Raw genomic sequence first — 43,553 nt, forward strand, 5'->3', positions numbered from 1 at the left:
AATCCATAGTTCCGCATTAGGCAAATGATCAGGTTCTTCGTATTTAATCGCTTTTAAAAATCGATTGAAATCTGGTTGCTTTTGCATTTTTTTTAAATTTAATTTTTTCTTGGTGTCTTTGAGTCTGGTGGTTAAGTTTTTTATTGTTTTCCTCTCACAAAGACACAGAGGCACAAAGCCTCCCAGCTCCAAAAACTTATATTTTTCTTCTTTGAGCCTTCGAGTCTTGGTGGCAAAAAAAATCACATAATCGGATATTCCCGATGAGCAATAGCAGTATCAAAAACCGTCACAATTTTTTCCGGCGGAATTGTCGCTTGAATATTGTGCACGGGGTTGAAAACAAATCCGCCGCCGGGAGCGAAAATTTTTATTCTTTCAATCACTTGCTCGCGAATCTCATCGAGGCTCCCTTCCGGCAAAGTGTGTTGTGTATCAACGCCGCCGCCCCAGAATGTGAGTTTGTCGCCAAATTCCTTTTTCAGCCGTTCCGGCTCCATGTTGCGCGCTGAAGTTTGCACCGGATTCAAAATTTCAACACCGGCATCGATTAAGTCAGGAATGAGCTCGTAAATAGAACCGCAACTGTGCAAAAACACATACAAATCAGAATTCTTTTTCACGTATTGATAGATTTTTTTGTGATGTGGTTTGATCATTTCCCGATACATATCCGGCGAAATTTGAGGCGAACTCTGCGTGCCAAGATCATCTCCCATCTGGATGATCTGAATGTAATCGCCCACAGCCTGAAGATAGCCCTCTAAATTTTTCAGATGAACCTCGGTCATTTTCGCCATCAAATCTTCTGCAAAACTGCGATTGACGACCAGATCCATCATGAATTTTGCCCAGCCGCGCAAAGCCTGACCCAATTCCAGAATATTTCCGCCAAAGCCGCCCATGATGGCAAATTCCGTTTCATGATATAATTTCTTTGCTTTTTCCTCTAACAGGCGGAAATCCTCATCCGTGAAATAATGCCATTTGTAATTTTCAATATCAGCGCTGGTTTCCGCATTTTCCAGCGGCGGATTGCAAGACTCAAAATAGAGACACCCTTCAGGCATGCGCGCTGCGATTCTGTCGCCATCCATCAAAACCCATTCGTCATTCACGCGCTTCGGATAAAAAATTTCGTGAACTTTCCCCGGCGAGCCATCCGGCAAAGTCCAATCTTTCCATTCGGGTCCCGGATTGCCCAGCGTATTGGATAAATCAATCACATCCACCTGAAAACGCTGCAAAATTTCCGGTTCCGGCTCTGCCAATTGTTGTCCGATATCGTAAACAATCGTGTTTCCGCCTTCAACGCCGAGATATTTTTTCAATTTATTGTAAGCAATCGCCATGATTCCTGTCGAACGCATGGCTCCCAAATCAATAGGAACTTTATCCGGCTCTTCATGTCGCAAAGTGCATAATACTCGCTCTCGTGATGTCATTTCATTTCCTCCTGATCCTAGCACATTTGCGAAAATTCAAATTTCGCGCAATGAAATTGGTAAAATAGTTTAATAAAAGGCTAACGCCTGAAATCCCAAATGTTTTTTGGATTTAATCCGTCAGGATTTTAAAATCGCGTTTATTGCGAATATTCAAAGATACTCTTTAAAAAGTTGACGCCTGAAATCCGATCTGATCACTGATTTTAGCCCTCAGGCATAATTTGTCCTTTTCTTTTTCGACCTATTGCCAAACTCAAATATTCACAAAAAACTTATCACCAGCACCAACCCATAATTGATGCTCCACACTCCATTTCCAGTTACTCTCATCGAGAGAAATTTCAATTTTTTTCAATTTCCTCTCTTTCAGCATTTGCGTTGTCTCATCCCATGATTTAATTCCGCTGATGGCATCCAGCTCATGCAAATTTTGGTAGCCGGTGCAATTGGCGTAATTCAGCGCATCCTCTACATCTCTGCCCTGGACGATGGCTGCCAGGAATCCCGCAATGGCAGAATCACCGGAACCAGTTGCACTGGCAATTTTTTCAATGCGAAAAGCCGGGCTCCATAACTCGCGATTTGACCAGTTTTCAGCATTTTTCGGCACGCCGTTTTTTGCACGAATTTTTCGGCTGTAAAAATAAATTCCTTTGTGCGCAGCTTTAAGTGCCACCATTTGTGCACCCAGATCAAGGCATTTTTGCGCTAATCGCTGATAATCATTCACATCGATGAAATCGACCACATCGCGATTCCCCGCTGCTTTTTTTATCTGAAAATACTTTTCGCGATCAAGCATGTAAAAAATCTCTTCAATGCTCGGAATGAACAAATCCACATACGGCAATACTCGCTCCAGAATCTTTGGCCATGGCGCTTTGCCGCTGGCACTATCCGGATCTGGCAAAGCCATGTCAATCGAAGTGAAAGCTCCTTCGCCGTTGGCAATTCGAATAATTTTCTCTAATTCGCTGCCCTCATCCCGATAACATTTCGCCATAATTGGCGGATAGCCAAAATGAAACATTTTTGACTGGCGAATAATTTCCACATCCAGATCATTGTGATCAAAATGATCATTTGCGCCGGGGTGATGTAAAAAGATTCTGTCAATTCCCGACGGCGCAATAGCGATGGTATAAGATGTGCGTTCTCCCTGAATTTTGGAAATCCCGGAAGTGAAGCCCTGAGTCTCCAGCAATTTTTCGACTATCTCGCCAAAGTGGTCATCTCCGATTCTCGCCATAAATGCTACTTTCAAGCCCAATTTTGCCAGTGCAATTCCGGTATTGGAAACAGGCCCCCCGGTGCTGATCGTTGCTTTATCCACGATGACCAATTTTCCCGGCTTGAAAATATCGGTTATCTCTTTCAATCCCGTGTGTGGAATCTTCGGAATAATGTCCAGACAAATGTGTCCGGCAACCGTGATGTCAAAATTCTTTCCCATAGCAATCCTGATTTTGGTTTCGAATGATGTGTTTCGATCTTTCTCATAACTCACACAAAGCCTCAAAAACACAAAGATTTCTTTGTGTCACCGTGTCTTTGTGTGAGGATAACAAAAAAGTATGCCCGACATTGCTAATCCGCTCACAATCTACCTCCAGATTAACTGCATCCAGCTTTTTGAACCCACCAACACCGAAATTGTTGCGGATAATTTTTCATCTTTCGGAAGTGCTGTCAGAGCGGCGGCCAGTTTTTTCTTTTTGCTCTGGTTCAATTCCATTATTTTCAAATCTGCTTCACTTTCCGTCAAATTCACCAACTCCACCGACACATTAATTTTTTCCAGCGGAGAAATTTGAATGGCAGCGGTCCCTGTTTGCCCGATTTTCAATTTTCGTTTCATCCGCTTATCCACAGGAAGCTGGCTCACGTAAAGCGAACAATTTTCAAAATTAAACACGCCGCCGGGAATTGAATTGGCTGAAATAAACGGCAATTCATCGGAGATAAGGATGAATTCTCCCTCGATTTTGCTCCTGACTTCGTATTGACTCAGATACGGATATTTCTTGTCCTCAAGTTGCCCACGCATCTTTTGTAATTGTGAAACCAGCGAACCATTTCCCGTCCCCTCTGCCAAAGCAGTTTGTTCATCAAGTTTCACAATAATTTTTTTATCGGCGATAAAAACCGGATCGTCTGTCACAATGAGCAGCGCTGTTTCCGGTGCAACAACTTTTCCGGTATCAGCAGCTATTTTCAGAACGTACCAAGGCTTATCCGATTGAATCAAATCCGTTGAGATTGCCAATTCCCCCTTCAGACCGACAAACTCATCTTCTGCCTTGACGCGCGACAAAATAATCAAACCGGCGATGAATAAAATCACAAATCCATAACCGATTATTTCAATGTAAGTTACATACTTCGCTAATAATTTTTTTACCCAGAACTTCATGTATTTTCTCCGCTGATTTTCGAGCCAACTACTCTGCTACTTGTTTCCGATAAAGCGAGGCAAATAATCCGTCTTTTTCAAGCAATTCCTCAAAAGCGCCTTGTTCCACCAGTTCGCCATTTTCGATCACAAAGATTTTATCGCACTGACGAACAGACAGCAATTTGTGCGTGATCATCACAATGGTCTTTTCCTGTCCTGCCTCAAAAATTGTCTCTTCAATTCTACGGGCGGTTTCTGAATCCAGAGAGCTTGTCGCCTCATCCAGAATTAAAATATTGGGCTGGCGAATTAAAGCCCGGGCGATGGCGATTCGCTGGCGCTGTCCGCCGGAAAGTTTTGTTCCCTCACCCAAATCCGTGTCATAGCCATTGGGCAAACGTAAAATATCTTCGTGCACCGCTGCTAATTTAGCCGCCAGATACACTTCTTCCTCGCCGCTGTCAGGTTTTCCGTAACGAATATTTTCCCGAACAGTTCCGCTGAAAAGGAAATCTTCCTGTAAAATAATGCCGATATTTTGGTAATAATTATTCAATTTTACATCCCGCAAATTCACTTTATCGAGCAGGATTTCGCCACTATCCGGATCGTAAAATCGCATCAGCAAATTCACCAGTGAGGTTTTCCCGGAACCTGAAGCTCCAACAATACCGATGCGCTGACCGCGGGGTATTTCCAAAGTGACGTTCTTCAAAATCGGTTTCTCTGGTTCATAACTAAATTTCACTCGATTCACTTTGTAGGGACCGGAAAATTTTGGTAGCGAAAGAGCATCGGATTTTTCGCGAATATCCGGTTCCACGCCAACAGTCTCCATCAAACGCCGCGCCGGAATGAGTTGCAGACGAATGCCTTCGACGACGCGCACGTATTGATTGATGGGGCTGAAAAATTGATCCAGCAGCAAAAAAAGCGCGACCACTGCACCGGTGGTTTGTTTTTCAACAACGAGCATGTAAAGAATCGCGCCCACGATGAAGGCATAGCGAAAAAAGAGAATGAAATTATCAGTCGCCAATTTCATGAAAAAATTCTGCCATTCCACACGCAACATACGAATGTAAAGCCGAATATTTTTCAGCACCTCGTATTTGCCTTTGCCAAACGCTTTTACGGTCTTAATTCCGGCGAACCACTCCTGCAAACCAGCGAGAAAATTTTGACTTTTCTCACGATAGCGCAAATCAATGCGACGCTGAATATTGTAAAAAAGATGAATGATCGCGATATAAGGCACACAGAAAACAATCAACGCCATGCCTACTTTAAAATTTATGCCGTAAGTCACAGTGAATAAAATCAACAGCAAGCGAAACGTCACGCGAATGATCAAATCCAGCGATTGCGTGATCATTGACAAAACAGTATCCACATCGTTTCCCATGAAAGGCTGGGTCTCTCCCTTGGCGGAGCCGGTGGTTTCGAAAAGCAATCCCAGTATCGCCAAATTGGCAAATCCCGGGTCAAAAGTGGTGCCCACGCGGTACATGTGCTCGCCAACCGGTCTTTTCTGAAAAAACGAAAGCGGCAATGTCAGCACATGTTTGAAGACATCCATTCCCATGCGAATGCCCAATTTCATGGAGACAACGTATTTGTTCAATTCAAGCAAATAGTTACAACTCAGAAAAAGTACGATCTGCGTGATCAACACAATGAGCAATATTTTGAACATGTACCAATCGTGCTGTCCCAAAACCTGATCGATAAATTTTTTCGTCACCAAGGGCAGGACGACTGTATTGATGTCCAGCACTGTCAAAACAATCGCCAACAACACAACTAACAAAACTTTATCCCAGATTGGCTTCAGATATCTGATGAAATAAAGAAAAAGTTGCCAGTCAGATTTCGGACTCTGAGTCGTTTTCATCCTGCCTGCTTTTCCCTGTTGTCCGTTTGCTGTAAGTACAAATTGCAATACATTCCTCTATTTTGCAGCAAAGTTTTATGAGTCCCCTGTTCAATAATTTTTCCTTTGTCCAAAACCACAATTTGGTCGGCGTCGCGCACCAGCGAAATTCGATGAGAAATCATTACTATCGAAATATCGGGGAATGACTTTTTCAGCGTGTCAATAATTGCATTTTCTGTGGTTACATCCAGCGATGTAGTAGCCTCATCCAAAATCAGTAGTTTTGGTTTTTTCACCAGAGCACGCGCGATAGCAATACGTTGTTTTTGGCCTCCGGAAAGACGCGTTCCCTCAGCCGCATCCATGTTGTAATCTCCGGGCATCTGCATGATATCATTGTGAATGCCGGCAGCCTTTGCGGCGTCGATGACCTCCCCGTCGCTCGCTTTGGGATTGCCGTAGCGAATATTGTCCCGAATCGTGCCGCCAAAAAGAAACGTGTCCTGCAAAATCACGCCGGTCTGGCTGAAAAACGAATCAATGTCAATTTCAGAAATCTTCTCGCCATCAATTTTAATATCTCCTCTCTCCGGCTGGTACAATCGGAGCATCAAGTTGGCGATGGTGCTTTTCCCTGCGCCGCTGGGGCCTACAATAGCTAACTTTTTCCCGGGTTCAAGTTTAAAATGAATGTCCTGCAAAATCGGGAAACCTTTTTCGTAGGAAAAATGAACATCCTCAAATTTGAGTTCTCCCTGCAAAGGCAAAAGTTTTTTCCCGTTTTTCGGAAAAACAATTTCCGGTTTTACATCCAACGTTTCAAAAAGTCGCTGGGCAGGAACAAGAAACAGACGAAATCTCTGCACAAAACTGAACGTCAAATCTAAAAAATAGAGCATCTGCCGGGAAAAATAGATCACGGCGAACCAGCTCACGATGGGCATTTTGCCTTTCAAGCCAAAATAAGCAAACAGCGGCAGCGACAGCGGCCAGAGAATGTGCACCGGCGAAGTGCGCACAAAATCCGCGACCAGCGTCTGCAATAAATAGGCGGATTGGGTTGATTTGTAGAATCGCTTCATGGCGGCAAAATATCGCCGCTCGGTAAATTTCAGCCTTCCGAATGCTTTCACCACACGAATCCCGGCGATACTCTCGCGCAGCGCTGCCGTCAATTGCTGGGCGCGGGCGCGTTTCACGTAATCCAGCTTTCGTACAATGCCGTAAAGATAATGTACAATGGCATAAACAGGAATCAAAATCAGCGCCAGGTAAAATAAAATTTCGACCCCGGCAATGGAAATCAAGTAAGCCATTAAAATCGTCTGATAAATGCTGGAAATAAACATCGGCAGACCAGTCATGGGGTTGTTGAACAATGGAATCATGGCGTCGATGTCGGCGTTGGCGCGATAGAGATGTTCGCCCACAGGACGGGACTGATAAAATCCCAGCGATAATTTTTCCATGTGCCGATACAACAATTGGCGAAATCGAAAGGACAGCTTCAAACCGACGTACCAGTTCAAAGTATTCAACAAACTCTCAAAAATAACGAACCGAAAAAGAAAAGCGGGCAGCAGCAAAAGTAAGCAAAAAACGACATAATCTTTAGTCTTACCCATGCCGACGAATTCAGGCATTTTCGACAGGAACAAATAGGGCAGCGTATGAATTGTCCCCTGAATCATCTGCAAAATAATGATCAGCAGGTATTTATCCCAATAAGGTTTGACATATTTTATCAAGCGCCAGGCTAATTTTAACTGACTCTGTTGCTGAAAGTGAATCTCTTTGCTCAATTTGGCCTCGGCTTTTTTCTTTCCCGAGAAACCAGGTTTTTAGAAAAAATCTGGTTTCTAAATTGCTACTTAGTCAGATTGCGTTTTTACATCCCCCCTTGCCCCCCTTCAAAGGGGGGAATCCAGTAAGTCCCCCTCAAAGCGGAAACACAGTAAATCGCCTTTCAAAGCGAAAACCCAATAAGTCCCCCTTTGAAGGGGGATTTAGGGGGATGTTCGAACGAATAAAACCACAAACAATTATCTAAATTCTTAATTTTTCCAGCAATACGAATTATACCAATTTCTTTTCTTATTCCAACTCAACTTCAATCAATCTCGGAAAATATTCCTCGAATTCAACACAGGTGAGATAGATAATTTTCCCGTTTTTTCTTTTGTATTCCGGATGCTCTTTTCCGGCGTACACCAGAGGCCCTCCGTAAACGAGCGGATTGCGCAGCGGAACTTTTGGCGTCCGGAGCGTGACCGGCGCGCTCCAGGGACCCCAGGGCGTCGGAGATGTTCGCCCCACAACGAGACCTGTGATGTCCAGAGAATGCACTGCCAGATAGCATCCAAGATATTCGTTAAAAGAAACCGACATTTCTGTGGGCATTCCCTCCATTATTGAGATAGCTTTTGACCGATCCGGACTCCAGCGAGGCTCCTGAGAAACGAGATATTCATAGTACGAAGGATACGCCAGGCTATCAGGCCTGACCCGCGCCAGCGCACACAAATGTTTTCCGTTTTGCAAATAGGAGCCGTACAAATAGACATAATTTTCTTTCTCATCAATTAAAACCGCCACGCCATAGCTCGGTTCGTCTTTTTGCCACAGAATTGTAGATCCGTTTTCTTTGATGCGCTGAAACTCCAGATGAGGATAATTTGCCACAGCCAGTCCGCTTCCTGCAACATCAAATTTATAAGGCCATACTCCTTCTTTTAAAATTTTTACGCGAATGTAGTACCAATACACTTTTCCCCGCCAAAAACATCCGTGCATGCCCCAGATACGATATTTCTCGTGATCTTCATCCGGTTCCAAAGGAATCAATTGCCGAATTTGACCCGACTTGTCTGTCAAATAGTGAAAATCTTTCAGTCCGTTCGAGGCATCTCTGTCTCGACAAATCAGACCAGAATTATTGGGCATCTGTTCGATAACGCGGCCGCCGATCTCATTGAAATGGCCGATAAAAGTATCGCCGAAAAGCCAGAGTGACTCGTTCGGCTTGATGGGAATGGAATAAGCGCCATCCTGGCCTATCATTTTGAGATCATTTTCAGCAAATAAAATTCCCAGATCGCGGCTATTTTTAACTTTTAATTTTTTCATAATGCGTAATCAGATGTAGTCCACTTTGGAAGTGGACTACATCTTAATAAATCTCCAATTCCACAGTTACAATTTTTTTATGCGCTACTTTTAGAGCAAGCGAACCATCAGGATCTAATTTTAATTCTTCCTGTCGTTCCTCATTCAAATTGGTCAGCCACGCCGCGCGAATAGCTCTGGCAAATTGCAATTTGCCAGAAATTTCCTTCATCGTCGGATTAAATAACCGAACGATTACAGTATTTCTGGTCTCACATTTTTTAACGGCGCTCAAAATTAGTTCTTCCGGTTCCAATTTCAAAAATTGATTTGACGCAGGAAGCTCCCCAGGCGTAGCGCCGCATTGCACTATTTTTAATGGTGTGAAAAATCGGTAAGTGTACTCAAACACTTTTCCCTGTTCCCAATTTCCCTCATGAGGATACAAGGCATAATAGCACGTATGTTTTCCCAGACACTGGGAACCAATCTGTTCGCGGCGCTCCACGCGTTCCGGCGGAAGGCCGACTTTGGGATAACGCAATCCTTTGACAAGAGTTAAAATCATTGTTCTGTTTTCATCATCTCGAACCTCGTACTCGGTCAAGCCATGACTGATCACAGCAAGTCCGCCGCGTTCGTCAGACATGTCAAAAAACGAAAGATGCGGCTGGGTTCCTGTCCACGGTTCCACCCAATCGCGCGTGTCAGGAATTTCGATGTCACGAGTCACAACATCGAAAGCGGTTTCCACGTCCACGGTTTTCGATTTCACGCCACTGGGGAAACAAACACGCAAGCGATGATCCTGCGCCTGATTATCAAAAGTAGTCTCAATATCCAAACGCGGGGAATTTTTGTGCAGCGTGATGAGCGAGGTAATCGGAAGCGGCACCAGCTCGTCCGATCGTTTCCGTTTATCGTCGGTCAAACATTTCGGCACCTGCATCTCGATTTCCACTTTCATCGTCGTTTGCAATTCTCCGTCCTCGGCAATGGTGATGCGCGCCTGACAGCCCAGAGAAGTGTAAATCGGGTTCACAAGCGGTGAAATTCTTGTCCAGGGATCGCCTGCTTCCGCATCTTCAATGAAATAATGGCAATTTTCAAAAACTCTTCCCGTTTTTTTGTCGGTCAAATCAAATGTACCATTAGCGTGAAATTCCACGCGCAGAAGCTCATTTTCCATAACTGAATGTGCTTTTATCTGGCTGCCGAAATTCACCAGTTCGCCGACTTTTTTGCGCGCAATAAAAGTACGGTAGCCACAAGCCGGAATATTTTTTGCCTCAAAGGCAAATCTGAAACGCTGGGTGTAAAAAGGAGAAGGAATGTCATACGGATTCATCACATTGGCGCCCCACTTCCTTCGATCCTGTAATTGAAACGGCACGAGTTCGCCGGTTTCGGCATCAATAAGTTCCATGGATTTTGTTTCCGGCTGGTCAGGAAAGTCAATCTCCACTTCTACGATTTCGTCACGCTCATAGTTCAGCGGATTAAACGCCACAATTGCCACATCCTCATCAGAATAGTTGCCCAGATCAATTTTGCGAACAATTTGCCCAAACGCGTCATTGGTCACAGTCTCACCGATTTGTTTCACCTGATCCCAGCGAAAAAGCATGTCTTTGTGCACCTGATCCATGCTCACACCGGTGATGCTGTCGTGGGGGTGATTTGTCAATAAATATTTCCACGCTAATTCCAGATAGCGTTCAGGGTATTCTTTTCCCAGCAGAAACGCAAAAGTGGAAAACGGCTCCGCCCATTTTTCCAGCAAAGTCTGCATACGCGCATTGATTTGCTTTTGATACAGACGAGTGGACGCCTGATCTTTCAAAAAACGGTTGAACCAATTGTCTTTGCTAGGCCTACGGCGTTCACCTTTGAGCACTTTTAATTTTGACCGATCTACTGCTTTTTTGATTTTCTCCACAACTTCGGGAAAAGAACTGTGAATGTAAACATCGCCCGTATTTTTGCTATTGCAATACTCGATCACTTTGATCGTGTTCGGATGCGGGAAAACCGAATCCATGCCGTCCATGGCAATCAAGAATGGCGTGGTGGCATCTTTGGACAGATCGTCCCTGATATTTTTCATCCCCTGATCCAGCAAATCCGTGTTAAAATTGTTCAACGAATCCGGTTCCAGCAGCCGATAATCCTGATCCCCGGCATCTATATCGCAGCGACGGAAAGGAAGCCGGTTCAAGTGCCATTTGTAATAACCGTCGTAATTGGAATCTTTGAACATGGTGGCGCGAAACAGATGCAGCCAATAAGATGCCCGGCTGAATTCAGCGCTCAAACGAAGACCCAAAATTTGTGTGCCGTCCGGCGCTTCCAGAATATATTCGGTGTCGCACTCTTCCCTGACAATTCCCCGATAAAACATCATGCCGTCGATGCCGAATCCGGCGTAAATCTGGGCAATTTGCGACAACTGGCCGTAGGACGTGGGCGTATAGCCTATTTTCATTACTCCCCCGAATTCACTGGCAATTTTATGCCCGCGCATTAAATTTCGCACGATGGCTTCGCCGCTGACCGTATTCATTTCCGGCAGCGTGTACCAGGGTCCAACCAACAACCTGCCTTCGGAAATATATTTTTTCAATTTATCCCTGTTTTCCGGTCGAATTTCCAGATAATCTTCAAGCGGAATGGTCTGAGAATCCAGATGATAATGCTTGTATTCCGGATATTTCTCGAATAATTCCAGCAACCAATCCATCAATTCAACCAGATGCGTCCGCGTTTCCTGAGCCGGATAACGCCATTCCCTGTCCCAATGGGTGTTGGAAATTACATGAAACTCAAAATGCTTCGGCATAGATTCTCCTGCTCTGATTTTGTAAATACCTTCCTTGCCCGTGAATCACAATGTAAATAAAAATATGAATGACTAATTGAAATATTTTGTACCAAGAATTAATAAAAATGATAAAAGCCTTACGGCTTAATTCCGTAGTTGGAATGGAGTTAAGGCGTCAGCCTTTTAAAACCAACAAATTAGCGTTTTATACAAAATTTTATTTAACTATTTGTATTGCAAATTAAAATTTGAAGAACGCAGGACACACAGCCGGTGTCCTGCGTTCTTTTTAAAAAAATTATTTCAACAACAAGAGCTTTTTCGTTGCCACAAAATCACCGGATTCGAGACGATAGTAGTAAATTCCTGACTGCAAATTCGAAGCATCAAAAACGATCTGATGGTTGCCGGCAGAAACTTTCCCATTAACGAGTGTGGCAACCTCTTTTCCCAGCAAGTCGTAAACCGACAATTTCACCTGATTCGTTGCCGGAATTTCAAACGAAATCGTGGTTGTCGGATTGAACGGATTCGGGAAATTCTGTGCCAATTCATAACGACGAGGCAGGGCTCTTTCCGCAGCAACGCCGGTTCCGCCGGAAACCGTGATTGGATTTTCCAGACTGACGGAATAGTATTTGGGATCGGTAAAATCAAGCGCCGCATTGGAGACAAAATAGCCAATATTGAAAGCGCCATTGCTATTGCCGACCGTCATCACAACTTCCACGTCCACGTAGCCGGTGTCCAGACTTGATGCGAAAGGAGTATTTGCCTGAAAAACAACCCAACCCATGTCATCGCCACTGGGGTAGCGCGCTTCCAAACTGTCCGTCCAGTAATCGACTTGTCCGCCCGGATCGGCATCAATGCTGTCCGGGGGCAGGAAACTGGCGCTGTCCGGACCGAAATCGCCGGAGTAATAGACGCTGTTCACAGTCCAGTCGTTGGGAACGAGGAAAGCGATAATTCCGTGATGGGCGTTCGCATCTGTGTCTTCGGTGCGGACTTCCAGCGTCGCAGTGATTTGATCGCCGGCATTGGCTGTGTCCGGCTGATCAACGCTCAAAATTGTGAAACAACTGCTCAAAATTGCCAGAGCAAACACAAAAAGCAAGTAGCCGACTAATTTTTTGCGGTTAAGGTTCATAACTAACCTCCTTGAATTGAGTTACACCACTTTTTAAATGAATTAATTTGTGACAACCTGATTTTTTTATTTATCACCTCCTTAAAAAAAGATTTTTAACCACTAATATGAATGACCAGTTGAAAATTTTTAAGTAAAATAGCAATGAAAAACAATAAAAGCCTTACGGCTTAATTCCGAAATTGGATTGGAGTTAAGGCGTCAGCCTTTTAAAAACAATAGATTAGCATCTTATGTTCAATTTTAACTGGTCATTCGCATCACTAATACTCCACGTCGCCAAGATTTTTTGAAAAAATTTTTTCCTCGTGTTTTCGTGGTTGGAAGAAATTTAAAATCCAAAAGTTGCGGTAATTCTATTCACACCGCCCATGATTTCGCCATATTCGCTGAAAGAATAATCCAATTGACCGGCGACACCCAAAATTTTCTGCTTAATTCCGGCGCCGAACGAATAATTTCCCAGATCAGCGCCCATGCGATAACCGCCGCGAAAATAGATCAAATTCATCAATCCCCATTCGAGACCAAAATTTACGCGCTCATTGTTGTCGGTCGGATGGAGTAAGTCTACCGCCAGCGTTAACTGACTAAAATCGGAATGAAAAATATCGTCCGCTACTCCGACTTTGAAAATCAGCGGCATACGAAATTTATCGCGCAGAAAGCGAATGTCCGGTCCAAAATGCTGAGCGCTCACCGCCAGGGTCAAATGGCGAAATCCCGTAAAATAAATCGCGCCGATATCGACCAGTACATTTTGAAAAGAATCCTGATCCAGTTGTTCTCTCACATAGCGAATTTGTCCTCCCATTGCCAATTTATTTGTAAATCTCCGCGCCACAGCAAGACCAATGGCGATGTCGTTCGCGCTCACCATTCTTCCGGTGCCGTCTTGCATAGTCACTGTCGTTTCCTCGAAATCAGGAATACCCATGTAAATTGCGCTGATGCCCACGGTGATTCTGTTTTTCAGGTTGTACACGGCAGCAAACGCGTTGATGTCAATATCCAGCAGCCAGGTCGCGTGAGAAAAAGTAGCTTCCGCATGGTCGATGTGGGCGATTCCTGCCGGATTCCAAAAAATAGAATTTGCGCCTTTGGAAACGCCGAGCGCGGCCTCGCCCATGGCAGACTCCCGGGCGCCAATACCGATTTTCAAAAATTGCAAACCTGCCGTGCCCGCTTTGTTGAAATCAAAGCCGTAGTTGAATTCAGTTTGCGCCATCAAAGGCAAAGCAATAATCAGCATTAAAATTAGCAAAATTTTTATTTTCATAACCAAACTCCCGAATGAATTTTCGGATTAAATTTTTGTCCAATTTTATTTGATCAAAAGAAGCGTTCCTTTGGCATTTCCGACGTCGGATTCCACCGTGTACAGGTAAATTCCTGCCGCTGTCTTCTGTCGGGAATCGCTGAGTTGATCCCAGACTTCTTCGCCAGAGCCCGGATTATTGTGCTCCAGTGTGCGCACCAGATCGCCGCTGACGGTGTAAATTCGAATCGTACACACCGCGGGCAAATTCGTGAAAACAATGGAATTTTCTTCCCCGGCAGTAGGCAGACCGGAAACCAGACGGAACGGATTGGGAAAAACACTGACGTTCAGCGTATTTTCCGCCGGAGTTCTCGCCGTCACCAATGCCTGCGCATTGATGTTCGTCATGCCGCTTTCGTGTCCGCTGGAATCAATTGAAGTTACAGCGTAAAAATACCCTACGCCAACCTGTACGGTATTATCTTTGTATTTCCATTTGTTGAGGTCGCGATCAAAAAATCGGCTGATGTCCGTACTTCGCGCTACTTTGATGTCTTTCAATTTTTTGAAAGGCCCGATATAGGAACGATCGCTGCGATAAACGCGATATATTTTTAAACCGTTGCGCCCGGTTTGCGGATTAATCCAGTTCTCCACTTCTTTATCCCAGGTGATGACAATTTCTTGCGACGATGGCAGGACGAAAAATTCCAATTCCGGCGCTGGCGGTGCCAAGGCATCGGGCACGTAATTTTGGTCATACAATTTTTTCGCCCGATCGTAGGTGTTTTTCAATGAATCCAGCCCGGCAGGCAATTCCGGCTGCGCCGCCAGACCTTTGACGGCCTCGGACATGGGAAGTCCATTCACCGCTTCCACGATGACAATTTTCACCGAATCATTGGGAGCCAAATCGTAAGGGCCCAATCCTTCCAACATGAACGGCGACAAAACTTCTCCGGGAACTAATTGATCCATTAGCGAACGATCCGAACCGTTGAGAATGGCGTACATATTTGATTCGCTCTGGTTGGCAAGAGAGAGACGCTGCACATTATTCAAAACCTGCGCGTAAAAGACTGTCGCCGGTTGTTCGCTTCCGTCTTTGGCTGGATCTGCGTAAAGAGGAGCAAACCCGGCGTAGCCCGTAGTGCGCAACTCATCTCTTTTGTCCCAATAATTTCCCCAGCTCCAGGTTGTTTCAAAACTGGGCTGGTAATCGTAAGCGTAAAGCAGTTTCCGCGGCTCATCGTAGCCGACAATTTCATCGTCCACGTTGCTGTTATCGCCCCAAAATCCCTGAACCATGACATCCTGATAACTGGGACGAATCAAATAAGGAAAGCCGAAATAGACATCCGTCAGAACATCCGCAGTAGTATTTTTGCAATAATATTCAAAAATGATAAAATCGGCGTACGCGGGATAGCTCCAGGCGCGACTCACTCGGCGCACTTCAATCCCTCTGCTGGTGATCCAATGAGCTGTGATTATTTCCTCTGCTTCATTGGGATTAAAATTTTCCGAACCGTTGAAATTTTCCGTTTCGACCATGTCGAAAAATGTTCCCTGATCCACATAAGTGAATGGTCCCATTTCATCGAGGAAAACTGATCCGTCGGGATTTTTGCCGCCGACCCAGAAACCGCCGCCCTGCGAGTAAGAGCGCTGTTCGTTTTTGCTGGGCAGAACCGCGGGACCGCCAGGCCAGTCCATTGACGGATAAAATTGAAAATCAGAAAATCTGCCGCCGATCTGACCGTTGTCTTTCACGGTATCCCACAATCTGCCGCGATCGTGGATTTTGAATAAAGGCTCACGATACTGACTGATTGCTTGAGAGAGCAAAATCACTGAAAAAATTGCTGTCATAAAAATTACATTTTTTATTTTCATAACGAACTCCAATTTTTTATTGAAAATCGTAACGGATACCAAAGAAAACACTGCGCGGCGGAAAATAAATCATGTAACTGATATTGTAGCCATCCGCGTCAATGAAGGTCGGCTCGCCTGTTTTGACAAATTTTTCCATGGCGCCACCGTCGTACGGATACGGGTGTCCCCAGGTTTTCACCGTCTTGGTGTTGAATAAATTTGTGGCTTTCACGTAAAAAGTAAAAGTGTGCGCACCCAATGTCACATATTTGTTGAATTTCAAATCCCAGGTCTGCCGCGCCGGAAAACGATGATTATCAACCAAGTCCGGCGGATCGTCCGGTTCAAGAAATGTGAACGCCTGTCCGCTGACGTAGCGGTAGAGCAAGTTGCAATCGGAATTGCCGAAAATTTTTGAAATCACCGGAAAATTCCAGTCTTGGGGATATTGCATGAAAAAATTCACCCGCAAGATATGCGGTCGGCTGAAACTGTTCTCTGTGGGCAACCGATCCGTTGTTTCCACGTACCAATTGTAGGTAATTGTGCCATCTTCGTTAATATGCACCTGTCGCGGCGTGGCAGTTCCGCGCATGCTTTTGGAAAAAGAATAATTCAAATTTACCACAAAATCATTGCTGAACAAAGTCTTCAGCGAAACCTCAACGCCGCGGGCGTCGCCGTAATCTCCGCCAAAATAACTGGAAAATGGCAAATTCGAAACCCTGCCAAACGGATCGATGCCGTAAACGCTTTTGTCCAAAAAACCGTATTGTTCGGTTTGATCGTAAACATCTTTGTAATAGCCGGTCACATTCACCACAGCCAAATTTTCAAAGTGATGCTTGATGCCCATCTCAAATTGAATCGTTTTTTCCGGCTTCAGCGGGTCAATGGTCATGGCAATCACGCGCTCGGGATCCGTGCTGTCCGGCCCCGGGGTAGGGTTATTTTTAATGAAAGGAACGGGTCTGAAATAGACCAGTTGGTACTGATAATTAATCGGCGGCATCTGGTAAAAATGGCCGTAGCTGAAGTGGAAAACTGAATTGTCCGTAATGGGAAAAGAAATTCCCAATCTCGGATTTACGGACACAAATGGTTTTACGCGTTTCCTGGGCTTCGCCAGTACATTTTCAAAGCTCCACTTTTTGTGGCCCAGCGTATCGATTCCATCCAGATCAGGGTCGGCATTTTTGTTGTATTCCGGATCCAGCGACGGATTCCACTGAAAGCTGTCCAGTGTGTACCAGTCGCGATCGCCATCGAAATAATCCAGACGAACGCCCATATTGAGAATCATGCTCTCGAATTCCATTTTGTCCTGCACGTAAACGCCTAATTGCAGCGGATGAAAAGTTTCATTCAAACCGCGCACCCGCCAATCTTTGAGAGCATCGCTGAAAGCAGCCAAAACCCAGTTATCCTCTTTGTAAGTGTGATAATGGGTCTCAAAACCGCCTTTGAATAAATTATTGTGATTAATCTGCCAACTAAACGCTCCGGTCAGGGAGAGATCATTAATCAGATTGTCGCTTTTGGGACTGAACAGATGTGCCAAAAACGGCTCATCCTCAAAACCGTCGTAGTAATGCCAGCCCCAGACGTCCGGTTTTTTCGACTCGCCCAAAACGCGATAGTGGCTGGGGTTTTCCACAGAACGAAACGTGTAAGAGCTCAGCTTTAACTCGTAATACATTTCCGGTTTCAAAATATGCGTCAGTCCGAGACGCTCCTGATAAGTGTAGTTGTCAAGCGTTGTGCCGTAACCGCGGTAATATTTTGCCTTCAACGGAAAAAATTGCTGGTCATTAGTGGCGTGAGCGTCGTGGCTGAACATGGCGCCGTAACGGACGTTGATATTTGAAGATGGCACATATTTTCCGCTTAAGTTAGCCGATTGCAATTTGCGGAAAGCCCGCGGTCGGGGCAACTCGTAAGGCATTTCCTTGTATTGGCCCGTGAGGAAAAATGTCATCTTTTTGATTTCACCGCCGATCAGCGGCAGGAATCTTCCGGGCACAGGCCCCCCGAAAGAAAAGCGAAAATCCTTGTCAGAATATTTGCGGTAGTCGTAAACCTGCATCCTGCGCTCCGGCGTCCACCACGCCGGGTCGAGATATTTTTCCCCGGTCACACTATCCACCAAAGTGTGGCGTTGGAATTCAATGTTTTTCATCGGATCGTAGAGATAATCGCCAAAATGACGCTGATGAGCCGGACCGTACTGATAGTCCACAGAAAAAGTGTACTTTTCACTGCCGTCTCGGGTGATGATATTGACAATTCCCGACTGCGCATCGCCATATTCGGCGTTGAATCCGCCGGTGATCACCTGAATTTCTTTGACAGCCTCGCGATTCACCTGAGTGAACGAACCGCCGGCATCAGCTTTTCCCTCGTACATGGTAGCCGCTTTAGCGCCGTCAATGTACCAGACCACCTGATCCTGATCTCCGCCGCGGACAGAATACCTCCGCTCGCCCTTTCCCAGTCTGCCTTCAACCGGAACGAGGTCGAAAAATACGCCGGTCTGTAGATTAACTTCTTCGGAGACGTCGGTGGCGACGGATTTTTTCATCTCATCGATTCCCACGACTTCGATGCTGGTCGTCAGATCTTTTTGAATCACCGGTCTTTCCGCGACGACAGTCACCGATGCTCCCAAATCCACAACTTGTGCGCTCAATCTCACGTTAATTTTTGTTGTTTGGTCCGCACGAACGGTGACATTTTTCACATCGGTCGTGCGGTAGCCCATCATCGTAATCCGCAGCGTATAATTTCCCGGCGGCACCGACAGGATTGTGTAAACGCCGTCCATATCGGAGGCAGCACCCATTGTGGCGCCCAGTATCAGAACATTGGCGCCGGGCAGAGGTTCGCCGCTTTTGTCATCGACAATTTTACCGGATATTTTTCCGGTGATGCCGGCGAACAGAAAATGTGACGTTAGCATCAGAAAAGCTGCCAGAAACAACCAGATTTTTTTTCTCTCTCCGGGCATAAAAATTCCTCCTCTGACTATGTCAGTTTAAAAATTGTATTTTTATCGAGAAAAAAATGATGTACCAGCATGGCTTCGGGCAAACCGCCATGCAGAATGTGACTCGCATAACTGAGCTCGTGCCCCTGCGTGTCGGCAAAAGGGACTGCCACACACAAACCAATTCCCGCAGTACGAATGGCAATTGTCCCGGACTCACTGTCTTCAAATCCAATCACATTATCGTAGTCTCTTTTGTCGATTCCCAGACGATGCAGCGCCAGACTGTACAAATCCCGGTGCGGCTTCAGTCGAATTTCGCTGGAATCGGAGGCAGTAATTACTTCATCAAAAACAGCGGCGTAACTTTCGAATTTTTCCGAAATCATTTCTTTATTGGCATCACTCACAGGCCAGCGCTGCACTTCATTTTTCATCACTTTAAAAACCTGACTCAAAACAATATCCGCTTCGTAAAAAATCGATGATGTCACGACTGCTACCTTGACCGGATTTCGCTGAAAATATTTTCCGATCGCGCTCAGCACGGCAGGTAATCTTTTCACATCAACTTCACGAACATCCACAAGTTGATTTTTTGCCAGACTTTCCGCGAGCCCAGCAAGGAATTGCGCCAATTCTTCTCCCAGCCAGCCCTTGATTGCCGCAAGAAAAATTCCCACTCCCGGCATTGGTTCAATGAAACTTTTGTGACCGGCTGGAATGAGCGCTGTCAAATTCTCCGTGTCATTTTTTTCTATTTTGAACAAAATTTCATGGTATCGCTGATAATAAACTTCAATCGCCGCTCTGACCTGATCAGTGAAAGATCTGATGGCAATTTCTTCCGCCCGTTTTTGAAAATTTTTCTCCAATTCTTTTGGGAAAAATATTTTCGGCGATTTTTTTGCGTCTTCAAACCATTGTTTAATGCGCTGGTCAAAAATCAAATCGCCCAAACCAAAATAGCGCAGACTCGCCAGCGCTTCCCGTTTGCGTCCCTCGTCTCTGCCAAAAGCCAGCGTTAGCAGACTGGAGCGCAAATAAGCGGATCGAAAAAAATACGAATCCTGCTTTTTATTGTAAGCGCGAATGAGATATTCCACGTGTTTCGTGGTACTGTTTCCGATGATGTGGGGGTAATCTTTTTCGCGATCCAGGCCTTTCCATTCTTCCCGACGCATTTGCCCCGTGAAACAGCGTACCATGTGCTCCAAAGAATGCAGACAAAGCGGTTCTGTCGTGGTAGTTGTTCCGTCCATGTCCTGCACCACGGCGACGATCTTTTTTCTCGGTTCAGTTATTTTCAGCGCTAACGGACAAATATCGAAATCCGCGAAAATGTAATTTGGGTTTTCAATTGCGACAAATTCTTCGCCAAGTTGAGAAATGAATTCACTTGCTTGAATATTAGTTAATATTTTGTCGTTTTTATTTCTCATTTTGGTCGCCTAAAACAATCTGGAATTAATCCGTCAGGATTTTATTTTATTCTATAAAATAATAATTCGTTTTAGATATTTTAAAGTGCTTGTTGTAATCCTTTCTTACAAATTGTAAAAGGCTGACGCCTTAACTCCTTAAATCTCTGCAAAATTTTAGTTGCTAAAAATAATGATTCTTACTTTTCCTAGCAATCCAGAGTCAACAACCTTCCCCCATTTTTCACCAAAGAGATATTTTTGCCGCACCAGCATGTAATGGTTAGCCGGCGTATTGGTCACACGAATTTCCAGTTCATTTTTCCCGGCGCGCACAAAAGGCGTTAAATCAAATTCGTAGGGTTGCCAGCAGCGAACTCCGGCTAATTTTCCGTTCACGCGCACTTCGGCGACCTCGCGAACTTTTTCAATTCTCAAAATAAAAGCGCTTTTCTTTTTAAAATATTCATCAGGCAACTCAAATTCAGAACGATAAATTCCTGTGCCGGAAAAATTGGGATGCGCCGGCGCTGAATTCTGCGGCGCTGTCCAACTGCCAATAGTACGAATTTCTTCGGGAAAAGAATTGTCTGCCGGGGCGAATTTCCAATTTCTGCTCAATGCAATTTCCCGTTTTTCCCTGGGGAGAGGTGTCACTATCATTTGACCCGATTCTTTTTTCACCACAAACAATTTGGAGCCGTAAGGCGCAAATTTCACAGAAATATTTGTCCGGCTTTTCTCACTTTCGGCGTGCTGCGACACCTGTCTAACTCCGGTCTCGGGGTCCCAGACTTCAACAGTTCCCGTAACGGTTAGTGAAATTGTCCCCTGCCAAGGAACGCTGTCATTGTTGGAAATGAAAAAAATTTCCGCATCATCCAGACTTCCGTGCAGGGCTTCAATCGCCGAATTTCGGGGAAAAATTTCCACGTCAAGCGGAACAGTGCGTTTGATTGTTTGCAGCAGCGAATCCGTGTCTGAAAAATAGTTTGGGATAATATTTTCAGTTGAAATTTTTCGCAGACGTTCCGCGGGAGAAAATTTATCGCCCTTCAGCAAAAAACGAACAGTTTTCCCGAACCAGAGAACTGTTCCGCCCTTTTCTTCAAATTGCTTTATTTTCTCAAATGCCTCCCGGGTTACTACTTCAGCAAATGGCATGAGCAAAACGTCAAATTCCAAATTTTCCGCGCCGGTGCTGATGTGTAATTTTGTATTTCCGTTTTTGGCGGATATTTTTGTCTTGCGCGCCAAAATGTCATCATTGACAAAAAGAAAATCGATTTGATGTTGCAGGAGGAAATTTCCCAGTGCGGTGAAATTTTTGTCGAGAGAATCTGCTGCCGCTTCCTCGTCGACGGACAAAACAGCGCGAAGCGACAAATTCGGACGATACAAAGCGATTTTTGGCTTGATCTTCACTTTTGTCAAAATAGTGCTCAATCTTTCCAGATAATCGGTGAAAAAATTCATGTATTTCCACTGGGTATTCTGATAAAATAGAGAAGGCGGTATTTCCATGCGCCAGTTGTCATTGAATGTGGTAAAATAAAATGAGCTCAATTGAAAACGATTAACTCCGCGAGCGAACAACCAATCAGCGACTGCTTTCATTTTTGCCAGCGACAAATCCCAGCCGTAAACGCCAAACACTTCGCAATAGATTTCATTTTCCCCAAGCAAGTGCGCCGCAGACGACGCCAGTTTTGGCGTCAAATTTGTCCTGTCCCAATTGTACACTTCGTCGCAGCCGGGGATGTCAGAATATCTCATCACCTGAAAATAGTCGCCTTGCAGCAGCGCGTCGTATTTCATGGTCTCTTCATGCACAGGCTGGATGTTCAATTTGATGTCATGGTTAGCGCACCATTTTTGCAGCGGCTCCAGATAAGATTTACTGAATAGTTGCCCCAGAAAATCATAAAAATCCACCCGCACCGGAATAGTTTCCTCGCCGATATTTTCCCAGAGTGCCGGCAAATAGCGACGCAAGTCGTACTTTTTTATTTTTTTGAATTCCTCAAACAATTTTGGCGTGAACGGAACTGCTCCCGGATTGATCAAATAAGGCCGCAGATCGCAGTAAAGCCCGGGCTCGTCCGTGATAATCGCTGCGATCGGATCGCCGAAATATTCAGGCATCAGGCGATAATATTTCTCGTGAGTCAATTCAATGAATTTCTGAACGGTCGCCGGATTCAGCAAATCAACGTAGCCGGTTTCCTGGAACGTCGGATGAAATTGGCACTGCTGCTCGTAAAAAATTTCCACTTTCCAGTCGCCTGCCGGAACCTGCCATTTGAATCTATTGCCATTTTTTTCAATGTTCCATTCCCGCCAACTAATGATTTTTGTTTTTCCACTCTTCTTCTGGCAAATAATCACAGTTACGGTTTTCTCCGGTAGGTCAAGGGAAATACTTTTGGGGCCTGAAACTTCGTGAATTTCTCTCCCCAGACACCGTGCGTGCAATTCAGGATTTTCCCGCAAGACTTCTCCGCCGGCATAGCCGCTGGGCCAGAGAATTTCATCGTACAGCCAGATTTTCAAGCCTAACTCCTTTGCCACATCGCAGGCAAATTTCACCCGCTCGAACCAGAGGTCAGACAAATACTTTATCGCCAGTCCTTCCCACGCCATAATTACGGCGCCGGACACTGTGCCGCTTTTTTTCATTTGAGTTAGTTGCCAGCGAATCGAATCCGGATTCATTTCGCCATTCCAGAACCAGTAGGCAATGGGCAGATATTTTTCATCGGGTTGTTGAAATTGCTGATAAACTTCGTCGGCAGACTCTTTCGATTTTGTGCCGCAACCTGACAACACAATTATCAATAAAAAAAGTATTGTCGGGATTGCAAACGAAAATTGTGGGATCAATTTTTTCATCGCAACAGCAACATTTTTTGTGAATAGATTTTCCGGTGAATTTTTAATTGGCACAGATAAATTCCGGAGCTCATATTTTTTCCTTGAAAATCCTTGCCATTCCAACGCAGAAAATATTTTCCTGGCGCTTTGAAGCTATCGTACATTAGAGAATTTACCTTTTCGCCAAGTAAATTAAAAATTTCCACGGAAACGACTCCGCCATCTCGAAGCGAGAAAAAAATTGTGGTTCCGCCATTGAACGGATTGGGAAAATTGTGCAACATGTCAAATTCTTCCGGGATTGACACCCCTTTTTGCACATCGACAGGCGTCCCCTCGTCGAATAATTTTAGCCAAATAAAACGAGGCCTGTAAATATCAGCGCGATGCATCAAATCATAGAGGCTGAAAGTGTTGACATTATAGCTAATCAGCATTACATTTTCCGACGAAAGATGAGGGTGAGCCTTGGCGTTGTAAACAAAAATATCGGGATCAGTTCCCGGTTCCGGGCAATCGTAAACAGACAGCGCCGCCTGAAACGGTCCTACCGGCGATTCTCCAAATTTGACTTTCACTTTTCCGCCCGCTTCAAAAACCAGCAAAAATCTCCCGTCTTTCAGAGGGCTGACGCTGAATTCCTGAGAAATGCCATTGGTAATCACAGCGCAATCGGCGATATTGTTCGACCAACCCGTTCCGTTCCAAAATTCCCATTGAGAAAAATCTGCAAAATTTTCCGGCAGTACGCGCGAAGCGACAAGTCCTTTGTTTCCGAATGAATTACGGGGACCGTACACGTAAATGTAGCCATCAGGATTCGGATTCCCGGAAAAATCTGTCATCGGCATGACTGCCTGCCCCAGAACAAACTGCATTCCTGCCGCCTGGTTCTGATAGAACAGCGGCGCGTCGACGTGACGATAATTGATGATTTGATCCGCTGAATCCAATTCAAAAGAAATCAGCGTTGTGCCTACAATGCGGAAATAATTATTTTCGTAATCCAGCCGCAAACCAAAAACGTAAATTTTATCATTCAAAGAAATTCCGTCCATGGGCCAGATCCAATCGCCGGGCTTCGAGTTCGGCGTGTCCGCTTCAAACATGGCTGCGGGGATGGTCTGACTGGTGGTTTTCCAATAAAAACTGAGGCTCTCGGGAATTGCTTCTTTGCCCCGCAACAATGCCACTGTATTTCTGATCATTTTTGCATTCACTCGCTGATCATTTTCGCCCACTTCGCCGATAAAAGTGTCGCCAAAAACAAAAATTGTCTTTTCATTTTTATCAGGAGAAGGGTAATCGTAACCGGAAATCGGGATCGAATACACGGCATCGCTGCCAGTCCAACCGTTTTTTCGATGAAACAATTCGCTCCATTCCGGCGCTGGTTCGGCACGCAGCGCTTCTGTTGTGTCGCAGATATCGGGAATGCCAATCGGGTGCGGATACGAAAAAGGCGACCAACCGGTGCAAATCAAATCGCGCGTGGCTTTTGTCGCCAGATATGCCAGCGAAAAACATCCCTCGCGCTCTCCGACCTGCCAGTGAGTATCGATTTCCACGCTCGGATTATTAGTGTACGTGTAGCCGGTGTCTGAAATCAAAGCGATCCAGTTCATTCCATCGCCAAATTCCGCCGCCGGATAGCACGCTTCGGCCGAGTCGGACCATTCCGGAGAATAAAACATCTCGCCGCTGCCAACGCGGCCGGCGTACTCGCCGGACAAAAACTGCCAGTCATCGGGAACGAGAACACAGAGCACGCCTTTGTGGGGATTTGTCGTTTCATCAATATTGTCGGAAATGGTCACTTTTATTTCTATGACCTCTCCGGGCGCTGCGTGAGCCGGCTGCTCGATGCGATCGAATTTGCATCGAACGAAAAAAGAAACGATCACCAACGACAGCGCGAAGATTAACTTATTCTGTTTTATTTTCATCCGAACTCCGGGAACGATTGACAAAAATAGATTTTCAAACTCGAAGCAGTCTTTTAACGACATCCACGGCGGTGACGAAATCCTCTGCGTAACCGTCCGCGCCAATCAAATCAGCGAAATGCTGCGTAATCGGCGCCCCGCCAATCACGATTTTCACTTTATTTTTCAAATCAGTCGCATGAATTGTATCCACAGTAATTTTCATCATGTGCATGGTGGTCGTCAGCAGCGCGGAAATTCCGATCAAATGCGCCGATTGCTCGCGCGCCGCATGAACAAATTTCTCCGGCGACACGTCAACGCCGAGATCGATGAGCTGAAAGCCTGCGCCTTCAAGCATCATGCTTACGAGATTTTTGCCGATGTCGTGCAGGTCGCCTTTGACGGTTCCCACAATGATTTTTTTATTGTTTCTGGAATTTGTATTTGCAAGATAAGGCCGAAGGACGTCAGCGCCGGCATGCATGGAAGAAGCGGCAACAAGGACTTCAGGAATGTAAATTTCGTTATTTTTGAACAAAACGCTGATTCGATCCATTCCCGAAATTAAACCGTTGTGTAAAATGTCCAGTGGCGGGACATTTGCCTCAAGCGCCATTCGGATCAATTTCTCTACCTCGGCGCTGTAGCCGCGACAAAGATTGTCAGCGATTTCTGTAAAAAAGTCCATGTTTGAAATACCGGCATTGGTTTTTCATTCTACCGTTAGTGTACAAAACTTTGCAATAAAAATCTTGTGCAATAATGTTCAATTTTGGTAAAATCTTGCTATGCTGCCTGATTTTCGAGAATCAATAAACAGGTTGACGTAATCGGCGAAAAGTCTTTGGCGTAATGCGTTCCACTTTTTTGAAAACTTTGGTAAAATAGCTTTGATCCGGATAGCCAACTTCGAGGGCAATCTGAGACAAAGAGAGGTCGGTATCGCGTAAGAGGGCTTTGGCAGCTTCGATTCGGGTTTTCGTCAAAAATTCGCCAAAAGTAGTATTCAGATCGTCCTTGAATAAGTGGCTTAAATAAAAAGGACTTACAAAAACATGTTTTGCAACAGTTTCCAGCGCCACCTTTTCGGAATAATTTTCGCGAATATAGTTACACGCTTTTTCCAGTATGTAAAAATGTTGCTGATTTCGTGTTTGGTAAATGGTATCGCAAATAATTTCCATCATTTTCACCACCCAGAAACAGAGGGACTGGTGATCCGAAATATCGGAAAGTTCAGAGATGAACTGGTAGCGCAAGCCAAAAATACTCTCCGGATTAGCGCCTTCTTCGACAACAGCTCGCGTTAAAATTGCCAGCAGTTCCAGGACATGAGCTTTCATCAATTCCAGATTGATGGGATTGTACAACATCACCTGCGCCAAAAACTCGTTGAGAATCGTTTTGGCGCCGATTTTATCCCCAAGGCGTACGAGCGTGATGAGCTCTTTTTCTTTTTTAGGATTGAGAATGGGAAACAAAGACGGCGAAGGCGCATCGCTGTTCCGTTTGTAGCGCTGAATTTCCTCGGCCACCTGGGCTTGTTCGCGGTAAGATTGGCGCCGCGCCGTAAGCAAACCCAGATCCGGAATGGAGAAAAAATCCGCAATGGAAAATATCAATTCCGCGGCGACTTTGACTCTTTTTTCAGGAATCACCGGCACTTGCGACAGCGCTGATTTTAACGCCCGCATTTTGTCTTTTGAAAAAGACTTTCCATGTCCAGAATTTTTCAAAAAACTCTCGCCGACGCGCCTCATCAAAAGCGGTGCCGCAACCAATCCGCCGATAAATTTTTCATTGTACAAAATGGGAACAGCAATTTGAATGAATTTGTGCGGACATTCCGAAATGTAGGCGTCTCCCCAGCGCAGGGCTTCCAAACAGGAATCTTTTCGATATTCCCGGCATTGACTCATCGAATGGGAATCTTCTTGAAAAATTTGACAGGGTAGCGGCTTCCGCTGCTGATTTGCAGCGGAAAAAACCACCTCGCCGTAACTGTTGATCACATGAATATTGATACCCGTCAATTCATTGAAATAGGTCAAAAATCTATTCAGCGAGCGAGTGCCCTGACTGTCGCGGATTAATTCGATGAGATCAATCATATCGATTTACCAATTTGTTTTTGGTCAAATCTTGTTATTCCAATATAACCACTAAAATTGAAGATGTCAACTAATTTTTTTGGAAATTCCAATTTTGCGGTGGGCGACATCTTGTCAAATGGCAAATTCTTTAACGCTATTTTAAATTTTGAGTTTGTCCGGAATTTGGGACTTGGAATTTGGCGTTTATATTTCTCAGGCAGGTTGCTTGTTTTTGACTATTTTTTTGACCAAAACAACTCCGGTCGCGGTATTAAATTTGATCCTTCGACCGGAATTGCCGCCGACATCAGAAGCGACGACGGGGATTGCTTTGCTCTCGAGGTAGGATTTTGCCAGCGCGATATTTTTCAATCCGACATGCCCGTCATTGTTTTTGTTTTGCAAAACCGCTGCGCCACCGAAAATTTTCGCGCGCAGATTTTTCAACTCGCTGCCGCGGTGAATCATTTTTTCGATTAATTTTTCAATGGCGATGTCGCCGTATTTTGGCGACGCCAGACCCACGCCGTTCCAGAACGGCAGCAAATAATGATTGATGCCGCCAATTTTGCGCAGCGGGTCCCACAGGCACACAGCAACGCAGGAACCCAAAATTGTGGTCACCCAAAACGGTTCACCGGAGACAAAAATTTTTCCGGGAAACAGAAAATGTTCTTTTCGTTCCTCAACTGCTGGAAGCGACTGCTGTATCATAAGACCAAAACCCTTCCTCATCAAACACCACTTCATCCGTTTGGTCACTGTACAAATCTTGAATCAACACAATTTCAAATAAGCTGCCTTTCTCCGAATGGCTTGCTAAATTTATCGTGCCACCCAAAAGCTCGACCAGGCTTTTTGCCATTGACAGCCCCAGAATGGAAGTAATCGGATTATTGATTTCATTGCGTATAATTGGAAAGAAACTGGCTTTTCAGTTTTTCCGATTCCAATAATTTGGCGTTCAGCTTTTTCAACTCTTCCGTCATTTTCGCCAGTTCATTGAATTTTTTTTGATTGAATTCCATCATTTTTTCCTTCGGCTAATTTTTTTCTAAAGAAAACTGACCACTGCCTCCACCATCTGATCCAGCGGAACAACTTTGTCCACAGCTCCCAGACGGATAGCCTCCCGAGGCATACCAAAAACAACGCAAGATTCCTCGTCCTGGGCAATCGTCTGCGCGCCTGCCTGCTTCATTTCCAGCATTGCTTTTGCGCCATCATCGCCCATGCCGGTCATGATTACTCCGATGGCATTTTTCCCCACGTAGCGCGCCGCCGAACGAAAAAGAACATCGACAGAGGGCCGGTGTCGATTTACCAGCGGACCTTTTTTCACTTCCAAATAGTAATGCTTGCCGTTAAATTTCACCAGCACGTGCTGATCGCCAGGGGCAATGAAGGCGCAGCCCGGGACAACGATATCCCCATTCTTTGCCTCTTTGACCTGCACGTTACATTTTTTATCGAGTCGATCGGCAAACAAATAGGTGAAATGTGGCGGCATGTGCTGGACAATGACAATCCCCGGAAAATTTTCCGGCAATCGCGTAAGAAAATTTTCAATAGCAACCGTTCCGCCCGTCGAAGCGCCAACCACGACCAGCTTTTTTGTTCGGATTTTTAATTTGTCGGCCAACCCTCTGTCAGCCGCGGCTTTGTGCAAACCCTTTTCCGATTTTTTCTCGCCTGAGAATACGCTGACTTTGGCACGAAAGCTTGCTTTCACGGCATCACAAGCGATTGTCTGAAACTCTCGCAAATCAATGCCGCTCATCAATTTCGGCTTGCAAATAACTTCCAAAGCGCCCAATTCAAACGCCCGCATGGCTTTGAACGAGCCTTCAGGCGCGTGACTGGAAATCACCACCACCGGCATCGGGCGCTGCTCCATTATCCTCTTCAAAAAACCGAGGCCATTCATACGCGGCATTTCCAGATCGAGAGTGATTACGTCGGGGAGATTTCTCTTTATTTTTTGCACTGCAATGTAAGGATCCGCCGCTGTGCTAATCACTTCTATTTCCGGATCAGAGTTGAGAATCTCTGTCAATTTCTTCCTTGCCAGCGCCGAGTCATCCACGATAAGAACTTTTATTTTTCTCCCCACTATTTTTCTTTCCGGCAATTCCGAAATTTGTTTCATGACAATGCCATCATTTTTTTGAATTTTTTCTTAATGTTCAGCTCTTTCGATAAATTTTAGGCTTCACCATTTCAAACGGCAAGCCAAAATTAATCATGCTCTCCGAATGACCAAGAAAAAGAAATCCCCCTGAATTGAGATGGTGATAAAATCGCTGAAATAGTTCTTTCTGTCTTTCCTGATCAAAATAAATGATCACATTTCGGCAAAAAATAATATCAAAAGAACGATTCGTAAATATAGTGTTAGCCATGAGATTGTGTTGGAAAAATTTCACTTTTTGGCGGATAGCCGGAACAATGCGAACAATTTTGTCCTGTTTTGTTTTGCTTTTGAGCAAATATTTTTTTCGCAATTTCATAGGAATTGCTTCAATTTGCTCTTCCTGGTAAATTGCTACTCTTGCTTCCTCCAGTACTTTTTGAGACAAGTCCGTTGCCAGAATTTCAAAATCAAAGTCCTTATTTTTTTCAACAAACTCCGCCAAAGTCATCGCAATCGAATAAGGTTCCTCGCCGGAGGAACAACCCGCGCTCCAGACGGAAATGAATTTTGCCTTTCCTTTCTTTTTTTCTCTTAATTCCGGCAATACATATTGATACAAAAAGTCAAATTGCTCTGGTTCGCGAAAAAAATCGGTCTTATTTGTGGTCACTTCGTCAACCATGCGCAAAATTTCATCTTTCCCCGCGCGGCTGAAAATGTAATTAATGTACTCCCGAAACGTCGCATGGCCAAGTTCGCGCAATCGTTTTTGCAATCGCGCCTGGAGCATCATCTTTTTCGACCCCGGCATTTTTATGCCAAATTCATTTTCAATATACGTCCCCAGTCGGGAAAAATCTTGTGCGGTCATGCGTCGATTTTCGAGTATCCGGATATTGGGTTTCATCGGAGTTTGTCTTTAGTTCAGAGTTCTGCGTTTTCTGATTTTCGTTAGGCTGATTATTCTTGGTAGATTTTACTTTTACCAAATCTCTCGGCTAAAAATTTAGCGCAGTGCAACTTATTGATTAACAAGTATTTCAAACTCGCTTTCAACCGGAGTTTCCTCTCCCGTTTCTTGCACAATCAATAATTCATCAGATGTAAATATTTTTTCAATTTCCAAAATAATAACTAATTGATCCAGATAATTAGCAACGCCTTTGATGAACTCAGTCTTCAAATGCGTGCCGATTTTTGGCGCTGGTTCAATCTGTTCCGGATAAATCTGAATGACTTCACGCACTGCGTCAGCGAGAACGCCCAGCGTCGTTTTTTCGCCGTCGATGTCCACATTGACAATAATAATGCAGCTCTCCCGCGTTTTGATTGTTTCCGACAGGCCAAATTTCAGCCGCAGATCAATGATCGGGACAATTTTTCCGCGAAGATTAATGACCCCGCGCATGAACGGCGGCGTGCGCGGCACGCGGGTGATACTTTCAAAATCCAGAACCGATTGCACTTTTTCTATTTCAAACCCATATTGCTCATGGTCAAGCGCAAAAGTCAAATAATGAGCAGGTTTTTGGATCTGATTTTCACTCACTTTCTTTCTCCTGATTTTTAGTAACGTTCAAATTCTTCATCCAGAGCATCTTTTTTGCCAAACCCATTCCCATCTAAATCAATGGCGACGACTTCTTCTCGCGGTCGTTGAAAATTAGCATTTTGTGCTTTCGCCGTTTGTTTTGCATTGAATTTTGGCTTTGAAACAGAAGCAAATGAAAGCTGTGAACCGCCATTTCCATTGCCAACATTATCTTCGAGTCGGAAAAATTCCACAGTTGCGCGCAACTGCATCGCCTGACTGGCAAGTTCTTCGGAAGTCGCAGATAATTCCTCAGCAGCCGAGGCGTTTTGTTGAGTAACCGTATCCAATTGCTGAATCGCTTCATTTATCTGGTCAGCGCCGAGCCGCTGCTCCTCGCTGGCGGCAGTGATTTCTTTGACTAACTCGGCAGTTCTTTCAATTTCCGGAAGCAATTTATCCAGCATCGCGCCTGCTTTTTCCACTGTTTCCACACTTGCAGCCGTCAAATCACTGATTTCCGCTGCCGCTTTTCGGCTTCTTTCCGCCAATTTGCGAACTTCCGCCGCGACGACCGCAAATCCTTTTCCGTGCTCGCCGGCTCTGGCAGCTTCAATGGCAGCATTCAACGCCAGCATATTTGTTTGCCTGGCAATTTCTTCGATAATGGAAATTTTTTCGGCAATAGTGTGCATCGCTTGCACAGTCTCGTTCGCTGCTGCGACTCCGTCGCGCATGTCTTTTGTGGATTGTGCGGCAATTTCTTCGGTCGCTTTCGCATTTTCTGCATTCTGTCGAATGTTGGTAACCATCTGTTCCATGGAAGAAGCGACCTCTTCCGTGGAAGCCGCCTGTTCGGTAGCTCCCTGCGACATTTGCTGCGAAGCGGAACTCAGTTCCTCGCTGCCGGCAGCTACGTTTTCGGCGGAAACGCGAATTTCACTGACTATCCGACGCATCCTTTCAACCATGATTTTTATATCTGCCAAAACTCCGCTGATTTTTTTGTGACCCGCGCCAACTTCAAAACTAAAATCACCATCAACGATGTGGCTCAGCGATCTTCTTATGATTTTAGGATCAGCGCCCAGATTTTTGTAAACTGAATACGTGACAAAAGACGATCCAAATAAGCCCGCCAAAGACAGAAAAATTGTTATCCAGATAATCATCTGCCGGTTTTTCGCCTGATCATTTCCCATTTTCAAATAAGATTGATTTGATAGCCTTATTATTTCTGCTCTCAATTGATCAATTTTTTCTGCCAAAACCGCTTTTTGTTGTTGTAATTGCTGACTCAAATTTGACGCGGATCGATACTTTCTTAATTTCAATAATGAAATGAGTTGTTTATTTTGATTGTCTATCTCATCGTTTTTTGATTTCAGCTTTGCAAAAGAAACATAAATTTTTTCCAATTGATCATGCAAATAGCTTTTTTCCCGCAACTTCGCCTCAAGTTCATTCATTTTTTTCATTGTGAACTGCGCAAATTCTTGCTGGTGCAGATTATAATCATTTTCTATTTCATCAAATACAGCGCGATTATTTGTTGTAATACCAAACAGTGCCTGCCCTAAAACAGCCTCTTTTTTCCCGAAATAATCTTCATAACTCGCAACCAAATCCGCTATTTTCTGATTGACAAAAGCGACTTCCTTTATATCCCGATTTAAGCCATTTATCTTGTCTATTACAAAAAATGACAGACAAAGCAACGCACAAAAAGCGCCGCCATAAACGGCGACAAATTTTGCCCCGATGGTGAAAGAATATTTCGTTTCTCCCCGCATGTCTTTTACTCGGGCAAAGTAAATTCCCAGAACAACAAATAACAGCATAAAAAATATTTCCAACAGATAAAACCACGTGTTATTAAATACTCCCCGATTAAAAAGCTGGTCTGATGTCGATACTGAAAAGCCAGTCTCACCCACGGCTGCCTTCAATCCTGTTCCGACCAAAATAGTCGTCAAAATGACAAAAGCAATAAGCCAGAACCAACGTCGATTAATCAAAGTCGCTCGTTTCATTTTTGATTCTCCTTTATTTTGAAACGCTAATTTTCAACGATAACTTTCAGGGTTCACTAACTAAATTCAATTTAATTCTTTTCAAATTGGTAAATAACTGCCATCATAAATTTTGAACCTGAGCAAATTCTTCTTTTTCTGCAATTTCGATCAACTTCCCGGCATCTAAAATCAGCGCCACAGAGCCATCTCCCAAAATCGTCGCGCCGGAAAGTCCGTCCACATTTCGGTACAATTTTCCCAGAGATTTTATCACGATTTGATGCTCGCCTTCGATTTCATCCACCACAATGCCGATTTTTTGATCATTCACCTGGGCGATGACCAGATGTCCCCTTTCCGGCGGATTTCCCGAAATAGCGAAATGTTCCCGCAAGCGAATGTACGAGATGACCTCGCCGCGAATTTCAAGAATCTCCCGATGTTTGAATCGAGTAGTCCCCTCGACGTAAAATTCCTGACAATCCTGTACCACTGAAATCGGCAGTACAAATCTCTCACTGCCGGCTTTAATCACCAGGCCATCGATGATCCCCAGCGTCAACGGCAGCCGCAGAGAGATAGTTGTGCCTTTTCCTACCTCACTTTTCACGGACACCGTGCCCCGCAAATCTTTCACATTTTTTTTGACAACATCCATTCCCACGCCGCGGCCGGAAATATCGCTCACTTCTTCCGCCGTGGAAAATCCCGGCTTGAAAATAAGCTGCAAAATTTCCGATGTGCTCAGAGGCAGATTTGCCGGAACGATGCCTTTTTCCACTGCCCGCGCGTGAATTTTTTCCGGATCCATGCCCTTTCCGTCGTCGGAAATTTGAATCCAGACGTCAGCGCCGCTCTGTCGCGCTGAAATGCGGATTGTTCCTGCCCGTGGCTTGCCGTTTTTTTCGCGAATTTCCGGAAGCTCGATGCCATGATCGATGCTGTTACGAATCAAATGCACTAAGGGGTCGCCGAGACGATCGATGATTGTTTTGTCCAATTCTGTCTCGCCGCCTTCAAAAACAAAATTGATTTCTTTTTTCTGCGTGCGCGCCAGGTCTCTCACCAATCGCCTGTATTTGCCGAAAAGAGACCCGAGGGGAATAAGTCGGATTTCCATGGCAATGTCGCGCAAGCCGGCCGTGAGCCGTTCCAACTCCTCGGCTATCGCCAAATAGCGGCTGTCGTTGTTTTTCAGCACAGTCTGCGCCAGACTCGCCTGAGCTGTCACCAGTTCGCCGACCAAATTAATTAAGTTATCCAATTTTTCCGAAGAAACCCGAATCGCAGACGCCTGCTCGCATTCCACGCGCATTTTCGCGGAAGACGGGGTTAATTTTTTCTCTTCCTTTTTCTCACGGATAGGTTTTTCAGCAGTCTTTTGCGTCGCTGCCGCTGACTCGTCTTGGTCTTTATTTGCAAGAAGTTGACTCAGTTTCTCAAACGACAATCCCTTTTCAGCAATCAGAGTATTTTTAATTTTTTCAATGTCTTTCGCTGAAAATTTTCCTTCGCCATCAAGCGTCTCAATGCGAATTACGCTCTCATCTTCAACAAAAATAAAAACATCTTGAATCGCTCGCACATCTTCAGAGGTCGTCAAAATGATCGTCCAGTAGAGATAACATTTTTCAGGATTCATTTCTTCAAATTCGGGGAGTCTATCCCAATGAGCAATCACATGACCGGAGCCAAGCTCGAGCAGTTCTTTGAGCAACAAAATCGGATTCATGCCGGAAAGAAAAATATCTTCGTGAGGCACAAAATGAATAAAATAAGTAGCGCTCTTTTTCTCATCAGCGCGCTTATCTGCTGCAATCGCAGAACTGACACTTTTAACACGGGACTGCTGGTCTTTTTGGGGAAGCAATTGGGCAAACCCCTGCAAAGTCGTATCGACTTTTTCTTTTTGTTTGCCAATATCAGCGCCGGGTTTGAGCAGCATCAAATTAATCTGGTCGCAGGCTTCCAAAGTTAAATTTATCAATTCAGGTGTGACGGGAAGTTCGCCTTCCCGAACTTTGTCGTAAACAGTTTCAATGTCGTGGGTGAAGGCAGAAATATTGTCAAAGCCGAACATGGCGCCGTTGCCTTTCATATTGTGCATCGCCCGAAAAACCCGATCGATCAGTTCCCGATCTTTTGGTTTCTCCTCCAATTCCAGCAACGTGTCCTGAATATCATTCAGCAGCTCTTTTGTCTCTTCTTTGTAAAGTTCAACAAAATTTTCCATGTTCCATCCGTCTTGCGTGAAATTAGCCAAGTACTTTTTTCACCACCGCCAGCAACTGCTCCGGTTTGAAAGGTTTGACGATCCAGCCGGTCGCGCCGACTTTTTTTCCTTCCTGTTTTTTGCTCATTTGAGATTCAGTGGTAAGCATAATCAATGGAATGAAACGGTACTTTTCGTGAGACCTGACCGCTTTGATGAATTCGATGCCGTTCATGTTGGGCATGTTCAAATCCACAAACGCCAGATGGATTGGTGAGCCGTCCATTTTTTGCAGCGCATCTTTTCCGTCTTCGGCTTCCACAACCTCAAAGCCGGCGCTCTGCAGCGTCATTTTTACAAACTGCCTGACGCTCGGCGAATCGTCGACGGTCATGATCGTTTTCAACGACATAAATTACCTCCGCGCTTTCCCATAGACTAAAATTCAATCTCAACAGGTGCTTCCCCGGCAAAGTTCAGTTCAAAAAGTGCGCGCACCCTAATATTGTTAAAGCATCTTTTACAGAAGAATTGGCAGCACTTTGAAATGACAATTTTTTGCCGGACCTTGTGTAATCCTTCTGCAAAGCCAAAATGAGTTGAATCACCGCAGTGTGCGGTTCAGCATTTGCATCAAAAACAAGCTCTACTTTTTCCGCGACTTCGACGATTTTGTGCAATTCTTCCTTCAACAAGATAGCATCGTCAACCGTCAACTCGCCGCGCAAATGCACCTTCGTTGATTTTTTTCTGTTTTCAATTTTTATTTTTTCCATCGCAGACGTCATCCCCGAAAATTTCAAAAAGAGATTATACTTTTCGATTTTATCATTGTAAAGCGGTGCACTTTTTCACAATTCTCAAAAATCGTACCATGTAGATTCAAACATTTCTAGGCTCGCACTTTGGTTTTTCAGAGAAGATTAACTTATTTTTTATCAAATACTTAAAGTTTTTGGGGCAAAATAACAGCAAGGGCTAACATGAGGTTAAATTGCAATTTGAAATGATTTTTTTTACAAATTGAATCTTTGAGAACAACGAAGAAAAGCGATACAGGGAACAATACAAAAATTTTCGTAGAAAAATTGAAACAAATGTTGGAGGCAAAGGTAGCAGAGAATAAAAAGTGCGGCCATTAATCCGCAGGGTGACCGAAATTACTAAGAAAAAAATTACACAAAATAGGGGACTACCTGTAAGCAATGTAGGGTGAATTTTTAAGGCTTTTGGACTAATTTTTCAGCAAACCCTAATGAGTCATTATTCCGTACTTTCCGAACCATGTCACATCAATAAGTTTAATAAATACAATATAATAAAAAATCGAACCTTTGCTTGGGTTCGGAAAGCATTTTTGCCACAAATATACACAAATAAAAAAACATTAGCGTTAATTCATGATCATTGGTGGCTAAATCTATTTCGATAAACTTTCCAGATACTTCTCAACATCCCGAACCCGAACATACCACAATTTGCCTTTTTTTTGGGCTGGCAGCTTGTCATTATTTATTAATTTCCTCAAATAATCCTGAGAATAATGAAAAAATTTTGCCGCATCCCGTAACGGCAGCAAAGCATCTTTTGCAAATGCGAGCGATTCCCTTCTTTTCAATCGCTCAAGTGCATCCTTTAAACGATCTTCAATAATTTTTTTCAACAATGAGATGTCACTTTTTTCAAGATAGCGATCCATATCTTTTGTGCTGACTTTTTTCCCGCTTTCAATAGCACGAAGCAGCAGCTCACATTGATCATCCGCGATTTCCAACGCCTCGTAATATTTATTCCGATTTTCCTTATTCGTTCCTTTGATGGCGATGTTCACATAACCGCAGCCGATGAACAAAAAGGAAAGCAAAATCCTGCCCACTCTGCCGTTTCCATCGCGAAAGGGATGAATCGTTTCAAACAGTACATGACTGATTGTGGCAAGTTTCAACTTATCATAATCATCATCACTTAATTTTTCATTAACCCATTTGACAAATAATTTCATCGTCTGGTTCAAAAAAGGAGCTTTCACAGGAGTAAAATGGGATTCAATGACTTCAACGTCGCCTTTTCGGAAATCTCCCAATGTTCCCTGAAAGGTGCCGATCTGCTTTTCGTATCGCATCAGAAGAGAATGAATTTGTTTGATGTCTGCCAGACGCAGTTTGAATTCGTTTTCTTTGAAAAGATTATTCGCATACTCATAAACAGAACTGGCAGACTCAAAATAGCCCAATATGGCTGCTGTCTTTTGTGTATCCGTCCGTTTATTTCGTTCCAGTACGTCAAGTAATTCATTGCGGTTGGCGAAAATGCCCTCGATGGCAATAGAATTTCTGATTTCGTCTTTAAATAGCGAATACCATTCACTGTTGGATACAGCAATAAAATGGATATTCTCTTTTCTTAACTGCTCAAATTCTTTTTTCAACTTTTGCATAGATCGCTCTTTTTCCGAACTTTCCGAACCCTTCATTTTCCGTTAATATAATAAATAATAAGATATTATGCAATCAATTTTTTAAAAGGGGTTCGGAAATTTTTTTGATCACAAACGGATGCGAATTTTCACAAATTATTCTTGTTTCATTAGTGAAAATCAGTGAATCATTTTTTTACACTCTATTACAAAAAATGATTCGTTAAAGCTTTTTCTGGTTGTTCAATAATATTTTTTCTGTAAGCCAAACCTACTCTTAAACGCGTGACACATACGTGACATAATAAAACTGAAATGGGCTAAAAACTATTAAAAAAGAGTAACAGCCACTAAAATGGATATTTTTTATCCTAAAAATCTAACTTTATATTTAACAAAAAAATAACCCCTTAAGTTCTTAAATTACTTAAAGGGTTATTGTGGGCCCAGTAGGACTCGAACCTACGACCTACGGATTATGAGTCCGCTGCTCTACCAACTGAGCTATGGGCCCGTGCTTCAATTTTTGAACCAGAATATAATAAAATTTATTTGAAAAATCAATATTATTTTTTTGCTGCCAAAAAGTTGATGATTCTCTGATTCTCCCTGAAAAATTACCTTTGAAAAAATTCTACAAAAGCTCGACAAACTGGTCGGATTGGCAAAAAAATTTTGCTGAATAGCAAAATAGCATTTCTCGTTTTCGAGAGCGGGCGTCAAACGAATATCAAAACAGTTGACGCCGCTTCTCGCTGTTTTTTATCTCCGATTTTCCTGATCAATTTTTTCCCATTCCTCAAATACCGCCAACACCGTCTCCGGATTGGCGCCGGCGCCAAATTCCAATTGAGCGACGATGCCACCTGTCGGATCGTACAGATACTCGGCAACTTTGCGAACAGCATCGCGGCCTTGCTGCGGGTTTTCACTGGGCAAAACATGCTGGCGGTCGATTTCACCCCAGAAAGTAATTTTTCCCTTCACATTGTCGCGCAAATACTCGAAATCCATGGTAAAAAGCTGGGAATTTATCGCATCCACGCCAATTTCGACCAAATCGGTGAAAATCTCCTGAATGTAGCCGTCGCTGTGCATAAAAACAAATTTCCCCTCAGCGTGCGCCATGTCGCAATATTCTTTGTAAAGCGGCTTGAACAATTCTCTCCAGATTCTCGGCGGAATGAGCAACTGATTTTGTGAGCCCCAGTCGTCCATGAACATCACCGCATCGACGTCGGATCTGACCCAAAATTCCATTTCCTTCAAATAAAAATCATGAATCGCCTTGAGCAGATCTGCGCCGCCTTCCTCGGGCATCATCATGTCGACCATTGCCTCCTCGGTGCCGCGCAGGAATTGGTATCGCTCCCAGGGCCGCGGGCAGAGATTCGCCATGACAAATTTCTCGCTCTTTTCATAAAATCGGCTGATTTCATCGTACGCCTGTTGTTTGTTCCGCGGCAAAGTTTCATAGGGCGGCTGAACAATTTTCCAATCGGAAATGTCGCGAATCATCGGTTCCTTTACTTCACCGATCACGCCCTCTTGAAAATTGACAAATTTACAGCCCCAGTCATCGACATACTCGCCTTTAGCGTAAGGATCGCCTTTTTCTCTCGGCGAGGGCAAATAGACCGCAGCGGTTCCGCTAAAATCTGTCGGAAAGCGCTGTTTCATTTCAGCGACTTGTTCGGCAAAATGTGTCTCTGCCCAGGGCAACACCCACAGGTCTCGCGGCATCCGTTCTGGCGTCTCAAATTTCACACAATTTTTCACAATCTCTTTCGAAGTCTGCATACTCTGTTCCTCCTCATTGTCGGTTGCAATTCTGTGGGATCAAGCGCACGAATAAAACAATTTCTGGCAAAACGAGCGAAGCTAATCAAAACTATTTGTCAGCCAACAAATTTTCCAACGTTGATTTCAATTGAGAAAATAGTTCCTCGTTGTACCCAATCTCTTGAAGCGCGATTTTTCCGTCTTTATCAATGACATAATTTCTGGGTATCATTTTCTCAGCAAAAAGCGAATAAACGCCACGCTTCGGGTCAGGTGCAATGGGGAACGTAAAGCCTTTTTGTTTTTTGAATTTGACCAATTCCTCTGCCTTGTGCTCCCTGCCAATTGAAATCAGGAAAAAATCATCACGATTTTTATACTTCTGCCAGATTTCCTTTTCCAGATGGGGCATTTCAGCTTTGCAAGGCGGACACCACGTTGCGAAGAAATTTATCAACACGACTTTCCCCTTTAAATCATTAATTGCCACTTCCTTCCCCGCCAATGTTGTCACTTTAAATTCCGGTACTTGTTGTCCTTTTTTAGTACGAGTGCCATTTTCGGACAAAAATCCACACAAAAAAACGATCAAAAGAGCAGAAGTTACCACCAGGGGAATGACAGTTCGTTTCATGCTAATCTCCTGTTTTTTGCGGTTGGGGTTAATATTTGTGCCCCAAAGGCCGATTCACCAAAATAATTAACTTTGAGTTTTCGATCCTTCGAGGCAGAAAATAAAATGAGCTTTCAGCCAATTCGTAAGCTCAATATACAAATATTCAAATCATTTTTCAAGGAAAATCACTTGATTTTTAACTTTTCAGCCATTATATTGAGAAAGAAAAATTGGACCTGCATTTTATGATTGAATATAAAAAAATACACCTGCCGCTTTCTTCGCCGCTAAATCCCGAAGAAAAAAGTTATCTTCAGGAAATAAACCGGAATTTCAAACCCAAAGAAATGAAAGTGGAATTTTCCGGTGAGGGGATTACTATTTTCCTGCGGGAAATTGATTTGAATAAATTACATCAATTGGAACAAGACGTTCGGGCGCGCTATCAGTTGGATGAGCAGAAAAATTGGCTTAAAAAAATCATTCAACGAATCGAACGCATTGGCAGCTACGGCATTCACGCCGGGCGGAGAAATTTTGTCGATTACAACAAAGAAAGAAAAGTCAAAAACAGGGCGAAAAAAGAAGAGCAACGCAGCCAGTATTTTTACGCTCGTGGCCATCAATTCTCCGGAAAAAACAATGACTTCCCTGAAGAATTCACGGATCGCATCATCTGCGGCGACAGCGAAAAAGTGCTGGCGCAACTACCGGACAATTGCGTGGACCTGATTTTCACGTCGCCGCCGTACAACTTCGGACTGGATTACGAGCAAAGCCAGGACGATCATTTCTGGGAAAATTATTTTGACACACTTTTTCGCATTTTCGACCAATGCATTCGCGTGCTGAAATTCGGCGGCAGAATTGTCGTCAATATTCAACCGCTATTTTCCGATTACATTCCCAGCCATCACATCATCAGTAATTTTTTTCTCAATAAAAAATTAATCTGGAAAGGCGAAATTCTCTGGGAAAAAAACAACTACAACTGCAAATACACCTCGTGGGGAAGCTGGAAAAGTCCGAGCAGCCCCTATTTGAAATACACCTGGGAATTTCTGGAAATTTTCAGCAAGGGTGACTTGAAAAAATCTGGCGACAAAGAAAATATCGACATCACGGCAGACGATTTCAAAAAATGGGTTGTGGCAAAATGGTCTATTTCGCCGGAACGAAAAATGAAATCTTACGGCCATCCCGCCATGTTTCCGGAGGAACTCGTCAAAAGAGTGCTGCAACTTTTTAGCTACAAAAATGACGTTATCCTCGACCCCTTCAACGGCGTGGGCACGACCACCTACGTGGCATTTTCATTTGCGCGCCGCTATCTGGGGATCGACATTTCCGAAGAGTACTGCCGGAAAGCGGAACAGCGCATTGCGGCGAAATTGTTGTGAACGTACTCACTCACTCGAAAGGAAAATTATGAAGCGAAATTTTTCTTTTCTCATCGTTTTGCTTCTCGCCCAATTTTCATTCGCTGCTGCGAAAAATAACGTCTCCGATTCATTGGTCGGAACCTGGCAGGGAAGATGCAAAATCTATCTTCCCATCAGCAAAATTCCGAAGTTGGCGAACGCGAAAGACACGGTAAACGTAAAAATTACCATTCACAAAGACGGTTCTGTTCAGGGAAAAGTCGGCGATACGGAAATGATGAATTGCCGCTTCGGCAAAAATCGCGGTTGGTTCGGGCGCTGGCTAAACATCAAAACCGATTTTATCATCAAAGGCGGCTATTTGAAAGGTTCGCTTTACAAAGGAGACTCCGTTCAGGTCAAAACTTTCACCCTGCCGTTCAACATCATCGACGGCAAAATGCGCGGCTCGGTGATGCGAACGTTTAAATGGAAATATCCTTTTCCGCTGGTAAAAATTTTGCTCTCACTTTCAGAGAATTCAAAATAATTCGATAAAATTTCTCCGTTGAATCAAAGGTTGTCGAACGAATGAATATTTTTAAGCGTAAATATCAGACTTCAACACAAAAATTCCGCGCCGGAGTCGGGGCGATAATTGTAAACGCAAACGGCCGTGTTTTCGCGGGCAAAAGAAAAGGAGCAGTCCCAGCCTGGCAATTTCCGCAAGGCGGCATTCTCATCGGAGAGATGCCTCAGGCTGCTGTTTATCGAGAAATCGAGGAAGAAACCGGCATTAAACCGGAATCTCTTGAGCTCATCGCGCAAAATGAGGATTTGTTAGCCTACGAACTGCCGCCGGAATTGCGTTCGGAGCTTGTACGCGGCCAGATACACTACTGGTTTTTGTTCCGCTTCATTGATTCCGATGACAAAATCACCCTCGGCGATCAGGTTGAATTTGAGAATTGGCAGTGGATGGAATTCGACGATATTCTGTCCCAAATCGTTTCATTCAAAAAGCGGGTTTATGAGCAATTGAAGACTTTTTTCGAACAACATGTTCATCGAGGGCTCCGTGGCTTTGTGTGAAGCAAAAAAACTCACACGAAGCCGCAAAGGCACAAAGGGTATTAAAATAAAGAGACAAAAAATTCACCGAGAAAATAAAAAAAGTTTTTTCTCTGTGGCTCCGTGCCTTTGTGTGAGAATAACTTTTTTTCCGCTGATAACGTTATGTTCACCGTAAAAGTCCCAGACAAAATTATTCTTTACTGCAAAAATCTTCTCAAGAAGCACAACTTCGGCAACCGCGGCGTTGCCGACGGCAGTCGGGAAGAACAGCTCACCGGTTTAATCGGTCAGTGCATGATACAAAAATTGTTCAACCAGCCACTGGTCACCGGCGCGCACGGCAGCGATGACGGCGAAGACTTTCGCTTTGCCGACAAAATCATCGATGTCAAAACCATGGGCCGAGAAACCGATGTGCGCCACTATTACGTGAACAATTTCATCGGATTGCAAAAAGATTTCCACACCGACGTTTACATCTTTTGCAGTCTCAACAAAAAAACGAACGCGCTCACAATCTGCGGCTGGGTGACAAAATCTCAACTTTTCCAACGCGCCTCGTTCTACAAAAAAGGCGCCAAACGCTACCGCTCCGACGGCACCTTTTTCCGCACCAAAGCCGACCTGTACGAAATCAAAAATACGGATCTCAATCAGGCGAATTCATTGGAAGAATTGAAACAGGGAATTTTTTATTGTTAGCAAAGGATGTCGATAATGCGCAATTACTTTTCCCGATTTTTGTGATTTTCTGCTTGACAACTTCAGGCTTTTTTTGTATAATTAAAACAGCGCTATCGATACGAATTATAAAAAACAAGATAAAGAGAAATCTAAAATGAGCATAGCCTAATATTTTCTAATATTGGAAAAACATGTCTATATTTAGAAAAATTTCCAAAATTCGTGGACTTATAAACTAATATGTTAGTTGCTTTACCAGCTTTTCCGACACGCTTCGTCGGTTATTGTTGAACAGTTGTTTGCAAATTATCGGCACTATTATTGATTTGCTGCCAAAAATTAGGTGGTTAAAATAAAAAATCAGCTTATTCACCCTATTTCCTACCCTTTTCAATTTATCCAATTCATGAAAAGCTAATTGCTGACTTAATATTTGAAAAAAACAATTATTTATCTTTTTTATGTTAGCGGATTTTATCGTCGAATTGAACG

General features: G+C 44.1%; 32 protein-coding genes and 1 tRNA gene. 4 read left to right on the forward strand and 29 right to left on the reverse strand.

Annotation, left to right across the window (positions count from 1 at the left end; genetic code table 11):
• Nucleotides 1-242 precede the first annotated feature (242 nt).
• From GXO74_14335 to GXO74_14475, 29 genes are all read right to left on the reverse strand, one after another.
• On the reverse strand, nucleotides 243-1,445 hold the full coding sequence (locus GXO74_14335; GenBank protein NOZ62837.1) for a methyltransferase: 1,203 nt from the start codon (nucleotides 1,443-1,445) through the stop codon (nucleotides 243-245).
• 256 nt (nucleotides 1,446-1,701) lie between these two features.
• Nucleotides 1,702-2,901: a carbohydrate kinase family protein gene (locus GXO74_14340; protein ID NOZ62838.1), complete on the reverse strand. Its 1,200-nt coding sequence runs from the start codon at nucleotides 2,899-2,901 to the stop codon at nucleotides 1,702-1,704.
• A 150-nt stretch (nucleotides 2,902-3,051) separates the two neighbouring features.
• The gene (locus tag GXO74_14345; GenBank protein NOZ62839.1) at nucleotides 3,052-3,861 is read right to left on the reverse strand and encodes a hypothetical protein; all 810 of its coding nucleotides are present in this window, start codon (nucleotides 3,859-3,861) and stop codon (nucleotides 3,052-3,054) included.
• Between the two features lie 28 nt (nucleotides 3,862-3,889).
• On the reverse strand, nucleotides 3,890-5,737 hold the full coding sequence (locus tag GXO74_14350; GenBank protein NOZ62840.1) for an ABC transporter ATP-binding protein: 1,848 nt from the start codon (nucleotides 5,735-5,737) through the stop codon (nucleotides 3,890-3,892).
• The gene (locus tag GXO74_14355) at nucleotides 5,734-7,521 is read right to left on the reverse strand and encodes an ABC transporter ATP-binding protein (GenBank protein ID NOZ62841.1); all 1,788 of its coding nucleotides are present in this window, start codon (nucleotides 7,519-7,521) and stop codon (nucleotides 5,734-5,736) included. The genes GXO74_14350 and GXO74_14355 overlap by 4 nt, the downstream gene beginning before the upstream one ends.
• Before the next feature lie 292 nt (nucleotides 7,522-7,813).
• Nucleotides 7,814-8,845, reverse strand: coding sequence for a DUF4185 domain-containing protein (locus GXO74_14360; GenBank protein ID NOZ62842.1), 1,032 nt, complete (start codon nucleotides 8,843-8,845; stop codon nucleotides 7,814-7,816).
• 43 nt (nucleotides 8,846-8,888) lie between these two features.
• Entirely contained in the window at nucleotides 8,889-11,663 is a 2,775-nt protein-coding gene (locus GXO74_14365; GenBank protein NOZ62843.1) for a hypothetical protein, read from the reverse strand.
• A 280-nt stretch (nucleotides 11,664-11,943) separates the two neighbouring features.
• Complete coding sequence (locus GXO74_14370; protein ID NOZ62844.1) at nucleotides 11,944-12,795, reverse strand: DUF4961 domain-containing protein; 852 nt, start codon at nucleotides 12,793-12,795, stop codon at nucleotides 11,944-11,946.
• Nucleotides 12,796-13,126: 331 nt separating this feature from the next.
• Nucleotides 13,127-14,074: a PorV/PorQ family protein gene (locus GXO74_14375; GenBank protein ID NOZ62845.1), complete on the reverse strand. Its 948-nt coding sequence runs from the start codon at nucleotides 14,072-14,074 to the stop codon at nucleotides 13,127-13,129.
• Between the two features lie 45 nt (nucleotides 14,075-14,119).
• Nucleotides 14,120-15,952, reverse strand: coding sequence for a hypothetical protein (locus GXO74_14380; protein NOZ62846.1), 1,833 nt, complete (start codon nucleotides 15,950-15,952; stop codon nucleotides 14,120-14,122).
• A 16-nt stretch (nucleotides 15,953-15,968) separates the two neighbouring features.
• Entirely contained in the window at nucleotides 15,969-18,941 is a 2,973-nt protein-coding gene (locus GXO74_14385; GenBank protein ID NOZ62847.1) for a TonB-dependent receptor, read from the reverse strand.
• Between the two features lie 17 nt (nucleotides 18,942-18,958).
• A complete protein-coding gene (locus GXO74_14390) occupies nucleotides 18,959-20,362 on the reverse strand; it encodes an HAD family phosphatase (protein NOZ62848.1) in 1,404 nt (467 codons plus the stop codon).
• A 156-nt stretch (nucleotides 20,363-20,518) separates the two neighbouring features.
• Nucleotides 20,519-23,287, reverse strand: coding sequence for a hypothetical protein (locus tag GXO74_14395; GenBank protein ID NOZ62849.1), 2,769 nt, complete (start codon nucleotides 23,285-23,287; stop codon nucleotides 20,519-20,521).
• On the reverse strand, nucleotides 23,230-25,161 hold the full coding sequence (locus tag GXO74_14400; GenBank protein NOZ62850.1) for a DUF4185 domain-containing protein: 1,932 nt from the start codon (nucleotides 25,159-25,161) through the stop codon (nucleotides 23,230-23,232). The genes GXO74_14395 and GXO74_14400 overlap by 58 nt, the downstream gene beginning before the upstream one ends.
• A gap of 34 nt (nucleotides 25,162-25,195) precedes the next feature.
• Nucleotides 25,196-25,831, reverse strand: coding sequence for a cobalamin-binding protein (locus GXO74_14405; protein NOZ62851.1), 636 nt, complete (start codon nucleotides 25,829-25,831; stop codon nucleotides 25,196-25,198).
• A gap of 121 nt (nucleotides 25,832-25,952) precedes the next feature.
• Nucleotides 25,953-27,254: a helix-turn-helix domain-containing protein gene (locus tag GXO74_14410; GenBank protein NOZ62852.1), complete on the reverse strand. Its 1,302-nt coding sequence runs from the start codon at nucleotides 27,252-27,254 to the stop codon at nucleotides 25,953-25,955.
• Nucleotides 27,255-27,449: 195 nt separating this feature from the next.
• The gene (locus GXO74_14415) at nucleotides 27,450-27,950 is read right to left on the reverse strand and encodes a chemotaxis protein CheD (GenBank protein ID NOZ62853.1); all 501 of its coding nucleotides are present in this window, start codon (nucleotides 27,948-27,950) and stop codon (nucleotides 27,450-27,452) included.
• Complete coding sequence (locus GXO74_14420; GenBank protein ID NOZ62854.1) at nucleotides 27,922-28,101, reverse strand: sensor histidine kinase; 180 nt, start codon at nucleotides 28,099-28,101, stop codon at nucleotides 27,922-27,924. The genes GXO74_14415 and GXO74_14420 overlap by 29 nt, the downstream gene beginning before the upstream one ends.
• 189 nt (nucleotides 28,102-28,290) lie before the next feature.
• The gene (locus GXO74_14425) at nucleotides 28,291-29,349 is read right to left on the reverse strand and encodes a chemotaxis response regulator protein-glutamate methylesterase (protein ID NOZ62855.1); all 1,059 of its coding nucleotides are present in this window, start codon (nucleotides 29,347-29,349) and stop codon (nucleotides 28,291-28,293) included.
• A 73-nt stretch (nucleotides 29,350-29,422) separates the two neighbouring features.
• Entirely contained in the window at nucleotides 29,423-30,277 is an 855-nt protein-coding gene (locus tag GXO74_14430; protein NOZ62856.1) for a protein-glutamate O-methyltransferase, read from the reverse strand.
• A gap of 114 nt (nucleotides 30,278-30,391) precedes the next feature.
• Nucleotides 30,392-30,919: a chemotaxis protein CheW gene (locus GXO74_14435; GenBank protein NOZ62857.1), complete on the reverse strand. Its 528-nt coding sequence runs from the start codon at nucleotides 30,917-30,919 to the stop codon at nucleotides 30,392-30,394.
• Nucleotides 30,920-30,936: 17 nt separating this feature from the next.
• Nucleotides 30,937-32,934 (reverse strand): methyl-accepting chemotaxis protein, encoded by a 1,998-nt coding sequence (locus tag GXO74_14440; GenBank protein ID NOZ62858.1) that lies wholly within the window; start codon nucleotides 32,932-32,934, stop codon nucleotides 30,937-30,939.
• A 103-nt stretch (nucleotides 32,935-33,037) separates the two neighbouring features.
• The gene (locus GXO74_14445; GenBank protein NOZ62859.1) at nucleotides 33,038-35,149 is read right to left on the reverse strand and encodes a chemotaxis protein CheA; all 2,112 of its coding nucleotides are present in this window, start codon (nucleotides 35,147-35,149) and stop codon (nucleotides 33,038-33,040) included.
• Between the two features lie 22 nt (nucleotides 35,150-35,171).
• Nucleotides 35,172-35,540, reverse strand: coding sequence for a response regulator (locus tag GXO74_14450; protein NOZ62860.1), 369 nt, complete (start codon nucleotides 35,538-35,540; stop codon nucleotides 35,172-35,174).
• Between the two features lie 64 nt (nucleotides 35,541-35,604).
• Nucleotides 35,605-35,904: a hypothetical protein gene (locus GXO74_14455; GenBank protein ID NOZ62861.1), complete on the reverse strand. Its 300-nt coding sequence runs from the start codon at nucleotides 35,902-35,904 to the stop codon at nucleotides 35,605-35,607.
• A 644-nt stretch (nucleotides 35,905-36,548) separates the two neighbouring features.
• A complete protein-coding gene (locus GXO74_14460) occupies nucleotides 36,549-37,565 on the reverse strand; it encodes a helix-turn-helix domain-containing protein (GenBank protein NOZ62862.1) in 1,017 nt (338 codons plus the stop codon).
• Between the two features lie 420 nt (nucleotides 37,566-37,985).
• Nucleotides 37,986-38,058 (reverse strand) — tRNA-Ile (locus tag GXO74_14465).
• Nucleotides 38,059-38,306: 248 nt separating this feature from the next.
• A complete protein-coding gene (locus GXO74_14470) occupies nucleotides 38,307-39,344 on the reverse strand; it encodes a methyltransferase (GenBank protein ID NOZ62863.1) in 1,038 nt (345 codons plus the stop codon).
• Nucleotides 39,345-39,435: 91 nt separating this feature from the next.
• Nucleotides 39,436-39,960, reverse strand: a complete 525-nt coding sequence (locus GXO74_14475) for a TlpA family protein disulfide reductase (protein NOZ62864.1) — start codon at nucleotides 39,958-39,960, stop codon at nucleotides 39,436-39,438.
• A gap of 227 nt (nucleotides 39,961-40,187) precedes the next feature.
• Here GXO74_14475 and GXO74_14480 point away from each other — a divergent pair, with 227 nt between their 5' ends.
• The 4 genes from GXO74_14480 to GXO74_14495 all read left to right on the forward strand — a co-directional run bounded on the left by GXO74_14480 (nucleotide 40,188) and on the right by GXO74_14495 (nucleotide 43,079).
• A complete protein-coding gene (locus GXO74_14480) occupies nucleotides 40,188-41,342 on the forward strand; it encodes a site-specific DNA-methyltransferase (protein ID NOZ62865.1) in 1,155 nt (384 codons plus the stop codon).
• A 28-nt stretch (nucleotides 41,343-41,370) separates the two neighbouring features.
• The gene (locus GXO74_14485) at nucleotides 41,371-41,853 is read left to right on the forward strand and encodes a hypothetical protein (GenBank protein NOZ62866.1); all 483 of its coding nucleotides are present in this window, start codon (nucleotides 41,371-41,373) and stop codon (nucleotides 41,851-41,853) included.
• 41 nt (nucleotides 41,854-41,894) lie between these two features.
• On the forward strand, nucleotides 41,895-42,395 hold the full coding sequence (locus GXO74_14490; GenBank protein ID NOZ62867.1) for an RNA pyrophosphohydrolase: 501 nt from the start codon (nucleotides 41,895-41,897) through the stop codon (nucleotides 42,393-42,395).
• A 144-nt stretch (nucleotides 42,396-42,539) separates the two neighbouring features.
• Nucleotides 42,540-43,079 carry a hypothetical protein gene (locus GXO74_14495; GenBank protein NOZ62868.1) on the forward strand — a complete coding sequence of 180 codons (540 nt, stop codon included), beginning with the start codon at nucleotides 42,540-42,542 and terminating at the stop codon, nucleotides 43,077-43,079.
• The last annotated feature ends 474 nt before the right edge of the window (nucleotides 43,080-43,553 follow it).

It is taken from the genome of Calditrichota bacterium, from assembly GCA_013152715.1.
GTDB lineage: Bacteria > Zhuqueibacterota > Zhuqueibacteria > Thermofontimicrobiales > Thermofontimicrobiaceae > 4484-87.

Bases quoted from the DNA above. Each gene is read 5' to 3' on its own strand.
- GXO74_14335 (NOZ62837.1), bottom strand. From the start codon at position 1,445: ATGACATCACGAGAGCGAGTATTATGCACTTTGCGACATGAAGAGCCG.
- GXO74_14340 (NOZ62838.1), bottom strand. From the start codon at position 2,901: ATGGGAAAGAATTTTGACATCACGGTTGCCGGACACATTTGTCTGGAC.
- GXO74_14345 (NOZ62839.1), bottom strand. From the start codon at position 3,861: ATGAAGTTCTGGGTAAAAAAATTATTAGCGAAGTATGTAACTTACATT.
- GXO74_14350 (NOZ62840.1), bottom strand. From the start codon at position 5,737: ATGAAAACGACTCAGAGTCCGAAATCTGACTGGCAACTTTTTCTTTAT.
- GXO74_14360 (NOZ62842.1), bottom strand. From the start codon at position 8,845: ATGAAAAAATTAAAAGTTAAAAATAGCCGCGATCTGGGAATTTTATTT.
- GXO74_14365 (NOZ62843.1), bottom strand. From the start codon at position 11,663: ATGCCGAAGCATTTTGAGTTTCATGTAATTTCCAACACCCATTGGGAC.
- GXO74_14370 (NOZ62844.1), bottom strand. From the start codon at position 12,795: ATGAACCTTAACCGCAAAAAATTAGTCGGCTACTTGCTTTTTGTGTTT.
- GXO74_14375 (NOZ62845.1), bottom strand. From the start codon at position 14,074: ATGAAAATAAAAATTTTGCTAATTTTAATGCTGATTATTGCTTTGCCT.
- GXO74_14380 (NOZ62846.1), bottom strand. From the start codon at position 15,952: ATGAAAATAAAAAATGTAATTTTTATGACAGCAATTTTTTCAGTGATT.
- GXO74_14385 (NOZ62847.1), bottom strand. From the start codon at position 18,941: ATGCCCGGAGAGAGAAAAAAAATCTGGTTGTTTCTGGCAGCTTTTCTG.
- GXO74_14390 (NOZ62848.1), bottom strand. From the start codon at position 20,362: ATGAGAAATAAAAACGACAAAATATTAACTAATATTCAAGCAAGTGAA.
- GXO74_14400 (NOZ62850.1), bottom strand. From the start codon at position 25,161: ATGAAAATAAAACAGAATAAGTTAATCTTCGCGCTGTCGTTGGTGATC.
- GXO74_14405 (NOZ62851.1), bottom strand. From the start codon at position 25,831: ATGGACTTTTTTACAGAAATCGCTGACAATCTTTGTCGCGGCTACAGC.
- GXO74_14410 (NOZ62852.1), bottom strand. From the start codon at position 27,254: ATGATTGATCTCATCGAATTAATCCGCGACAGTCAGGGCACTCGCTCG.
- GXO74_14415 (NOZ62853.1), bottom strand. From the start codon at position 27,950: ATGATACAGCAGTCGCTTCCAGCAGTTGAGGAACGAAAAGAACATTTT.
- GXO74_14420 (NOZ62854.1), bottom strand. From the start codon at position 28,101: ATGGCAAAAAGCCTGGTCGAGCTTTTGGGTGGCACGATAAATTTAGCA.
- GXO74_14430 (NOZ62856.1), bottom strand. From the start codon at position 30,277: ATGAAACCCAATATCCGGATACTCGAAAATCGACGCATGACCGCACAA.
- GXO74_14440 (NOZ62858.1), bottom strand. From the start codon at position 32,934: ATGAAACGAGCGACTTTGATTAATCGACGTTGGTTCTGGCTTATTGCT.
- GXO74_14445 (NOZ62859.1), bottom strand. From the start codon at position 35,149: ATGGAAAATTTTGTTGAACTTTACAAAGAAGAGACAAAAGAGCTGCTG.
- GXO74_14450 (NOZ62860.1), bottom strand. From the start codon at position 35,540: ATGTCGTTGAAAACGATCATGACCGTCGACGATTCGCCGAGCGTCAGG.
- GXO74_14455 (NOZ62861.1), bottom strand. From the start codon at position 35,904: ATGGAAAAAATAAAAATTGAAAACAGAAAAAAATCAACGAAGGTGCAT.
- GXO74_14460 (NOZ62862.1), bottom strand. From the start codon at position 37,565: ATGCAAAAGTTGAAAAAAGAATTTGAGCAGTTAAGAAAAGAGAATATC.
- GXO74_14470 (NOZ62863.1), bottom strand. From the start codon at position 39,344: ATGCAGACTTCGAAAGAGATTGTGAAAAATTGTGTGAAATTTGAGACG.
- GXO74_14475 (NOZ62864.1), bottom strand. From the start codon at position 39,960: ATGAAACGAACTGTCATTCCCCTGGTGGTAACTTCTGCTCTTTTGATC.
- GXO74_14480 (NOZ62865.1), top strand. From the start codon at position 40,188: ATGATTGAATATAAAAAAATACACCTGCCGCTTTCTTCGCCGCTAAAT.
- GXO74_14485 (NOZ62866.1), top strand. From the start codon at position 41,371: ATGAAGCGAAATTTTTCTTTTCTCATCGTTTTGCTTCTCGCCCAATTT.
- GXO74_14490 (NOZ62867.1), top strand. From the start codon at position 41,895: ATGAATATTTTTAAGCGTAAATATCAGACTTCAACACAAAAATTCCGC.
- GXO74_14495 (NOZ62868.1), top strand. From the start codon at position 42,540: ATGTTCACCGTAAAAGTCCCAGACAAAATTATTCTTTACTGCAAAAAT.